Annotated in this window: 56 protein-coding genes (2 of these 56 only partly in view); 23 read left to right on the top strand and 33 right to left on the bottom strand. The window is 69.7% G+C overall.

Annotated features, from left to right (window positions below; all coding sequences use genetic code 11):
• From ACI2JZ_RS06235 to ACI2JZ_RS06220, 4 genes are all read left to right on the top strand, one after another.
• Positions 1–240 carry the end of a Na+/H+ antiporter subunit E gene (locus ACI2JZ_RS06235; RefSeq protein ID WP_404596900.1) on the top strand. It extends 363 nt beyond the left edge of the window, so only the last 240 of its 603 coding nucleotides appear in the window; the start codon falls outside the window, past its left edge; its stop codon occupies positions 238–240.
• Positions 237–506 carry a monovalent cation/H+ antiporter complex subunit F gene (locus ACI2JZ_RS06230; protein ID WP_247623942.1) on the top strand — a complete coding sequence of 90 codons (270 nt, stop codon included), beginning with the start codon at positions 237–239 and terminating at the stop codon, positions 504–506. Before ACI2JZ_RS06235 ends, ACI2JZ_RS06230 begins: the two co-directional genes overlap by 4 nt.
• Positions 503–892: a monovalent cation/H(+) antiporter subunit G gene (gene mnhG, locus ACI2JZ_RS06225; protein WP_247623941.1), complete on the top strand. Its 390-nt coding sequence runs from the start codon at positions 503–505 to the stop codon at positions 890–892. Before ACI2JZ_RS06230 ends, mnhG begins: the two co-directional genes overlap by 4 nt.
• A 213-nt stretch (positions 893–1,105) precedes the next feature.
• Positions 1,106–1,996, top strand: a complete 891-nt coding sequence (locus ACI2JZ_RS06220; RefSeq protein WP_404596899.1) for an endonuclease domain-containing protein — start codon at positions 1,106–1,108, stop codon at positions 1,994–1,996.
• Positions 1,997–2,070: 74 nt separating this feature from the next.
• Here the strand turns inward: ACI2JZ_RS06220 and ACI2JZ_RS06215 are convergent, their stop codons facing one another.
• From ACI2JZ_RS06215 to argG, 5 genes are all read right to left on the bottom strand, one after another.
• On the bottom strand, positions 2,071–2,832 hold the full coding sequence (locus ACI2JZ_RS06215; RefSeq protein WP_247633333.1) for an alpha/beta fold hydrolase: 762 nt from the start codon (positions 2,830–2,832) through the stop codon (positions 2,071–2,073).
• 68 nt (positions 2,833–2,900) lie between these two features.
• On the bottom strand, positions 2,901–4,772 hold the full coding sequence (locus tag ACI2JZ_RS06210) for a YhgE/Pip family protein (protein WP_404596898.1): 1,872 nt from the start codon (positions 4,770–4,772) through the stop codon (positions 2,901–2,903).
• Positions 4,769–5,626: a hypothetical protein gene (locus tag ACI2JZ_RS06205; protein ID WP_404596897.1), complete on the bottom strand. Its 858-nt coding sequence runs from the start codon at positions 5,624–5,626 to the stop codon at positions 4,769–4,771. Before ACI2JZ_RS06205 ends, ACI2JZ_RS06210 begins: the two co-directional genes overlap by 4 nt.
• Positions 5,623–6,249, bottom strand: coding sequence for a TetR/AcrR family transcriptional regulator (locus tag ACI2JZ_RS06200; RefSeq protein ID WP_404596896.1), 627 nt, complete (start codon positions 6,247–6,249; stop codon positions 5,623–5,625). Before ACI2JZ_RS06200 ends, ACI2JZ_RS06205 begins: the two co-directional genes overlap by 4 nt.
• A gap of 147 nt (positions 6,250–6,396) precedes the next feature.
• Positions 6,397–7,830, bottom strand: a complete 1,434-nt coding sequence (argG, locus tag ACI2JZ_RS06195) for an argininosuccinate synthase (RefSeq protein WP_404596895.1) — start codon at positions 7,828–7,830, stop codon at positions 6,397–6,399.
• Between the two features lie 235 nt (positions 7,831–8,065).
• Here argG and ACI2JZ_RS06190 point away from each other — a divergent pair, with 235 nt between their 5' ends.
• Positions 8,066–8,800 (top strand): ZIP family metal transporter, encoded by a 735-nt coding sequence (locus ACI2JZ_RS06190; RefSeq protein ID WP_404596894.1) that lies wholly within the window; start codon positions 8,066–8,068, stop codon positions 8,798–8,800.
• Between the two features lie 136 nt (positions 8,801–8,936).
• Here the strand turns inward: ACI2JZ_RS06190 and ACI2JZ_RS06185 are convergent, their stop codons facing one another.
• The 10 genes from ACI2JZ_RS06185 to ACI2JZ_RS06140 all read right to left on the bottom strand — a co-directional run bounded on the left by ACI2JZ_RS06185 (position 8,937) and on the right by ACI2JZ_RS06140 (position 18,217).
• On the bottom strand, positions 8,937–10,040 hold the full coding sequence (locus tag ACI2JZ_RS06185) for a DUF4064 domain-containing protein (protein ID WP_404596893.1): 1,104 nt from the start codon (positions 10,038–10,040) through the stop codon (positions 8,937–8,939).
• Positions 10,040–10,813, bottom strand: a complete 774-nt coding sequence (locus ACI2JZ_RS06180; protein ID WP_404596892.1) for a hypothetical protein — start codon at positions 10,811–10,813, stop codon at positions 10,040–10,042. Before ACI2JZ_RS06180 ends, ACI2JZ_RS06185 begins: the two co-directional genes overlap by 1 nt.
• The gene (locus tag ACI2JZ_RS06175) at positions 10,810–11,835 is read right to left on the bottom strand and encodes a VWA domain-containing protein (RefSeq protein WP_404596891.1); all 1,026 of its coding nucleotides are present in this window, start codon (positions 11,833–11,835) and stop codon (positions 10,810–10,812) included. The genes ACI2JZ_RS06180 and ACI2JZ_RS06175 overlap by 4 nt, the downstream gene beginning before the upstream one ends.
• On the bottom strand, positions 11,832–12,818 hold the full coding sequence (locus tag ACI2JZ_RS06170; RefSeq protein ID WP_404596890.1) for a VWA domain-containing protein: 987 nt from the start codon (positions 12,816–12,818) through the stop codon (positions 11,832–11,834). The genes ACI2JZ_RS06175 and ACI2JZ_RS06170 overlap by 4 nt, the downstream gene beginning before the upstream one ends.
• The gene (locus ACI2JZ_RS06165) at positions 12,809–13,297 is read right to left on the bottom strand and encodes a hypothetical protein (protein ID WP_247633323.1); all 489 of its coding nucleotides are present in this window, start codon (positions 13,295–13,297) and stop codon (positions 12,809–12,811) included. The genes ACI2JZ_RS06170 and ACI2JZ_RS06165 overlap by 10 nt, the downstream gene beginning before the upstream one ends.
• Positions 13,284–14,192 (bottom strand): DUF58 domain-containing protein, encoded by a 909-nt coding sequence (locus tag ACI2JZ_RS06160; RefSeq protein ID WP_247623928.1) that lies wholly within the window; start codon positions 14,190–14,192, stop codon positions 13,284–13,286. The genes ACI2JZ_RS06165 and ACI2JZ_RS06160 overlap by 14 nt, the downstream gene beginning before the upstream one ends.
• Before the next feature lie 48 nt (positions 14,193–14,240).
• Positions 14,241–15,443: an AAA family ATPase gene (locus tag ACI2JZ_RS06155; protein ID WP_404596889.1), complete on the bottom strand. Its 1,203-nt coding sequence runs from the start codon at positions 15,441–15,443 to the stop codon at positions 14,241–14,243.
• Positions 15,444–15,569: 126 nt separating this feature from the next.
• The gene (locus ACI2JZ_RS06150; RefSeq protein ID WP_404596888.1) at positions 15,570–16,259 is read right to left on the bottom strand and encodes a Pr6Pr family membrane protein; all 690 of its coding nucleotides are present in this window, start codon (positions 16,257–16,259) and stop codon (positions 15,570–15,572) included.
• A 130-nt stretch (positions 16,260–16,389) separates the two neighbouring features.
• On the bottom strand, positions 16,390–17,067 hold the full coding sequence (locus ACI2JZ_RS06145) for a Pr6Pr family membrane protein (RefSeq protein ID WP_404596887.1): 678 nt from the start codon (positions 17,065–17,067) through the stop codon (positions 16,390–16,392).
• A gap of 220 nt (positions 17,068–17,287) precedes the next feature.
• Complete coding sequence (locus ACI2JZ_RS06140; protein WP_404596886.1) at positions 17,288–18,217, bottom strand: DMT family transporter; 930 nt, start codon at positions 18,215–18,217, stop codon at positions 17,288–17,290.
• Between the two features lie 175 nt (positions 18,218–18,392).
• On the opposite strand from ACI2JZ_RS06140, the gene ACI2JZ_RS06135 reads away from it, so the two are divergent.
• From ACI2JZ_RS06135 to ACI2JZ_RS06100, 8 genes are all read left to right on the top strand, one after another.
• Positions 18,393–19,679 (top strand): adenylosuccinate synthase, encoded by a 1,287-nt coding sequence (locus ACI2JZ_RS06135; protein ID WP_247623921.1) that lies wholly within the window; start codon positions 18,393–18,395, stop codon positions 19,677–19,679.
• A 4-nt stretch (positions 19,680–19,683) separates the two neighbouring features.
• Entirely contained in the window at positions 19,684–20,787 is a 1,104-nt protein-coding gene (locus ACI2JZ_RS06130; RefSeq protein ID WP_404596885.1) for a lactonase family protein, read from the top strand.
• 324 nt (positions 20,788–21,111) lie between these two features.
• Entirely contained in the window at positions 21,112–22,545 is a 1,434-nt protein-coding gene (locus tag ACI2JZ_RS06125; RefSeq protein WP_404596884.1) for a dihydrolipoyl dehydrogenase family protein, read from the top strand.
• A 190-nt stretch (positions 22,546–22,735) separates the two neighbouring features.
• Positions 22,736–23,038, top strand: coding sequence for a DUF427 domain-containing protein (locus ACI2JZ_RS06120; RefSeq protein WP_336641318.1), 303 nt, complete (start codon positions 22,736–22,738; stop codon positions 23,036–23,038).
• A 93-nt stretch (positions 23,039–23,131) separates the two neighbouring features.
• Positions 23,132–24,019 carry an ABC transporter ATP-binding protein gene (locus ACI2JZ_RS06115; protein ID WP_404596883.1) on the top strand — a complete coding sequence of 296 codons (888 nt, stop codon included), beginning with the start codon at positions 23,132–23,134 and terminating at the stop codon, positions 24,017–24,019.
• On the top strand, positions 24,016–24,696 hold the full coding sequence (locus ACI2JZ_RS06110) for an ABC transporter permease (protein WP_404596882.1): 681 nt from the start codon (positions 24,016–24,018) through the stop codon (positions 24,694–24,696). The genes ACI2JZ_RS06115 and ACI2JZ_RS06110 overlap by 4 nt, the downstream gene beginning before the upstream one ends.
• On the top strand, positions 24,693–25,466 hold the full coding sequence (locus tag ACI2JZ_RS06105) for an ABC transporter permease (protein ID WP_404596881.1): 774 nt from the start codon (positions 24,693–24,695) through the stop codon (positions 25,464–25,466). The genes ACI2JZ_RS06110 and ACI2JZ_RS06105 overlap by 4 nt, the downstream gene beginning before the upstream one ends.
• 72 nt (positions 25,467–25,538) lie before the next feature.
• The gene (locus ACI2JZ_RS06100; protein ID WP_247623914.1) at positions 25,539–26,459 is read left to right on the top strand and encodes an ABC transporter substrate-binding protein; all 921 of its coding nucleotides are present in this window, start codon (positions 25,539–25,541) and stop codon (positions 26,457–26,459) included.
• A gap of 154 nt (positions 26,460–26,613) precedes the next feature.
• Here the strand turns inward: ACI2JZ_RS06100 and ACI2JZ_RS06095 are convergent, their stop codons facing one another.
• Positions 26,614–27,861 (bottom strand): AI-2E family transporter, encoded by a 1,248-nt coding sequence (locus ACI2JZ_RS06095; RefSeq protein ID WP_404596880.1) that lies wholly within the window; start codon positions 27,859–27,861, stop codon positions 26,614–26,616.
• 64 nt (positions 27,862–27,925) lie between these two features.
• Here ACI2JZ_RS06095 and ACI2JZ_RS06090 point away from each other — a divergent pair, with 64 nt between their 5' ends.
• Complete coding sequence (locus ACI2JZ_RS06090; RefSeq protein WP_247623912.1) at positions 27,926–28,225, top strand: chorismate mutase; 300 nt, start codon at positions 27,926–27,928, stop codon at positions 28,223–28,225.
• Between the two features lie 37 nt (positions 28,226–28,262).
• Here ACI2JZ_RS06090 and ACI2JZ_RS06085 read toward each other — a convergent pair whose 3' ends face one another.
• The 5 genes from ACI2JZ_RS06085 to ACI2JZ_RS06065 form a co-directional block, all read right to left on the bottom strand.
• Positions 28,263–28,856 carry a short chain dehydrogenase gene (locus ACI2JZ_RS06085; protein WP_247957350.1) on the bottom strand — a complete coding sequence of 198 codons (594 nt, stop codon included), beginning with the start codon at positions 28,854–28,856 and terminating at the stop codon, positions 28,263–28,265.
• A gap of 271 nt (positions 28,857–29,127) precedes the next feature.
• Complete coding sequence (locus ACI2JZ_RS06080; protein ID WP_404596879.1) at positions 29,128–31,596, bottom strand: CHAT domain-containing protein; 2,469 nt, start codon at positions 31,594–31,596, stop codon at positions 29,128–29,130.
• A 104-nt stretch (positions 31,597–31,700) separates the two neighbouring features.
• Positions 31,701–33,257 (bottom strand): S8 family peptidase, encoded by a 1,557-nt coding sequence (locus ACI2JZ_RS06075; RefSeq protein ID WP_404596878.1) that lies wholly within the window; start codon positions 33,255–33,257, stop codon positions 31,701–31,703.
• 198 nt (positions 33,258–33,455) lie between these two features.
• The gene (locus ACI2JZ_RS06070) at positions 33,456–33,926 is read right to left on the bottom strand and encodes a hypothetical protein (RefSeq protein ID WP_404596877.1); all 471 of its coding nucleotides are present in this window, start codon (positions 33,924–33,926) and stop codon (positions 33,456–33,458) included.
• On the bottom strand, positions 33,923–34,543 hold the full coding sequence (locus ACI2JZ_RS06065) for an RNA polymerase sigma factor (protein ID WP_247623907.1): 621 nt from the start codon (positions 34,541–34,543) through the stop codon (positions 33,923–33,925). Before ACI2JZ_RS06065 ends, ACI2JZ_RS06070 begins: the two co-directional genes overlap by 4 nt.
• Positions 34,544–34,666: 123 nt before the next feature.
• On the opposite strand from ACI2JZ_RS06065, the gene ACI2JZ_RS06060 reads away from it, so the two are divergent.
• Positions 34,667–34,885, top strand: a complete 219-nt coding sequence (locus tag ACI2JZ_RS06060; protein WP_247623906.1) for an SCO4848 family membrane protein — start codon at positions 34,667–34,669, stop codon at positions 34,883–34,885.
• A gap of 134 nt (positions 34,886–35,019) precedes the next feature.
• On the opposite strand, the gene ACI2JZ_RS06055 is transcribed toward ACI2JZ_RS06060, so the two are convergent.
• Positions 35,020–36,342, bottom strand: coding sequence for an MFS transporter (locus ACI2JZ_RS06055; RefSeq protein WP_404596876.1), 1,323 nt, complete (start codon positions 36,340–36,342; stop codon positions 35,020–35,022).
• A 74-nt stretch (positions 36,343–36,416) separates the two neighbouring features.
• Here ACI2JZ_RS06055 and ACI2JZ_RS06050 point away from each other — a divergent pair, with 74 nt between their 5' ends.
• A complete protein-coding gene (locus ACI2JZ_RS06050) occupies positions 36,417–36,998 on the top strand; it encodes a transcriptional regulator (RefSeq protein ID WP_247623904.1) in 582 nt (193 codons plus the stop codon).
• 81 nt (positions 36,999–37,079) lie between these two features.
• Here the strand turns inward: ACI2JZ_RS06050 and ACI2JZ_RS06045 are convergent, their stop codons facing one another.
• From ACI2JZ_RS06045 to ACI2JZ_RS06035, 3 genes are read right to left on the bottom strand one after another with little or no spacing between them, the layout of a single operon-like run.
• On the bottom strand, positions 37,080–37,766 hold the full coding sequence (locus ACI2JZ_RS06045) for a hypothetical protein (RefSeq protein WP_247957357.1): 687 nt from the start codon (positions 37,764–37,766) through the stop codon (positions 37,080–37,082).
• Positions 37,766–38,668 (bottom strand): ABC transporter ATP-binding protein, encoded by a 903-nt coding sequence (locus ACI2JZ_RS06040; protein ID WP_404596875.1) that lies wholly within the window; start codon positions 38,666–38,668, stop codon positions 37,766–37,768. Before ACI2JZ_RS06040 ends, ACI2JZ_RS06045 begins: the two co-directional genes overlap by 1 nt.
• Positions 38,665–39,057 carry a GntR family transcriptional regulator gene (locus ACI2JZ_RS06035; RefSeq protein ID WP_404596874.1) on the bottom strand — a complete coding sequence of 131 codons (393 nt, stop codon included), beginning with the start codon at positions 39,055–39,057 and terminating at the stop codon, positions 38,665–38,667. Before ACI2JZ_RS06035 ends, ACI2JZ_RS06040 begins: the two co-directional genes overlap by 4 nt.
• A gap of 124 nt (positions 39,058–39,181) precedes the next feature.
• Here ACI2JZ_RS06035 and ACI2JZ_RS06030 point away from each other — a divergent pair, with 124 nt between their 5' ends.
• The 5 genes from ACI2JZ_RS06030 (at position 39,182) to ACI2JZ_RS06010 (ending at position 45,526) form a co-directional block, all read left to right on the top strand.
• Positions 39,182–40,456, top strand: a complete 1,275-nt coding sequence (locus ACI2JZ_RS06030; protein WP_404596873.1) for a hypothetical protein — start codon at positions 39,182–39,184, stop codon at positions 40,454–40,456.
• Between the two features lie 146 nt (positions 40,457–40,602).
• On the top strand, positions 40,603–41,829 hold the full coding sequence (locus ACI2JZ_RS06025; protein ID WP_404596872.1) for a class I SAM-dependent methyltransferase: 1,227 nt from the start codon (positions 40,603–40,605) through the stop codon (positions 41,827–41,829).
• 409 nt (positions 41,830–42,238) lie between these two features.
• On the top strand, positions 42,239–43,549 hold the full coding sequence (locus ACI2JZ_RS06020) for a glycine betaine/L-proline ABC transporter ATP-binding protein (RefSeq protein WP_404596871.1): 1,311 nt from the start codon (positions 42,239–42,241) through the stop codon (positions 43,547–43,549).
• Positions 43,546–44,535, top strand: coding sequence for a proline/glycine betaine ABC transporter permease (locus tag ACI2JZ_RS06015; RefSeq protein ID WP_247624741.1), 990 nt, complete (start codon positions 43,546–43,548; stop codon positions 44,533–44,535). Before ACI2JZ_RS06020 ends, ACI2JZ_RS06015 begins: the two co-directional genes overlap by 4 nt.
• A 73-nt stretch (positions 44,536–44,608) precedes the next feature.
• Positions 44,609–45,526, top strand: a complete 918-nt coding sequence (locus ACI2JZ_RS06010; RefSeq protein WP_404596870.1) for a glycine betaine ABC transporter substrate-binding protein — start codon at positions 44,609–44,611, stop codon at positions 45,524–45,526.
• A gap of 249 nt (positions 45,527–45,775) precedes the next feature.
• Here the strand turns inward: ACI2JZ_RS06010 and ACI2JZ_RS06005 are convergent, their stop codons facing one another.
• The 5 genes from ACI2JZ_RS06005 to ACI2JZ_RS05985 form a co-directional block, all read right to left on the bottom strand.
• Entirely contained in the window at positions 45,776–46,207 is a 432-nt protein-coding gene (locus ACI2JZ_RS06005) for a hypothetical protein (RefSeq protein ID WP_404596869.1), read from the bottom strand.
• Between the two features lie 246 nt (positions 46,208–46,453).
• Positions 46,454–47,221 carry an ABC transporter permease gene (locus ACI2JZ_RS06000; protein WP_404596868.1) on the bottom strand — a complete coding sequence of 256 codons (768 nt, stop codon included), beginning with the start codon at positions 47,219–47,221 and terminating at the stop codon, positions 46,454–46,456.
• Complete coding sequence (locus tag ACI2JZ_RS05995; RefSeq protein WP_404596867.1) at positions 47,218–47,988, bottom strand: ABC transporter ATP-binding protein; 771 nt, start codon at positions 47,986–47,988, stop codon at positions 47,218–47,220. The genes ACI2JZ_RS06000 and ACI2JZ_RS05995 overlap by 4 nt, the downstream gene beginning before the upstream one ends.
• A complete protein-coding gene (locus ACI2JZ_RS05990) occupies positions 47,985–48,356 on the bottom strand; it encodes a DUF1048 domain-containing protein (RefSeq protein ID WP_404596866.1) in 372 nt (123 codons plus the stop codon). The genes ACI2JZ_RS05995 and ACI2JZ_RS05990 overlap by 4 nt, the downstream gene beginning before the upstream one ends.
• A 1-nt stretch (position 48,357) precedes the next feature.
• The gene (locus ACI2JZ_RS05985; protein ID WP_404596865.1) at positions 48,358–48,735 is read right to left on the bottom strand and encodes a PadR family transcriptional regulator; all 378 of its coding nucleotides are present in this window, start codon (positions 48,733–48,735) and stop codon (positions 48,358–48,360) included.
• Between the two features lie 188 nt (positions 48,736–48,923).
• On the opposite strand from ACI2JZ_RS05985, the gene ACI2JZ_RS05980 reads away from it, so the two are divergent.
• Positions 48,924–50,897, top strand: coding sequence for a hypothetical protein (locus ACI2JZ_RS05980; RefSeq protein ID WP_404596864.1), 1,974 nt, complete (start codon positions 48,924–48,926; stop codon positions 50,895–50,897).
• Between the two features lie 274 nt (positions 50,898–51,171).
• Here the strand turns inward: ACI2JZ_RS05980 and ACI2JZ_RS05975 are convergent, their stop codons facing one another.
• The gene (locus ACI2JZ_RS05975) at positions 51,172–51,771 is read right to left on the bottom strand and encodes a TetR/AcrR family transcriptional regulator (protein WP_404596863.1); all 600 of its coding nucleotides are present in this window, start codon (positions 51,769–51,771) and stop codon (positions 51,172–51,174) included.
• A 109-nt stretch (positions 51,772–51,880) separates the two neighbouring features.
• Here ACI2JZ_RS05975 and ACI2JZ_RS05970 point away from each other — a divergent pair, with 109 nt between their 5' ends.
• Complete coding sequence (locus ACI2JZ_RS05970; RefSeq protein ID WP_247623886.1) at positions 51,881–52,591, top strand: SDR family oxidoreductase; 711 nt, start codon at positions 51,881–51,883, stop codon at positions 52,589–52,591.
• A 143-nt stretch (positions 52,592–52,734) separates the two neighbouring features.
• On the opposite strand, the gene ACI2JZ_RS05965 is transcribed toward ACI2JZ_RS05970, so the two are convergent.
• Complete coding sequence (locus ACI2JZ_RS05965) at positions 52,735–53,742, bottom strand: NADP-dependent oxidoreductase (RefSeq protein WP_404596862.1); 1,008 nt, start codon at positions 53,740–53,742, stop codon at positions 52,735–52,737.
• Between the two features lie 92 nt (positions 53,743–53,834).
• Positions 53,835–54,745, bottom strand: the 3' portion of a protein-coding gene (locus tag ACI2JZ_RS05960; RefSeq protein WP_404596861.1) for an alpha-galactosidase. The gene runs 1,243 nt beyond the window's last position; only the last 911 of its 2,154 coding nucleotides appear in the window; its start codon lies beyond the right edge, outside the window — the gene reads right to left on this strand; the stop codon is at positions 53,835–53,837.

Below are 54,745 nucleotides of genomic sequence, written 5' to 3'. Positions count from 1 at the left end.
TCGTCGCTCGTGCCGGGCTCGCTCGTGGTCGAGGCCGATCGTGATCGCCGCGTTCTCTACATGCACGTGATCGGCGTGGATGGGATGGACGACGTCGAGAAGCAGCGCCGCATCGTGCTGCGCTGGGAGCAGCGGGTGGTGCGTGCGCTCGGCGATCCCGCGCAGTATCGTGCGCTCAAGGCCGATGAGCGGGCACGCGCGACCGCCGCCGGGTCTTCGACGAAGGGCGGTGCCCGGTGAACATCCTGCTGCTCGTGATCATGGTGGTGTTCGGCATCGCCGCGATCCTCACCGTCATCCGCATCTTCCGCGGGCCCACGATCCTCGACCGCGCGGTCGCCTCCGACGTGCTGCTCACCGAGGTCATGTGCGTGCTCGGTGCCGAGATGGCGATCAACGGCCATACGCGCAGCATCCCGGTGCTGCTCATCATCGCCGCGATCGGCGTCTTCGGATCGATCTCGGTCGCCCGCTTCGTCGCACGAAGGGACAACACGACGCCATGAACATCTTCGGTCTCGTCATCCCCGACGCCGTCATCGACGTGACGGTGCTCGTGCTCATCCTGCTCGGCGCGCTGCTCTGCCTCTCTGCTGCGGTCGGACTGCTGCACTTCCGCGATGTGCCGTCACGTCTGCACGCCGCCACCAAGCCGCAGGTGCTCGGACTCGTGTTCATCTGCCTCGCGGTCGCCCTCGCGCAGCGCAGCGTCGGCGGCATCCTGCTGGGGCTGCTGCTGGTCGCCCCGATCGTGCTCATGCAGTTCGCGACCGCCCCGCTCTCGGCGCACATGGTCGGACGCCAGGCCTACCGCAACGGCTCCGCCGATCAGCGCCACCTCGTCGTCGACGAGCTCGCTGACGCCAAGCAGACCCCGCCCGCCGCGGGGTAGTGCGCGGGGGCGCCGGCGTACCCAACTCAGGAACATCGGCCGATTGCTCGCCGATTCCGCTCGTTCGCACGTGTGTGGTGCGGTTCTTCCTGAGTTAGGTACATAGCGGGGCGGGTATCGACTCCTCCTGCACGGAGCGGGAGAAGGTCGGAGTTCCGGGAGATCGGTGTCTGGTCGCTCCTCTGGCTAGCCGCGGACGCGCAGGATGTCGTGGTGACTCCCACTCCCCGCGACCTCGCTCATGCGCTCTTCGTGCCGATGGTCTTCACGCGCGCCGATCTCTTCGGTAGGGGACACACCCGACGGTCGATCTCTCGCGCAGTCGACGAGGGGCGTTTGCGCCGCTTGCGTCGGGACCGCTACGCCGAAGGGGACATCCCGGAAGCGGTTGCGCATGCGTCAGCTATCGGCGCACGTCTCACATGCATCTCGCTGCTGCAGATGCTGGGCGTCTTCGTCCTGTCGTCGTCGGAGACGCACGTGCGGCTTCGGCGTAATCGCTCGCGCTTCGATGCGGCGCACGCGAGGCGATGCCGGCTGCATTGGTACGACGGCGAGCGGGACGCACTTCTCCACGTGACGGGGCTCAAGGAAGCGATTCTGCACTCGCTTCGCTGCCAGACGCCGCGTGCGGCGATCGCCACGTTGGACAGCGTCGTCCACCACGGACTGATGACAATGACAGGACTGCGTCGGCTCTTCGACTCACTCCCACCTGGGTTCAGTGCGATTCTGAACCTGGTGGATCCGACGGCCGAGTCCGGCCCGGAGACCTTCGTGCGCTTGATGCTTCGGACTCTGGGCGTCGACTACGAATGTCAGGTCGTGATCGTCGGTGTCGGGAGAGTGGATTTCGTGGTCGACGGGTGGCTGATCATCGAGTGCGACAGCAGGGCCTTCCACGAGGGCTGGGAGAAGCAGAGGCGGGACCGTCAGCGAGACCTTGCGGCGATGAGGCTCGGCTACGTGACGGTGCGACCTCTCGCATCCGATGTCCTCGGCGATCCGGCGTCGGTGCAATGTGCATTGCGAGACGTGATCGAGCGGCTGGGCCCGCGACTCTCCGGTCGCCGCGGTACCCAACTCAGGAAGAATGCGCGATAAGTGCCTGAAAAGCGATCGGAACGACTGTTTGGACGAGTTCTTCCTGAGTTGGGTACAGGACGAACCGACACCCCTCACAACTCGGCGGCGAAGCCCTCGATCAGGCGGGCGGCGGGCTCGGAGTCGCTGATCAGCGTGCCGTGGCCGTGGTCGGGGATCACCTCGAGCCGAGCACCGGGAATTGCATCGAGGATCGCACGGCACCAGCTCATCGGCGCGAGCGGGTCGTCTTCACCGCGCAGCACGAGCACCGGCGCCGTGATGCGCACGAACGCCTTCTCGGGCTGGTGAGCGATCGTGGCCCTGATCTTGCGGATCAGGTGCGGCCCGCCGCGCAGGTATTCGCGGGCGCCGCGCCAGATCACCAGCGGTCGCTCGCCCATCAGGTCGCGCATCAGGTAAGAGCCCTGCGCAGCGAGGTTGCGCTTGGTCTTGTCGACGGTGGGCCCGGCGAGTACGACGCCCGAGACGAGGAGCGGATGCCGTGCGGCGAGCTCCGCCGCGATCTGGCTGCCCATCGAGTGACCGATCACCACGACGGGTCCCTCGCCCGTGTGCCGGAGGTATGCCGCGACGAGGTCGGCGTGGCGCTCCATCGTGAGGGTGCGGGTGGGTTCGGGGGCCTCGCCGAACCCCGGCAGGTCGAGCGCGATGAGCCGACCCGGGAGCCGCTGCGCGATGTCGAGGTAGACGCTGCGCCCCATGCCGATGCCGTGCAGCAGAAGGAACGTCGGCTCGCCCTCGCCGAAGGTCTCGGCGATCAGTGTCGACCCGGCGTGCTCGAACTCGAGGAGCGTGACGGGGGTCCCGGCGGGGGCGAGATAGCTGGTGGGCACCGTTCCACGTTAGTAGAGACGGCCTCCCGCCCCGTGCCGGGGACTCAGCCCCCGCCCCGCGCCGGACCTCAGCCGATGAGGCTGGGCTGCAGGTCGCGCAGCGTGCGCCGATGCGTCATGCGTGTCACGCCGATCATCGCGAACAGCAGCGCACCGACCAACCAGATGCCGAGCACGATCAGGTCGCCGCCCGCTCGGGCGAGATCACCCCCGTACATCAGTTGCCGCATCGCATCGACGACGTAGCCGAGCGGCAGCACGTGGTGCAGTGCCGCGAGCGGGGCGGGCAGCGTCTGCCAGGGGAACGTACCGCCGGCGGTGACGAGTTGCAGCACCATGAGCACGAGCCCGAGGAACTGCCCCACCGAGCCCAACCACACGTTGAGCGCGAGGATGATCGCCGCGAACGTCGCCGAGGCGAACACCAGCACCCCGAGGGTTCCGAGCGGATGGTTGAACGTGAACCCGAGGGTGAGCGCGAGGATGCCCATGAGCCCCACCATCTGCACCGCACCGAGCGCCGCGGGCGTCAGCCACCCGGCGAGCGTGATGCGGATCGGGGAGTGCAGCGCGGTGATCGCGCGCCGCGAGATCGGCTTCACGATGAGGAACAGCGCGTAGATGCCGATCCAGGCCGACAGCGCCGCGAAGAACGGGGCGAGCCCAGCGCCGTAGTCCTCGGCCGAGGCGACCTTGTCGCTCGACACCTTCACCGGGTCGGCGATCGTGTCGGCCTGCAGGCTGCGCAGCTCGGGGGTGGATGCCGGGATCTGGTCGACACCGGATGCCAAGCCGTCGCGCAGTTCGGCCGCTCCGCTGGCGAGGGTGCTCAGTCCGTCGCGCAGCTGCGCCGCGCCGTCGTTCGCGGATGCCGCGCCCTCCGCGACCGTGCCCGCACCGGTGGCGAGGCTCGAGGCGCCGGTCGAGAGGGTCGCCGCGCCGGAAGCGACCTGTGCCGCGCCATCCGCGAGCTGATCGATCTTGCCGACATCTGCCTGCACGGTCGCGTTGCCGTCCTGCAGCCGGGTCGCGAGCGGGTCGAGCTTCGCGAGAACCTGGTCGATCTCCTCGGGCGTGAGGCCCTGATCGGTGAGGATCGTCGTGATGTCGGTGCGCACCTGCGGCAGGGCATCCGTCGCCTGCTGCACGACCGAGCCCGCCCGGTCGGCGATGTCGGCGAGCTGGCGGTTGCCGTCGCTCACCTGCGCGGCACCGTCGGCGAGGGACTGCGCCCCGGTCGCCAGGGTCTGGGCGCCGGAGGCGAGCTGCGCGGTGCCGTCGGCCAGCTGGGCCGTGCCGTCGGCGAGGGTCGCGCTGCCCGTGGCGGCGGTGTTCGCGCCGTCGGTCAGCTGCGTGGCGCCGTCGGTCGCGGTCACGAGGCTGTCGCGGATGTCGCTGAGCCCGGTGAGCAGCCGCTCGGCCGCCTCGCTGCCGACCATCTCGGCCACCGAGCTGCGGATCTTCTCGACCGCCTGCGTGCCCATCGACGATGCGAGGTAGTTGTTCGCGTCGTTGGTCTCGAGGTCGATGCGGGCCTGGTGCGGGTCGTCGCCCGCGGCCGAGGTCAGCGCCGTCGAGAAGTCGGAGGGGATGGTCACGGTGAAGTCGACGGTGCCGTGGCGCAGGGCATCGGCCGCTTCGTCGGCCGTCATCCGCTGCCAGTCGAAGGCGTTGCCGTCGATGAGGTTGTCGGCGACGTCCTCGCCGTAGTTGACGGTGTCGCCGACGGCGGCGTCGGATGCCGTGGACGGTGCGCCCGCATCGTCGACGACGAGTGCAACCGGCACCTCGGGGAACTTGGCGTACGGGTCCTGGTTCGCCCAGAGGTAGAGGCCGCCGTAGAGGATCGGCACGCACACGAGCGCGATGAGCGCGATGATGCCCATCTTGCTCGCCGTCAGCCGCCGCAGCTCGGCCGCGATCATCGCGGGAACCTTCATGAGGCGGCTCCGTTCGTGTCGTCTTCGTCTTCGTCGTCGGGGTCGGGGTCGGAGTCGGGGTCTGTGGTGCGGCCCTTCGTCTCGTCGCTGCGCTCCTCGCTCAGGGACCGGGCTTCTTCGGGTTCGGGTTCCTGAGCGCCCGTCGTCTCGTCGCTGCGCTCCTCGCTCAGGGGCCGGGCTTCTTCGGCTTCCGCCGCGGCATCCGCTTCCGGCTCGAGCACGAGTGGCTCGACCGGGCCGGAGGCGTTGACCGCGCCGAGCTCCTGCATCCGCTCCAACGCCACGGCGGCCGAACCGCCGAGGATCACGAGCATCGCGAACCCGCGCTCGGCGAACTCGGCGGCGATCCGCCACCAGCCGTCGGGCGAGCCGCCGTGCCGGTCGGGCGACACGAGCACGACGGCATCCGTCCCGTCGCGCAGCACCGCGAGCTCGCACAGGATGCGCACGCGCGCCGAGGGGTCGATGTTGCCGATCGGCACCGAGGCGAGCTCGGCGTACCCGAGCTGCGACAGCCAGCGCTTGGCGTGGAGCGGCGTCGCGCCGAGCCCGGCGAACATCAGTTCCTCGCCGACGACGCCCGCGAGCGAGATGTCGGGGTGCGGGTCGCTGACGTCGGGGGCGTCGACGAGGGCGACCCGGCGGCGCAGCTCCCTGGCGCTCTCGGAGTCATCGATCGTGACGCGACCGGTCTCGGGGCGCATGCGTCCGCTCGCGATCAGGCCGAGGACGGTCGGGCGCTGCTCGGTCTCGGCGAGGGCGTACCGCACCTCGCCGGTGTGGAACTCGAGAGTCGTGGGTGGGAGGGCTTGACCGTTCTTGCCCTTGCTCACATCGTGCAGGGTGATCCTCATGCGGGGGCCTCCGTCGGGCCGGTGACGATGTCGGGGTGGGCGGCGAGCAGCTCATCGGCTTCGCGCCACGAGAGCCCGGCGATGCTGAGTACCGCGCGCACGGCGAGGTTCGCGGCACCCGTGCTCGCGGCATCCGTGCGGGAGATGACCGTGCGCGCGATCTCCTCGATGAGTCGGGCGAGGGTCGGGGCGGCGAGGTCGCTGCGGAAGCTGCCGTCGTCCTGACCGCGGCGCACCAGGGCGGCGACCGTGCGGCGCAGCGGGGCGAGCGCGTCGGCCGTGTGCTGCACGTGCGCCTCGTCGAGCGCGAGGGCGGCCGCGACCTGCACGTGCGCGGCCTCGTGCCAGAGGCGTGCCGTGAGGCGGGCGAGGGCGAGGCGGGCGTCGGCGTCGGTCACGGATTCGGCGATGGCGTTGAAGCGCTGGGCGCCGGTCGAGATGAGTTCGCGGATGAGGGCTTCGCGGTCGTCGAAGTGGCCGTAGAGGGTGCGGCGCGAGAGGCCGGCGCTGCGGGCGATCACGTCGACCGAGGCATAGGGGTCGACGGAGAGCGCGGAACGGGCGGCGTCGAGGATGCCGGCGCGGTTCTCGACGGCGTCGCGACGGGGTGCGCGGGTGGTCATGGATTCGAGTGTACTTAATGTGCACAGTTGTGTGCAAGATAACTCGACGGACTCACAGCATCCGCTCGTGCCACGCACTCCGCGAGACCGCACGGAAAAGGGGGCGGATGCCGCAGCACCCGCCCCCTGATCGAAACCCGCGAGGGGTCAGTCCGTGCCGGAGTCGAAGGCCGCGCCCTCGGAAGCCGTGTCGACCGCGTCGGCGAGGTTCTCGTCGACCTCTTCGACCGCACCCGTGATCTCGCCCGACTCGCCCGCGGTCACGCGACCGACGAGCTCGCCCGTGGCACCGCCGACGAGGCCGAGGCCCGCGTACTGCTCGAGGCGGGCACGCGAGTCGGCGATGTCGAGGTTGCGCATGGTGAGCTGGCCGATGCGGTCGACCGGGCCGAAGGCCGCATCGCCGACGCGCTCCATCGACAGCTTCTCGGGGCCGTACGACAGGTTCGGCGAGACGGTGTCGAGGATGGTCCAGTCGTCACCGCGGCGCAGACGGATCGTCACCGATCCGGAGATCGTGAGGCCGACCCAGCGCTGGATCGACTCGCGCAGCATGAGCGACTGCGGCTCGAGCCAGCGCCCCTCGTACATCAGGCGACCGAGGCGTCGGCCCTGCTCGTGGTACGTCGCGAGGGTGTCTTCGTTCAGGATGCCGTTGACCAGGCGCTCGTAGGCGATGAACAGCAGGGCCATGCCGGGGGCCTCGTAGATGCCGCGCGACTTCGCCTCGATGATGCGGTTCTCGATCTGGTCGCTCATGCCGAGGCCGTGGCGTCCGCCGATCGTGTTCGCCTCGCGCACGAGCGCGACCGGGTCGGAGAACTCGACGCCGTTGAGGGCGACCGGGCGGCCGGCCTCGAACGTCACGGTGACGTCTTCGCTGTCGATCGCGACCGACGGGTCCCAGAAATTCACGCCCATGATCGGGTCGACGGTCTCGAGCGAGACGTTCAGGTGCTCGAGGGTCTTGGCCTCGTGCGTCGCGCCCCAGATGTTGGCGTCGGTCGAGTAGGCCTTCTCGGCCGAGTCGCGGTAGGGGAAGTCGCGGGCGACGAGCCAGTCGCTCATCTCCTTGCGCCCGCCGAGCTCGGTCACGAAGTCGGCGTCGAGCCACGGCTTGTAGACGCGCAGACGCGGGTTGGCGAGCAGGCCGTAGCGGTAGAACCGCTCGATGTCGTTGCCCTTGTAGGTGGAGCCGTCGCCCCAGATGTCGACGCCGTCCTCCTTCATGGCGCGCACCAGCATCGTGCCGGTCACCGCGCGCCCGAGGGGAGTGGTGTTGAAGTAGGTCTTGCCGCCCGAGCGGATGTGGAACGCACCGCACGAGAGCGCCACGAAGCCCTCTTCGACCAGCGCGGTCTTGGCGTCGACCAGGCGCGAGGCCTCGGCGCCGTACTCGAGGGCACGGCCCGGGATCGAGTCGATGTCGTCTTCGTCGTACTGGCCGAGGTCGCCGGTGTACGTGTAGGGCACGGCGCCCTTCTCGCGCATCCACGCGACGGCGACGGAGGTGTCGAGTCCTCCGGAGAAGGCGATGCCGACGCGCTCGCCGACGGGCAGGGACTGGAGGACCTTGGACATACCCTCCAGTCTACGGCGGGCGGCGTGTCGCTCCCGAATGCGTGACGGCATCCGGATGCGGTCCATTCCGGCCTGCTGCCGGCGTGCGGCTGCCGGCTCCGGCGCACGCAGCGGAGGAGATCGCACGCAACGGAGGAGCGAATCCTCGAATCCGTCCTGCGGAGCGAGAGATCTCCTCCGTATGGGAGAGAGATCTCCTCCGCACGGGAGAGGCGGATGCCGTCGGCGCTCTGTCGTGCCAGAGTGGGCCACGGAGGTGCTCATGGGCGCAGCAGTGCTGTGGGGCGTGGTCGCGGCGGCGCCGCTGTTCATCGGTGCCGTGCTCGCGATGCTGCGGAAATGGCCGCCGCGCTGGCTGGGCATCGTGCTCGGCTTCGGTGCGGGCGCGCTCATGGCCTCGATCGCCTTCGAGCTCTGGGAGGAGGGCCTCGATCGCGGGGGCCCGTTCCCTCTGGTCATCGGCGTCGCCCTCGGCGCGATCAGTTACTACGTCGCCGCACGCATCCTCGACGCGCGCGCCGCGAAGAAGAAGGGCGACGCGGGCGGCGGACAACTCGCCGTCGGTGCACTGCTCGACGGCATCCCGGAGCAGCTCGTGCTCGGCATCGGCCTCGCGTCCGGCGAACCGGTGAGCATCGCGCTCGTCGTCGCCATCCTCGTCTCCAACCTGCCCGAATCGATCGGCTCGGCCGCCGACCTGCTCGACGGCGGCATGAAGCGCTCGCGCGTACTGCTGCTGTGGGCCGGCGTCGCCGTGATCTGCGCCGCCGCGACCGTCGCGGGCTTCGGCCTCGCGAGCATTACCGGCGATGCGTTCCGCACCGCGGCCAGCGGTTTCGCGGCCGGGGCGCTGCTCGTGATGCTCGTCGATTCGATGGTGCCCGAGGCCCAGTCCAAGGCCAAGGAGTCGACCGGTCTCGCGACCGTTCTGGGCTTCGCGCTCGCCGCAGGTCTCGCGCTCGCGAGCTGAGCGCCTCACCGGGGGTGGGACGCTTCGACAGGCTCAGCGACCCAGTGAGGCGAGGCTCAGCGACCCAGTGAGGCGAGGCTCAGCGACCCAGCGAGGCGAGGCTCAGCGACCCAGCGAGGGGCAGCGGCCCCGGGCCTCAGAACCCGGGGTACTCCTGGATCTTCTTCTCGAACTCGTCGCGGTCGTCGTCACTGAGCACGGCGCTCGCGATCACGAACAGCTGCAGTCCCTCGACCGGCTCGCCGGTGCGCGCGTTCTGCGCCTCGCGCTCGGTTCTGAATCCGCCGTCCGTGTCGTTCGACAGGTCGTAGATCGTCGCATAGAAGCGCAGCGGATCGGGGTAGTTCTCGGTGTACGACTCCCACGTGTGCTGGGTGCGCGGGTCGTCGCTGCCGTAGAGCTTCTCGATCATCGTCGGGTCGATGCCCGATCCGGTCGGGTCGTTGAAGGCGTACAGACCGTACATGCCGTGCTCCTGCACGACCTGATCGATCACGGCCATGACCTCCTGTTTGCGCGCGTAGTCCTGGATCGGTTCGTTGGTCGCCCAGCCCGCCGAGCCGTACTCGTAGAGCATCGACTCCCCGCCGTAGCCGTTGCGCTCGGGCCGCAGGTCTTCGTCGGTGAACTGCGTCCAGGTGTAGCCGAACTCGTCGCTGAGGCGCTGGCGCACGTCGGCGAAGAGGCTGTCGGCCTCGGCGCGCACCTCCTCGAGCGACTGCTGGTTCAGCACGTCCTGGTTGTCGGTGCCCTTGATGCCGGGGTAGGCCTCGGCGTGCTTCTGCTCGTCGGACTTCGATCCGTCGTAGTTGCCGCTGGCCGACGATTGCAGGGCGCTGAGCCCGCCGACGGTGGCGACGTTGAACAGCACCGCGATGACGAGGGCGATCGCGCCGAGCATCCGCCCCCGCTTCGTGGCGATCGCCGCGATGATGACCGCGACGAGCACGAGCTGCAGGGCGAGCATCGTGACGCCGTAGAGCAGGTCGGTGCCGCCGGCGAGCATCGTGCCCAGCAGCACGATGGCAAACAGGATGCTGGCGAGCAGGGCGATCCATCCGACCGCGTTCGCCGACCGGCGCTCGTCGTCGCCGTCGGCCACCGACACGAACGTCGGGAACGCCGGTGCCTCCTGCGGTCCGGTGCCGCGGCGCGCACCGCGGTAGCCGCCGGGCGGCGGAACGGGTGGCGCACCTTCGGCGCCCGCGAGGTAGCGGGCGCGCTGGCTCTCGTGATCCATCACCATGGCCTGTCCGTTCCCGAGCCGGGCTCGTCGCCGCCCTGCTGCTGGTCGCGCTCCTGCGTGCCCTGGTCGAGCTTGTCCTTGAGGTCGTCGAGCTTCTGCTCGTCGGGCTGCTGCGGCTGCTCCTGCTGCTCCTCGCCCCCCTGCGGGTCGGGCTGCTGCTCCTGCTGCTGCTTCTCCTTCAGGCGCTCCTCGGAGTCGTCGAGGCTCTCGCCCATGTCGCGATCCGGATCGGACGACTGGTTCTCGGCCTCTTCGCTGTTGCACTCCTCGGGCGTCTCGACGACGATCGTCAGCGCCTCGGCGTACAGCTGGGCCGCACCGGCGCCGTCGCCGCCCTCGCGGGCCGCATCGCCCATCCGCTCGATCACGAGCGAGAGGTTGACGCGCACGGCGCAGACCTCCAGGCCCGTCGCCAGGTCGAGAGCCTCTTCGAGCTTCGTGCGTGCCTCGGGCAGTTCCTCGGCGCCCGCGAGCGCGGTGCCAACGTTGAAGGGGGCCTTGTACGGCTCGAACCAGTTGAGGAACTCCTGGCCCTCGGCCGCCGCCTCGGAGCCCGCGTAGTCGTCGACGACGTAGGCGCTGATCGCCTGGTGCGCGAACGCGTACATGCTGAGGATCTTGCCCACGAAGAACAGCGACACCAGCACGAGGGGCAGCGAACCGATCGCGATCCATCGACGGATGCTGCGGCGCCGACGGTTCGAGGCGAGCAGTTGCGCGGCCGCAGCCTGCGGGTCGGTCGCGGTGGCGGACGGAGCGTCGGTCATGCCGTGCCTCCCTTCGGGGTGCGGAGGCCGCGCAGGCGGGCGATCAGCATGGTCGCGCGCGCCAATTCGATCCCGAGCAGCACGATGAGCACGAGCGCCGCGATCCAGTACAACTCGGTCACGTTGCCGACCTCGCCCGATTCGGCGTAGTTCGTGGTGGTCGTCGGTGCCTCGGGCAGCTGCGGCTCGGTGTCGGCCGTGCGGTGCTCGTACTCGACGCCGAGTTCGGCGGCCAGCGCCTGCAGGTTCTGCTCGTCGACGACCGACAGTGCATCGGAGCCCTGGTACTGGATGTACCCGGCATCCGTTCCGTCGACGCCGCCGCTGGTGATGCGCATGGGCCCGCCCTTGGCGGTGCCGTAACCGAACACCGCGCCGGCGTCGGTGTAGGGCGCGCTCGCGGCGAACGACTCGGGGTCCGACGACACGGTCTGCTCGCCGTCGCCGAAGTAGAACACCATGCGCGAGCGGTCGGGCGACGACTCGGCCGCCGACGCGAGCGTCTGCTCGAGCAGGGTCGCGGCGATGCCGATCGAGCTTCCGCGCGACTGGCTCGTGACCTCGGGGCGCAGCACGTCGAGAGACCCGACCAGCGCCGTGGTGTCGGTGGTCAACGGCATCCGCAGTTCGGCGGCGGCGTCGAAGGTGAGCAGCGCGAAGCGCGCGCCCGGGTACTCGGCGATGATCGTGCGCACGTCGGCGCGCACGCCGTCGAGGCGCGGCTCTCCGTCGGCCCAGTCCTCGGCGACGATGCTCGCGGTCGTGTCGACCACCAGCACGATGTCGGTGTCGGTCGCCAGGGTCTGCGTGGCGCCGCCGGGGATGCCGGGGCGCAGCAGCATCACGAAGCAGGCGAGCACCGCGGCCAACCGCAGCGCCCAGAGCAGACGGTGGTTGCGCGTCTGGGCTGTCGAGCGCCCCGCGTCCTTCGGCGCGCGCACGAGCACCCACACCACGAGCGCGGCGATCGGGGCGAACAGCAGCAGGAGCAGGAAGACGTTGATGGCGGGTTGGAAGATCACAGTCGCACCCTCCACAGCAGCACCACGAACGACAGCAGCGCGATCGAGACGACCACGATCCATAGATCGGGGGCGTCGGTCCACACCACCTGCGCCTCGCCGCGGAGCTCGGTCGCGTCCTGCTCGCGCACCTGCTCGACGATGTCGCCGACGGTCGTGGTGTCGCGCAGTCCGTAGGCCTGGCCGCCGGTCGCTTCGGCCGCCGCGGCGAGTTCGGCGCTCACATCCGCGTCCTTTCCCTCGACGGGGTTCAGTGCGAACACGCGCACGCCGTTCGACGCGGCGTAGTTCGCGGCCTCTTCGAGCGTCACGATCGACGCGCCGTTGATCTCGTTGTCGGTTGCGAAGATCACCGAGCGCGAGCGCTCGTCGTCGGGGTGGTCGAAGCCCATCGCGCAGGCGGCGAGCCCGTCACCGATCAGCGAGGCGCCGTTGCCGTTGAGCGTGCCGACCCAGTGCTCGGGGATCTGATCGACGTAGTCGAAGCTCTCGCGCATGCTCTCGAGGTGCGTGCGGATGAAGTCGTAGTCGTCGGTGAGCGGGAAGATCTGCACCGGCGAGCTGTTGAAGATCGTCAGCCCGATGCGTTCGCCCTCGAAGCCGTCGAGCAGCTCTTCGAACACCGTCAGCACCTCGACGTCGACCTCCGACATCGATCCCGAGACGTCGAGGCAGAGCATGATGTCGCGGCTCGTGTTGACGGGCTGGATCGTCTGGGAGGACATCGGCCGGGCGGCCACGACGCCGGCCGTGATGACCGTGAGCGCGCCCAGGAGCAGGATGCCGCTCAGGGCGATGATCCGTCGGGAGAGCGCTTCACGGAACGCGGGCAGCGCGCGCAGACGCTCCGCGCGGGCGATGCGTGCGCGGTCGGTTCCCGTGGACTGCCCGCGGCTGCGCAGTCCGAGCGCGAGACCGATGCCGAGGGCGGTGATCACGACCGCGGCCGCGACGATGATGAGCCAGCCGTTCGCTAGTGCCATGAGCGCACCACCGTCCGGGCCGCCTCGGCGCCGGCGAGAGGATCGATCGGCGGGCCCTGGCGGAAGATGCTCGGATAGTAGTGCCGGCGCATCGCGTCGATCAGGGCGGGGTGCACTCCACGGGAGACGAGGTCGTCGAGGGCGAGCACCGGGGCCTCGAGGCCGCTGTACTCGTTGACGAAGGTGCGCACCACGCGGCTCAGCTCGAGGTTGGCGTTGCGGGGCGAGAGCCGCTTCTCGCGGTAGTCGGTCTCGATCTGCTGCACGCGGTCGAGGTACTCCACGCGCAACTGGCTGAGCACGTCGCCCGTGAGCAACTGCGGCTGCTCGATGCCGAGACGGTCGGCGGGGCGGCGCTGCTTCGTGAGGGCGATCACGAGCCATGCGCCCACGATCAGCAGGGCGAGGATGCCGAACGCGAGCAGCACCCAGCCCCAGCCGTACTGCGCCGGCGGGTAGAGCTCATCAGACCCGGGCATTCGACCTCCCGCCGGATCGGCTGAGCGCCCCGTGGAGCAGGCGCAGCAGCTGCGGAACGGCCGACTCCTGACCCTCGAGCACGGCGTGTCCGATCTCGAGGCGCTTCAGGGTTTCGGCGAGGTGCGCCTCCTCGGCCTGCGCCTGCGCGGTGAGCTGGCGCACGATCGCCGCATCGCCCTGCACGAAGTCCGGCACGTCCCAGCTGCTGTCGACGTCGCTGCGGATGCGCCCCGTCGCGTGATCGAGCACCGGATCCGCGTCGCGGAGGGTGAGCCACAGCACGTCGTGCTGCACGCGCAGCCGGCGCAGCATCCGCTCGGTCTCGCTCGTGATGGGCGCCTCGTCGGTGATGACGGCGACGATCATGCGCCGCGACACCGTGCGGGTGACGTACGAGAGCAGGCCGTCGCGGTCGTTGGGAACCGTGCTCTCGTCGGTCGCCCGGCTGATCGTGCGCAGTGCGTGCTCGAGTGCGCCCTCGCTGCGACCGGGGGGCAGGCGACGCGCGCGCGAGGCATCGCCGTACACCGTGGTGAAGTCGTCGCCGTGACGCAGGGTCAGGATGCCGAGAGCACCGGCCGCCATGATCGCGAGGTCCTTCTTCGGGCGCTCGTCGGCCGCGAGGGCCGTCATCGAGCGCCCGGTGTCGACGACGAACAGCACCGTCTGCATGCGCATCGCCCGCGATCGCTTGACCAGCGGCGTGCCCAGGCGGGCCGTCGCGCGCCAGTCGATGTCGCGCACCTGGTCGCCGTATTCGTACTTGCGCAGGTCTTCGAAGTCCAGGCTGCGCCCACGCAGCAGCGACGCGTGCGCACCGTCGAGCGCGTGCATCGACTTGCGCGACGAGTGCAGGAAGAGCTTGCTCTTCACCTGCGTGATCAGACTGGGCATGGGCTTCTGTTCCGGTGCGGGGCGACGGTTCCGGGCTCGGCGACCGGGTCAGGGAGTGGGGACGGCGGCGAAGATCTGGTCGATGATCTCCTCGCTGCGGATGCCTTCGGCGTCGGCCTCGAACGTCAGCAGCACGCGGTGGCGCAGCACGAGGTGGCGCAGCTCGCGGATGTCTTCGGGCAGCACGTGCGAGCGACCCTTGAGCAGGGCGAGGGCGCGCGACGCCTGCAGGAACGCGATGCTCGCGCGGGGGCTCGCGCCGTACTTGATGAACCGGGCGCGGTCGTCGCCGATGTACGGTGCGGGGTTACGCGTGACGTACGCGATCGACACGATGTAGTTGCGGATCGCGGGGTCGACGTAGATGCGGCTGGCCACGTCCTGCAGCATGTGGACGTCGTCGAGCGAGATCGCGCTCGAGACGTGCCGGTCGGGGTCGAGCACACCGGAGTCGATGCGGCCGAGGATCTCGAACTCCTCGGCGGGGCTCGGGTACTCGACGATCTCCTTGAGCAGGAAGCGGTCCATCTGCGCCTCGGGCAGCTCGTAGGTGCCCTCCTGCTCGATCGGGTTCTGCGTCGCGATCACGAGGAAGGGCTTCGGCAGGTGGTGCACCTCACCGCCGATCGTGGTCTGGTGCTCCTGCATCGCCTCGAGCATGGCGCTCTGGGTCTTGGCGCTCGATCGGTTGATCTCGTCGAGCAGCACGAAGTTGGCGTGCACGGGGCCGAGCACGGTGCGGAACGAGCCGGTCGCCGCGTCGTAGATCTGGTTCCCCGTGATGTCGCTCGGCAGTAGGTCGGGCGTGCACTGGATGCGCTTGAACTGCGCCTTGACCGTGTCGGCGAGGGTGCTCGCGGCGGTCGTCTTGGCGAGGCCGGGCACGCTCTCGAGCAGGATGTGGCCGCCGGCGATGAGTGAGATGAGCAGGCTCATGCGCAGGCGCTCCTGGCCCACCATCTTCGCGGAGTAGGCGTCGGAGACGACCTTCAGCACGTCGCTCGCCCGCGAGATCTCCGCGTCGGACGGGGCCGTCCTGGGCGCGGCATCCGCTTTCGGAGCCGGGGCGGATGCCGGGGCCTGTGCAGGTGCGGCGGGAGCGGATGTCGGGAACGTCGGGGGCGCCGCCGCGGCGGGAGGAGGCGGCGTCGTCGCGTCGCGCTGTTCGCTGCGAAGCGCGGGTGCCGGCGCGGGAGGCGCGGGCGGAGGGGCCGTATTCGTCGACGGGTCCGGCGCGTAGGGCTCGTTCATCTGCAGTCTCCTCGATCACGCGGGGAAACATCGCGTCCTTCCCCCGCACCAGGGTAACCGCATCCACCGACGCGCCGGCTCGGAGCCGATGGGGAGGAGTCCCCATCGGCCGAGCGCCCCGTCGGATCAGGGAACGCGGATGCCTCGGCGACGACCCACCCAGACCACACCGGCGGCGACGGCGACGATGCCGATCGCGATCCCGATGATGTAGACGACGACCGAGCCCCATCCGCCGGGGCCGTGCGGGTCGAGGAACGGATAGGGGTACCACCACGGGTTCCCGGTGATCGGGCCCGTGATGAAGTTCGCGCGCACCATCGTGTAGACGGTCCATACCAGCGGGAAGATCACGGCGACCAGGGCCGCGCTCCACGGCAGTGCGCGCCGACGGGGCGCGAAGAGCACATCGAGGAGCATGACGAGCGGCACGATCACGTGCAGCGTCTCGTTGGTCCACACCTCCGAGACGCCGTCGAGGTTGATGTACCGGAGGAGCAGGTTGTAGACGATGCCCGTGACGATCATGTAGGTGCTGGTGCAGACGAGCAGCGTGGCCAACCAGCGGGGTTCGGGGGTGTCGTCGCGGCGCGTGCGGATCATCCAGATCGCGGCGATCGTCAGGGAGACCACCGCGCCGATGTTCGACAGCACGGTGAAGAAGCTGAAGAAGTTCGCCACGACGGTCGGCACGTGCGAACCCCACTCGGTGGTCGACGAGTGCGCGTTCGTGATCGACACCGTAATCTGCCGCACGAGCGCCGCAGCGCCGAGAAGGGCTGCGGCGATCCGCAGGTAGGGCCACCAAGTCGTCATCATGCCTCCGCCGCCAATGTATCGGGAGAAGACCGATGACATCAGTGTGGACTCGGCGCCCGCACGGGCGCCACGGTCGGCTCGGGCCCGTACCGTCGCGGAGCGGCCTGATTCAGTCGAACGGCGCGACCTAGTGACGCTTTCGCGCGCCGCGGAGGCGCCCGATCCCGACGACGATGAGCGAGATGACGACGATCGCGGCCGCGATGGCGGCGACGTACAGGCCCACCGAGGTCCAGCTCGAGGTGTTCGGGTTGAGGAACGGGTACGGGTACCAGTAGGGCGTGGCGGTGAACGGGTCGGTGATGAACGGCCCGCGAACCAGTGTGTAGCCGCCCCACGCGAGCGGGAAGACCACGGCGGGGAGCGCGGTGCCCCAACCGAGTGCGCGGCGGCGGGGTGCGAAGAGAACGTCGAGCAGCATCACGGTCGGGAGCACGACGTGCAGCGTCTCGCTCGTCCACGCCTCGGTCGCGCTGTGCGAGGGGATGTTGCGCAGCAGCAGGTTGTAGACGATGCCCGTCGTGATCATGTAAGTGCTCGCGTAGGCGAGCAGCACGGCGAGCCAGCGGGGTTCCGTGTCGTCGCTGCGGCGGGTGCGCAGCATCCACCCGGCGGCGATCAGCAGGACGATGGCCGCGATGAGACCGGAGAGCGTGGTGAAGAAACTGAAGAAGTTCGAGACCGCGGTGGGGATGTCGCGTCCCCATTCGGTCGTCGCCGCCTGGGCGGTCGCGATCTCGCGTGTGAGCTGCCGCGCGAGTGCCGCGAGCGCGAGTAGGGCGGCGACGATCCGCACGAAGGGCACACAGTTTTCATCGTTCCTCCGACGTTCCGTGCTCGACACTCTGGCGGTCGAACCGTCGGACACCGTAGCCGTGAAATGGACGAACTCCGGCATCTCCGGGCGGTTTCCCACTCTGGACGCGGGCTTGTCGGAATATCACTAAGTGGGCCGCCGAATTCGGGCGGATTCGGCCGGATTCGGCCGGATTCGCTATGGCGATCGGTATATCGATACGCCTGAGTCAGCCCCGCCGCCCCCACCGCAACCGCGTCACGAGCACACCCAGCAGGCAGAGCGCGCCGCCGAGGAACATCAGCGGGGTCGGCACTTCGCCGAGGATCGCCCACGACATCAGGATCGCGACCGCGGGCACGACGTAGGTCGTGGCGGAGGTCTGCCCCGCGGTGCTGCGCTGCAGCACGTAGGCCCAGGTCGTGAAGGCGATCGCCGTGGGGAAGATGCCGAGGTAGACGACCCAGAGGGTCGAGCCGAGGGGAGCGCTCTGCATCGCACCGATCAGGCTGCCCGTCCACGGCAGCAGTGCGACGGTGCCGGCCATCGCGCCGAGCCAGGTGAGCGTGGTCGCATCGGACCCGGCGCTCAGCAGATGCTTCTGCAGCAGCGTGCACCCCGCGTACATGACCGCGGCGAGCAGGGCCAGCAGCAGCCCTGTGAGATCGGGGCCCTCACCCTCGGCCGCCTGCGAGTTCATGCCGATCAGCACGACGCCGAGGAACGCGATCGGCGCCCCGATGATCAGCGGCTTCGGGAACCCCTCGCGCAGGAAGAGTCCGCTGAACACCACGACCATCAGCGGTGCGAGGTTCACCACCATCGCCGCCGTGCCCGCGTCGAGCGTGCGCTCGGCGGCGTTGAGCGCCAGGTTGTAGACGCAGAACCACCCGACGCCCCACACCGCGACCAGCCACCAGTGCCGGCGAGCGGGCAGACGGATGCCGTGGCGCACCGCGATGATCGCGAGAACGAGACTGCCGACCGCCATGCGCAGCAGTGCGAGCGCACCCGGGTCGAAGTGCGGACCCGCCCCGCGGATGCCGATGAACGCCGACGCCCAGAGCACGACCGTCACGAGGGCGGCGATCAGCACGAGCGGTCCCTGCCGGGGCTTCGTGCCCGGCAGGTCGCCGGTGAGGGGAGCGGTCTTCGACATCCTCCGATGGTGACAGGGGCCTCCGACATCCGCGATGCGCGGGAGCGACAGCATCCGTCCATATCCCGCCAGGACCTCGCCGAAGGCGATGTCGGCCCCTTCGATAGGATGGGGGAGCCCGACAAGGGCCAGCTCATCAGCCGGTGCAAACCCGGCGAAAGCAAGGGGGACACCCATGCCAGGAATCGTTATCGTCGGCGTGCAGTGGGGCGACGAAGGAAAGGGCAAGGCCACCGATCTGCTCGGTGACCGCACCGACTGGGTCGTGAAGTTCAACGGCGGCAACAACGCCGGGCACACCGTCGTGGTGGGCAACGAGAAGTACGCCCTGCACCTGCTGCCCTCCGGCATCCTCTCCCCCGGCGTGACGCCGGTCATCGGCAACGGCGTCGTCGTCGACCTCGAGGTGCTCTTCCACGAGCTCGAGGCGCTCGGCGCCCGCGGCATCGACGTGTCGCGCCTGAAGGTGAGCGCCAACGCGCACATCATCACCCAGTACCACCGCACGCTCGACAAGGTCACCGAGCGCTTCCTCGGCAAGCGCATGATCGGTACCACCGGACGCGGCATCGGACCGGCCTACGCCGACAAGATCAACCGCGTCGGCATCCGCGTGCAAGATCTGTTCGACGAGAACATCCTGCGCCAGAAGGTCGAGGGTGCGCTCGACCAGAAGAACCACCTGTTGGTGAAGATCTTCAACCGCCGCGCCATCACGGTCGACGAGATCGTCGAAGACCTGCTCTCGTATGCCGAGCGGCTGCGCCCGCTGGTCGCCGACACCGGCTACCTGCTGGCCGAGGCGCTCGACCGCGGCGAGGTCGTCGTGTTCGAGGGCGGCCAGGCCACCATGCTCGACGTCGACCACGGCACCTACCCGTTCGTGACGTCGTCGTCGGCGACCGCGGGTGGCGCGGCCACCGGTTCGGGCGTCGGTCCCGGTGCGCTCGACCGCATCGTCGGCATCGTCAAGGCGTACACGACCCGCGTCGGATCGGGTCCGTTCCCGACCGAGCTCTTCGACGAGCAGGGCGAATGGCTGCGCTCGCGCGGCTTCGAGTTCGGCACCACCACCGGCCGTCCGCGCCGCGTCGGCTGGTACGACGCCCCCATCACCCGCTACGCCACGCGCGTCAACGGCATCACCGACCTCGTGCTCACCAAGCTCGACATCCTCACCGGACTCGAGCAGATCCCCGTGTGCGTCGCCTACGACGTCGACGGGGAGCGCTTCGACGAGGTGCCGGTCAACCAGACCGACTTCCACCACGCGACGCCGATCCTCGAGTACTTCCCCGGCTGGAGCGAAGACATCTCGGTCGCCCGCACCTTCGACGACCTGCCCAAGAACGCGCAGGACTACGTGCTCGCGCTCGAGAAGATGAGCAACACGCGCATCTCGGTCATCGGCGTGGGCCCGGAGCGCGACCAGGTGGTCGTGCGCCACGACCTCGTCGACTGACCCCGTGACCCGTTTCTGGCTCGGGGGCTACGGCCCCGAGATGGACGGCTCCGCCGAGGGGATCGGATTCCTTGCCGGAGACGACGGCCGCGAAGCCACGACGCTCGGCTACCGCGACCTCGCGGCGACGGCATCCTCGCCGTCGTGGTTGGCGCAGCATCCGTCGCTCGACGTCGTCTATGCGGCGCTCGAGCACGAGGGCGCGGTGCAGGCCTTCGTGCGCTCGGGCGAGGGATCGCTCGCCCCGCTCGGCGGCCCGGTGCAGGCGGGTGACGCCGTGTGCCACTTGGCCGTCTCGCGCGACGGGGCGACGCTGATCGCCAGCTGCTACGGCGACGGTCGGGTCGTGCGATTCGGCCTCGCGACCGACGGGCGCATCGTGCCGGCGAAGGCGGATGCTGCGGCGGCGCTGCGCGCGGCACTGTTCGGCGAGGACGAAGACCCCAACGCGGTGCGCGAGGAGCCGGGCGTGGGTGCGGCGGCATCCGATCCCTACGGTCTGCCCGCTCGCGCTTCGCACGCCCACTCGGCGGCGTTCCTGCCGGACGGGCGTATCGTCACGACCGACCTCGGCTTCGACCTCGTGCGCTTCTGGCGGCTGTCGGGCACCGGGCTGCGCCTCGACCACGAGGTGATCCTGCCGCTCGGCGTCGGTCCGCGTCACATGGTGGTGCACCCGAGCGGGCATCTGCACATCGTCACGGAGTACTCGTGCGAGGTGTTCACCCTCGCCGAGACCCCGAGCGGGTCGTGGGCCGTCGTGTCGTCGACCCTGTCGAGTCCCATCGCCGAGGTCGGCGTCGACTTCCCCGCCGAGCTCGCCCGCACCCGCGACGGCGCCTTCCTGTACACGGCTCTGCGCGGCAGCAACACGATCGCGGCGCTGCGCGTGCTCGGCGGAGGTGAGCGCCTCGAATCCATCGCGCTCGCCGACTCCGGCGTCGACTGGCCGCGCCATCACCTGGTGTTCGAGGGCAAGCTCGTGGTCGCCGGGCAGCGGTCCGACTCGATCAGCCTGATCGACCTCGACGAACGCACGGGCGCGCCCCTCGGCATCCGCCACCAGGCCCCCGCCGCGACGCCGACGCACATCCTGCCGGTGCGCTGACCCCGGCGCCGGGGCTTCGATCCTGCTCGGCGTGTGTACCCAACTCAGGAAGAAGGCTCGGATTTCGCCGGATTCGGCTTGTTTCGGGCGGTTCTGGCCGGTTCTTCCTGAGTTGGGTACGCCCTCGGCCGGAGAAGCGGTGCACAACTCCGGAGAATCGGTCCCGATCTGGCGGGTTTCGCACCCCCAGCGTCGGCGCGGCCCGGTTTCCCCGGAGTTGTGAACCCCACGCGGCGCATACCGTACCCGGCGCGTCGGGGAACAACCACCCCGTGACACGACGTTGCTGTTCAGCGAGACTGTTGCGCGGAGAGGTGCGAAGCGATGACTGCAGACAAGACGAACGAGTACGACCTGATCGTGCTGGGCGGAGGACCGGTCGGCGAGAACGTCGCGGACCGCGCGGTGCAGGGAGGTCTCACGGCGATCATCGTCGAGAGCGAGCTGGTCGGTGGGGAGTGCTCGTACTGGGCGTGCATGCCGTCGAAGGCGCTGTTGCGCTCGGCCCAGGCGCTGCGCGCGGCCCAGCACGTCGCCGGCGCGAAAGAGGCGGTGACCGGTGCTCTCGACGTGCGTGCGGTCTTCGCGCGCCGCGACTCCTTCACGAGCAACTGGTCGGATGACGGCCAGGTGAAGTGGCTGGAGTCGGCGCACATCGATCTGGCCCGCGGGCACGGGCGCCTGACGGGCGAGCGCGAGGTCACGGTGACCGATGCCGACGGCGGCACGCGGGTGCTGCATGCCCGCCACGCGGTCGCGATCAGCACGGGTTCGGATGCCGTCGTGCCGCCGATCCCCGGCCTGCGCGAGGCTTCTCCGTGGACGAGCCGCGAGGCCACGAGCGCCGAAGAGCTTCCGGACTCGCTGGCCGTGATCGGCGGCGGTGTGGTCGCGGTCGAGATGGCGACGGCCTACGCCGCGCTCGGATCGACGGTCACCCTCATCGCACGCAGCGACCTGCTGGGCGGCATGGAGCCGTTCGCGGGCGAGCGCGTCGCGGCGGGGCTGCGCGAGCTCGGCGTCGACGTGCGGCTGAACACGGGCACGTCGGCCGTGCGGCGCGATGACGCCGGCGTCACGATCACCCTCGACGACGACAGCGAGATCACCGCGAGCGAGGTGCTCGTGGCGACGGGGCGTTCGCCGCGCAGCGGCGACATCGGCCTCGAGACGGCGGGCCTCGAGTCCGGCACGTGGATCGAGGTCGACGACACCCTGCGGGTGCCCGGTTCGGACTGGCTGTACGCGGTGGGCGACGTCAACGGCCGGGTGCTGCTCACGCACCAGGGCAAGTACCAGGCGCGCGCGGCGGGCGATGTGATCGCCGCCCGGGCGAAGGACGAGCCGGTGGATGCCGACGAGTGGGGTCGCCACGCCGCCACCGCAGACCACGCCGCGGTTCCGCAGGTGACCTTCTCGATCCCTGAGGTGGGATCGGTCGGGCTCACCGAGAAGGCCGCACGCGATGCGGGCCACGAGGTGAAGGTCGTCGACTACGACCTGGGCTGGGTGGCCGGGGCGAGCCTCTACGAGGACGGGTTCGAGGGGCAGGCCCGGCTCGTCGTCGACACCGCGCGCGACGTCGTGCTCGGTGCGACGTTCGTCGGCCCGGAGGTCGCCGAACTGGTGCAGGCCGCGACGATCGCGGTCGTCGGTGAGGTGCCGATCAAGCGCCTGTGGCACGCCGTGCCCTCGTATCCGACGGTGAGCGAGGTCTGGCTGCGCCTGCTCGAGGGCTACGGGCGGGCTTCGGCGTGAGCCGCCGGGCCGGGGCGTCGACGGAGGCGCTGCGGCATCCGATCCGAATCGGCCGACGCTCCGAACAGGGAGTGACGGCGGATGCTTCGCTGCGCGCTTTATTTCTCACATTGACGGCCGCGCGCACAACCCCCGCCGCAATGTCGGCGACCTCTTATACGCTCTAACCCACATCCCAGGAGGCAGAACCATGAAGGCTGTACTCGCAGGAACCGTGATCGCCGAGGCCGACGAAGCCGACCTCTTCCGCATCGAGGGCAACTGGTACTTTCCGCCGGCGTCGATCACGCCGGGCGCGCTCGTCGAGAGCCCGACTCCGTACACGTGCCCCTGGAAGGGTGCGGCGCAGTACTTCTCCGTCGAGGTCGACGGAGAGCTGCACAAAGACCTCGCGTGGTCGTACCCGACGCCGTACCCGACCGCTTTCGAGCGCGTCGGCGGCGACTTCTCGGGCTACGTCGCGTTCGACCCGAGCGTCGAGGTCTCGGCCTGATCGGCGACGGCATCCGCTCGTCGTCGTAGAACCCGCCGCACACATGCCCGCCATCGTCGCGCCCTGCATCGATCCCCCGACGGGAGACCACCCATGATCGAATTCCGCAACGTCACCAAGCAGTTCCCCGACGGCACCGTAGCCGTGAACGACTTCAGCCTGGTGCTGCCGTCGCGCAAGACGACGGTGTTCGTGGGTTCGTCGGGCTGCGGCAAGACGACGCTGCTGCGCATGATCAACCGCATGGTCGAGCCGACCTCGGGCGACGTCGAGATCGACGGCGAGAGCGTTCTCGGCGGCGACCCGGTGCAGCTGCGCCGTCGCATCGGCTACGTCATGCAGAACTCGGGACTGATGCCGCACTTCACGGTGATCGACAACGTCTCGACCGTGCTGCGTCTGAACGGTGTGAAGAAGTCCGAGGCGTACGCGCGCTCGCGCGAACTGCTCGACACGGTCGGTCTCGACCAGAAGCTCGCCGAGCGCTACCCCAGCCAGCTTTCGGGCGGTCAGCAGCAGCGCGTGGGTGTGGCCCGCGGTCTCGCCGCCGACCCGAACATCCTGCTGATGGACGAACCGTTCGGCGCCGTCGACCCGATCGTGCGCGCCGACCTGCAGCAGGAGACCCTGCGGCTGCAGCACGAGCTCGACAAGACGGTCGTGTTCGTCACGCACGACATCGACGAGGCGTTCCTGCTCGGCGACCAGGTCGTCATCCTCGACAAGGGCGCGCGGGTCGTTCAGGTGGGCTCGCCGAGCGAGATCATCGAGAACCCGGCCGACGACTTCGTCGCCTCGTTCATCGGTGCGGACCGCGGGCGCCGCGCGCTGCACCTCAAGCAGACGCCGCAGGGCACCGTGGTCGTCGACTCCGAGGGACGCACCCAGGGGGCGCTCGTCGCCGAGACCGAGCACGTCGACGGTCCGCTGGCGGGGCCGGATGCCGCGGCCCTCGGCGCCGTGCAGGGTGGTCAGCCGTGAACTGGGTCGTAGGCAACTTCGGGCTGATCCTCGAGCTCACCGCGGTGCACCTGCGGCAGAGCATCGTGCCGATCGTGCTCGGGTTCGTCCTCTCGCTGCCCCTCGGCTGGGTGGCCTGGCGGTACCGACTCGTACGCGGCCCGATCATCGTTCTGACGGGTCTGCTGTACACGATCCCCTCGCTCGCGCTGCTGATCCTGCTGCCCGCCACGCTCGGCTACTCGGCGATCAGCGAGACGAACCTCGTGATCGCCCTGACGATCTATGCGATCGCGATCCTCGTGCGCGCCGTGTCCGACGGCCTCGACTCGGTCGACGACGACGTGCGCCAGGCGGCGACGGCCACCGGGTTCGCGCCCTTCCGCCGTTTCTGGGCGGTCGAGTTCCCGCTCGCCGGCCCCGTGATCCTCGCCGGACTCCGGGTGACCGCGGTCAGCACGATCTCGCTCGCCACCGTCGGCATCCTGATCGGCGTCACGAACCTCGGCTACCTCTTCACGAACGGCCTCGAACGGCGCATCATCGCCGAGGTCTTCGCCGGGGTGATCGCGGTCGTCGTCATCGCACTCGTGATCGACCTGATCCTGCTGCTGGTCGGCCGCGCGCTCATGCCGTGGACCCGGGCGGCCTCGAAGGCCACCGCGAGCCGCGCGATCGCCGTGGGGGCTCCCGCATGAACCTCTTCGTCGAAGCCTTCGCCTGGATCTTCGCCCCCGCCCAGTGGACCGGCACCTACGCGCTGCCCAAACTCCTGGGCGAGCACCTCGCCCTCACCGCGATCTCGGTACTGATCGCCGCGGCGATCGCGATCCCGATCGGGTGGCTGATCGGGCACACGGGCCGCGGCCGCGAGGTGGCGGTCGCCGTCTCGGGTGCCGCCCGCGCCATCCCCTCGTTCGGACTCATGGTGCTGCTGGTGCTCCTGCTCGGAGTGCTCCGCATCCCCGAGGCCGCGATCATCACCTTCGTGCTCCTCGCGATCCCCTCGCTGCTCGCCGGCGCCTACACCGGCCTCGAAGCGATCGATCGGCGCACGCTCGACGCCGCCAAGGCGATGGGTATGACCGGCTGGCAGGTGTTCTGGAAGGTCGAGGTGCCTCTCGGTCTGCCGCTGCTGGTCGGCGGCATCCGCTCGGCGCTCCTGCAGGTCATCGCGACCGTCACGATCGCCGCCTATGTGAACCTCGGCGGTCTCGGTTGGCCGATCATCCAGGGCATCCCGCTGCGCCGGTTCGACCAGGTGCTCGCGGGCGCGATCATCGTCGCGGTGCTCGCCCTGATCGTCGATCTGCTTCTCGCCACCGCCCAGCGCGCCGCCGTTCCCGCCGGGCTCCGTGGCGGTGGGCCGCGCGCCGACGGTAAGCGATCGAGCCGGACCGCGGCTTCCCGCACCGGCTCGGCCACGGCATCCGCCACCAGCTCCGAACCCGCACCCGCCACCGCCTGAGCACCGCCCGGCGTCATCCACCTGAATCCACAGCACTCGAAGTCCCAGCAGTTTCCAGAGAAGAGGAAATCCATGTTCACAGCACGAGGCAAGCGCTCCGTCCTCGCCGTCGGCCTTGTCGCCGCGGCCGCGCTCACCCTGTCGGCCTGCGGCGGAAGCAACCCGCTCGACGAGCCGTCCGACAGCGCCGGTTCCGGCAGCGGCGACACGATCGTCGTCGGCTCGCAGGCGTACTACTCGAACGAGATCATCGCCGAGATCTACGCCCAGGCCCTCTCGAACGCCGGTTTCGACGTCGAGACGCAGCTCAACATCGGTCAGCGCGACGCGTACATGCCCGAGGTCGAGTCCGGCGCGATCAACGTCTTCCCCGAGTACACGGGCAGCCTGCTCGAGTACCTGTCGAAGGACGGGGTCGACGTCACCAGCCCCGACGACGTCTACGCCGCCCTGCAGGACGCCCTGCCCGACAGCCTGACGGCTCTCGACTTCGCCGAGGCATCCGACCAGGACACCTACACGGTGCTCAAGAGCTTCGCCGACGAGTACGGCATCACCTCGATCGCCGACCTGTCGAAGGCTCCGTCGCCCGTCACCATCGGTGCGGCTCCCGAGTTCGAGCAGCGCCCCTACAGCCCGTCCGCGGCCAAGGACGTCTACGGCGTGGACCTGCAGTTCTCGGCCACCGGCCCGAGCACGCTCGAGTCGCTGCTCGCCGGCGAGATCCAGGTCGCCGACATCTACACCGCCGACCCGGCCTTCGAGACCGAAGACATCGTGGCCCTCGAAGACCCCGAGAACCTGATCATCTCGTCGAACGTCGTGCCGATCGTGTCGAGCGACATCGCCGACGAGGTCTCCGACGTGCTCAACGAGGTCAGCGCCAAGCTCACCGCCGAGGAGCTCGTGTCGCTGAACGTGCTCAGCACGGTCGACCAGCAGTCGTCGAAGGACATCGCCAAGAAGTGGCTCGAGGACCAGGGTCTGATCTGACCTCCTGACCGCATCACGAGAAGTGCCCGGGCCCGATGGGTCCGGGCACTTCTGCGTGTGCCCGGCATCCGTCCCGCATCCGTCGACGCGACTCCGAGAGGGGGATGCGCGAGGGGCGTGCGAGAGGCGGGCTCCGACGGAGGATCCGCCCCCGCTACACCCGGGCGTCCTGCCTCGGGACCCAGACCTGTTTGATGATGATGAGGATGGATGCCGCCACCGGCACCGCCACGAGAGCCCCGAGCAGACCGAGCAGCGTGCCACCGGCGAGGGCTCCGATCACCACGAGCGAGCCGGGGATCGCGATCGCCTTGTTCATGACGCGCGGAGTGATGACGTACGCCTCGATCTGCATGTAGACGAGGTAGATCGCCGCGAAGATCAGCGCACCGAGCGGGTCGGTGAAGAGCGCGAGGCCCGTACCGATGATCCAGAACATCACCGATCCGACCAGCGGGATCAGCGTGATGCAGAACGCGACCGTCGCCATGAGCGGCGGGAACGGCAGCCCCAGGAACGTGTAGAGCAGCAGCGCGAGGATCGCATTGAAGAACGCGAGCACGACCATGCCCATCACGTATCCACCGACCGAATCGGTGATCTGGTCGGTGATGTCGCCGGCGCGGTCGCGGTCGCGGGCGGGGATCAGGCGCAGCATGCTCTGCTTCATTCCGGGCAGAGTCGCGACGAAGTACAGGGTGAGCACGAGCACCACGATCACACCCGAGATCCCCGAGGCGATGGATGCTCCGACCTGCAATGCGCCGCCGCCGATGCTGGCGATGTTGCCGGGGTCGGTGAGGAACTTCTGCACGTCGGCCACGAGGCCCTGGAACTGGTCGCCGAACTGGTCGTCGAGCGTGGCGTAGAGATCGCTGCGCTGGAAGTCGGCGATCATCCCGGGGACCGATCGCACGAAGCTCGCGATCTGCTCGATCACGATCGGCAGCACCATCCAGAGGATCAGCGCCACGACGACGATCAGCGACAGGATCACGATCACGACCGAGATCGCGCGGGAGAGCCCTCGGCGCTCGAGGAAGCGCACCGACGGGTCGAGCCCGAGGGCGGCGAAGAGGGCGAGGGCGATGTAGATGAGCACGGTCGACAGGCTCGTGACCGCGAGCCCGAGAACGAGGGCGCCGAGACCGCCGAGCGTCACCAGGAAGCCGAAGACGAAGGGGCGGTCGATGCGGGTCCAGAACGAGCGGCTCGGCGTCATCGGCTCGATCACGACGGCCCGCTGCGGGTGCGACGTCGTCGAGTCCGGCGCCGATGCCGCAGACGGAGCCGACGCCGACGCCGCAGACGGAGCGGCCGCAGACTCCGCGGCCGGCGAGTGCTCGTCCGCCGCCGCGGCGTCGTCGGAGGGCCCGGATGCCGGCGGCTTCTCGTTGCTCATGTGCTCACGATAGCGGTGCCCGGCATCCGATCACCGGCGTTCGCTCGCGCTCTAGAGTGGAGGCATGACCGCGCCACAGGATCCGAAGGCCGAACTGCTGCGCCTGCGTGCCAGCATCGACAACATCGACGCCGCGCTGATCTTCATGCTCGCCGAGCGCTTCCGGGCGACTCAGCAGGTCGGTCACCTCAAGGCCGAGTACGACATGCCCGCCTCCGACCCCGGCCGCGAGGAGCAGCAGGTCGCCCGCCTGCGCGCGCTCGCCGAGGAGGCGCACCTCGACCCCGAGTTCGCCGAGAAGTGGTTCAACTTCGTGGTGGCCGAGGTCATCCGTCACCACACCGCGGCAGCCGAGTCACGCTGACCGAGCCAGCCGGCCCGACCGCCCGCCAACCCGTCGGTCAGACCGTGATCGTCCGACCCGTCTCGAGGCCCTCCACCGCGAGGGTGTAGGCGCGACCGATCTCGTCGTCGCCGACCGGGCGGTGACCGGCGAACAGCCGGTGATAGCCGGGGGAGTTCTCGAGCACGTCGGGCGAGACCGCGTTGATGCGGATGCCGCGGGGCGCCTCGGCGGCCGCCGTGATCACGAACGACTCGAGCGCACCGTTGGCCATCGCGGCCGCCGCGCCGGTGGCGATCGGGTCGCGCGACAGCACGCCGCTGGTGAGTGTGACCGATCCGCCGTCGCGCAGGTGCGTGATCGCCTGACGCACGACCTCGATCTGCGGAAGCGTCTTGCCGAGGAACGCCGCCGTGTAGTCGTCGCGGTCGAGTTCGGTGAGGTGCTTGAACGGCACGGAGCCCGCCGCCACGACCACGGCGTCGATGTCGTTCACCTCGACGAACAGGGCGGCGATCGACGCGGCATCCGCCAGATCGACGCGCACCTCGCCGGTGCGCGACGCGCGGATCACCTCGTGCCCGCGGGATTCGAGCGTGTCCGAGACGACGCGGCCGATGCTTCCGGATGCTCCGATGACGACGATCTTCATGACCCCAGTCTTTCACCGCAGACGGACGAAGGGCCCGGCGTTCCCCGTCCGCCGGACCCTTCCGAGGCCATCACGGAGCCGAGCCGCGGTGATCTCTGAGCAGTCGGTGCCGGTCGTCGCCCTCCCGCACTCCCCAGTGCACGGATGAACCCCCCTCGACCGCGTCCTCCCGACTCCGGTGCTCGGAGCCTCCCGCGTTCGACACCTTCCGAAGAACAGGAGCGCCTCGCGCCCCGCGTGATACATCGCGTCGAGAAAAACTCGAAAAACCTCAGAACCCGGCGCCGTGGCACTGGAACGGCGCCCGATGCCCGGTCTCCTGCGCGGCGACAGCGAGGGCGGGCGCGGGGTCCATGCCGTCGGCGAGGTGCCCGTGCACCGCGGCGAGCAACTCGCACGCGACATCGTCGGGCACGGTGACGGGAGCGGCGATCACGCAGCGGGTGCCGGCATGCAGCCACACCCGTGTCATGCCGAGCGCCTCCTCGCCCCAGCGCACCGCCGATCGGCCCAGCTCGCACGCCGAGAGGATGACCGTCTCGGGCGCTGTCGGGATCAGGTCGACGTCGTAACCGAACAGCGTGCCGTCGGCGAGCTCGAAGCCCGAGAACAGGGGGTTGTCGGCGGAGTGCCGCCCGTGCGCGGCGATGTGCAGGAGATCGGATGCCCCGGCCAGCTCGGTCACGGCCGACACCGTCGCCTCGTCTCCGAGGAGCGTGGTGGTCGCGGCATCCGTCGTCGCCCAAGCCGCGCGTGCCCGTTGCACCTCTTCCCCAGCGCGGGGAACGCGAGGGCCGGTGGCGAAGCCGATGCGTTCCGGGCGACGACCCGTCGCGCGGCGGGTGCGCACCTCGGCCCAGCGCGACGCCGAGGTCGCGACCGTGAAGGGCACGCCGTGCATGCCGGGCAGCATCGCCCACGGCACACCGGCCAGTACGCCGGGCAGGGTGATGACGACGCGCTGCGCATCCGCCGGGTTCACCGCGGCGCGCACGGGGGTGAGGAGCTCGTCGTCGAGGGTCTGCAGGCGCACGGCGAGCGACCGCTCGATCAGCGCGGACAGGGTGCCGCCCCGGGTGAGGGCGGCGACGTCGAGGTCGGCACGGAGCCCGTCCATCGCGGCGCGCACGCGCGACCACGACAGTTCGACGACCGATGCTCCGGATGCCGTCGTCGCCACGCACAGCAGCTCATCGCCCGTGTAGAGGTACGCGAGCAGCGCCGTGCCGGGGTCGAGGTGCGCGCGGGCGCCGGCGAGATCGAGGCGCCCGCGGGTCTCCCCGGCGCCGGTCGCCGCCCACTGCCGCTCGCGCACCCGGTCGCGCAGCACGCGCACGCGGGCGTCGGTCGTCCAGTCGGCACCGGCGAGGTCGGCGCGCAGCATCCGCAGCTCGGCGAGATCGGATGCCTGTGCGTCGTCGACCGGCGGACGCACCGGCGCGACCTGGTGGCTGAGGTGGCGGGCGCGCTCCGCCCACTCGAACAGCACGGCGGGGTCGCGCGTCCTCGCCGCCGCCCGGAGCCCCGCGAACATCAGATCCGTGCCGTGCATCGCGACGGACGCCTGCAGGTCGAGCGCGCCGAACGACTGCTGCCACGAGGTGAGCAGATCGAGTCCCTCGGTCGCCGCGCGCAGAGCCGCCGTGTGGCGACCGCCCGCCGCCGCCCGGGCGGCGCGCACCTCGTGCGCCCTCAGCCGCAGCGGTGTGGGGGCGCTCGCATCGACGCGCGGCATCCGTCCGCTGCCGTCGCGGCGTGCGTCGAGGCGCAGGGCGGTCGCCTCGGTGCGGAAGCCGCCGTGCGCGAGAGCGGATGCCGTGCGCTCGATGTCGTCGTCGATGCGCGCACTGCGGCCCGAGGGGCGGGTGCGCAGCCGCGACTCAAGGCGCACGGCGTCGGCGCGCGCCGCCCAGCCCGCGCTGCCGAGGGCGGCGAAGCGGCGGGCCGCAGTGCGTGCCATGCGCTCGGCCGCCACCGGGTCGTGCCGCATCAGGGAACGCGACAGGTGGAACTCCGCCTCGCCCCGGGCCTGCGGCATCCGCTGCGCACCGAACTGCCCGGCCACCCGGGCGAGCAGGGTCTCGGCCTCGGTCGTCAGCCCGGCATCGCGCAGCACCTCGGCGCGGTCGAGGTCGCTGATCGCCGTCGCGAGGTCGCTGGTCGCAGCGAACACCGGACGCGAGGCGGTCATGAGCGACAGCGCGGTCACGAGGTCGCCACCGAGCAGCGCCGCGTAGCCGAGGTTGTGGCGGGCCTCGGCGAGGGGTTCCTCGTCGCCGCTCGCCTCGTAGACCGCGACGGCCCGGTGCAGGTCATCGGTCGATGCCGCGAGATCGTGCCGCTGCATCCGCACCATCGAACGGTTCATGAGGCAGTTCGCGAGCTCGGTGCTCTCGTCGCCGGTCGCCCCGAGCGCGTCGATCGCGCGGCTGAGCATGACCTCGGCCTCGGCGAGGGTGCCGCCGTGCATGAGCAGCGTGCCGAGCTGCCCGCTCAGCAGTGCGACGGTCGCGTCGCTGAGCCCCGCGCGATCGAGCGCCTCGCGGCACAGCTGCTCGGCCTCGGACGGATGCCCGGTCTGCGCCTGCACGTACGCCCGGGTGCCGTCGATCCGTGCCCGCAGGTCGGCGTCGTCGGTGCGGGCCGCGGCGTCGTCGAGGGCGCGACGGGCCGCCGCGAACCGTCGGGCGTTGGCCGCTTCGACCCCGCGCCGGTGCAGTTCGCTCGCGGACAGGGGCATCCCCCCAGAATGCCGGGTCGCCGCACCCGGGGGGAAGTCCTGTCGCCGGCTGGCTGGGACCCGTCGACAGGCTCAGGGCCCCAGCCGATGCTCCAGGGGGCGGCCTAGTCGACCGGCGAGGGGAGGTCGGCGACCACCGAGGTCACGGCGGCGTCGACGGCATCCGCGTCGACATCCGCCACCGAGACCTCGCCCAGGAGCGCGGCGATCCGGCCCGCGACGTACGGTGCCGCGAACGACGTGCCGCTCCACACCGCGAAGCCGCCGCGGTAGTCGTCGGGATCGATCGTCTCGCGCCGCAGCCCGTCGATGTCGGCCCGCGTCATCGCCTGCTGACCGCCCACGAACGCCGGCGACGTGCTGACGACCGCGGCCCCCGGGGCGTACAGCCGCACCCACGGTCCGACGTTCGAGAACAGCGCCACCGACCGGGCCGAGGGGTTGAGCGCCCCGACCGAGACGAGCGGCGCCCAGCGATCGCGGTCGATGCCGTTGTCGGCCCCCGGCCACGCCCACAGCGACGCGGGGAACGATGGGCGGTCGATCGCATCGTTGCCGGCCGAGCACACCACCACGCAGCCGAGCTCCCGCGCCTTGGCGAGCAGCGCGTAGAGGGTGCGGCTGTAGAGACCGTCCTCCGGGGTCTCGTGGTAGTACCCGAGCGACAGGTTGAGCACGTCGATCGGATGCCCGGTCTTCGGGTCCTCGCGATACCTCCGCAGCAGCTCGATCACCTGCGCGAGCGTCGTCAGCAGGTCGCTCTCGTCGATCACCCCGAGCGCCCCGGCGACGCGCACCGAGAGGATGTCGGCATCCGGAGCGGTCTGGCGCACGATGCCCGCGATGAACGTGCCGTGCCCCGCGACCGCGTCGATCTCACCGTCGAGCTGCCCGTAGAGGTCGGGGTAGCGCTCGGGATCCGCGTCGTCGGTCAGGCCGATCGGCACCCCGTCGAGCTCGACGTGCCGCGTGACGATGTCATCGGGCAGCCAGTCGTGCACCCCGCAGCCGGTGTCGAGCACCGCCACCACGGGGCGCCGGCCCGTCGTCGGGTCGGGTCCGCGCCGGGGCGCAGGGCCCAGCCAGCTCACCGGCTGCCGCGCGCCGCGACCCGGCTCGAGGTAGTCGTCGCTGCCTCCCGCGCCGGCCCCGCGCACGGGATTCGTGCGGCTGAACGGGTTGGTACGGCTGAAGGGATTTGTGCGGCTGAACGGATTGAGGCCGACCGGATCGATCGACAGCACGTGCTCGAGGCTCGTGCGCGGCATGGTCGAGCGCGACATGCGGCGGGCGCGCTGCAGCACGCGCCAGGCATCCGGAGCGACCGGGGATTCGCCGCCGGTCGGCTCTTCTGGGGTGGTCAGGCGCGCGCGGAGGAAGCCGGGAACGCCGGGCAGCAGCTCGCCGGCGTTCTCACGATCGGATGCCTCGATCTCGAGCGTCCATCCGAAGGAGTCGGCCGCATCGCGCAACGTGCGCAGCTCGCGGTCGTACTCCTCCCCGTTCTCGAGGTCCTGCGTGATCAGCAGGCGCGTGGGCAGGTACGCGGTGGGGAACGCGCGGATGCCGTCGACCGGCTCCACGCTCGGATCCAGCGCCGTGCCGCGCCTGATCGATCCCTCTGCCCGGTCCTGCCAACTCCACCCTCTCGGCTGCTCCATGCGTCATCCCTTCCTGCGCGGGTCCTTCCCCGCGTTCCATCCCCGGTGCCCGTCGGGTCGGCGGGCACCGCCACAGCTCACAGCGGTTACAGCGATCTACAGCGGTACAGCGATTACGGCGATACAGCGATTACGGCGATACAGCGATTACGGCGATACAGCGATTACGGCGATACAGCGGCCGCGGCGTCACGGCGGTCAGAGTTCGAAGCGCGGCGTCGCGAGAGTGCGCGCCTCGCCGCCGACCGTGGTGGTCAGGCGCACCGTGGTCATGCCCGCGGGGACCTCGTCGAACACGAACCGTCCGGTCTCGGCGGGTGCGGTCGTGCGGATCGTCTCGCTCGCCGAGCCCTCCTCGCCCTGTGCGAGCACGATCTCGACGGCCGCCGTGTCGACCCACCCGTCGACGCGGCGCAGGCCGCCCGCGCTCGCCGTGACGTGCAGCAGGATGCTCGTCGTGCCGTCGCTGAACTGCAACGTCAGGGCATCCGTGTCTCCGCGCACCGCGCCCAGCTGGTCCTCGATGAGCGTCAGCAGCGCGTACTCCTGGCTCAGCCCGTCGGCGGCGACGGCCGCGATCATCCGATCGACGAGCGTGTCGGGCACCGGGTCGGCATCGCGCCACATCGCCCGCAGCTCGGCGAACAGGGCGTCATCGTGGGTGCTCATGCGATCCCCTCCGCCCGCGGGGCGGTGTCGAGCAGCGAGCGCAGTTTCGCCAGGCACCGCTGCCGCGTCGGGCCGATGCTCCCCACTGGCATCGCGAGATCCTGGGCGAGGCGGGCGTAGTCCGGGCGGTCCTCGAACGCGACCACCCGCAGCAGGCGCTGGCACCGTTCGGCCAGTCGACGCACGGCGTTCCAGAGTTGCCGCCGCTCATCCGCGATCGCCGCCCGCTCCTCGGCCGAGTCCTGCACCGGCAGAAGGGCGTCGAGGTCGTCGGCATCCGCCGTGTCGACGCGTCCGTGGGCCTTGCCCACGCGCCAGGCCTCGCGACGGGCGGTCGTCGTGAGCCAGGCCGAGACAGCCTGCGCATCGGAGATCGCCGCGTGACCGCGCACCAAACGCATCCATGTGGTCTGCACCACGTCCTCGGCGAGTGAGCGCTCGAGTCCATACGCCCGGACGACATGCCACAGCACGGGCGTCATCAAGCGGACGAGCCCGTCCATCGCGCGACCGTCGCCCTCGCGCCATGCGTCGAACAGGTTCGCCGCATGCTGCCAGCGAGGGGGACCGTCGTCCGACGCAGGATCGAGCGCGGTGCCGGGAGCACCGTCGATCATGAAAGACATTGTGAGCACACCTACCAGGAGCACGGCAAGAGGTTTCTGATACATGACGTGATTGGTCGGAGTCCAGGAATCCGGGGAGCGGATGCCGTCATGCCGGGCCGATACGGTGGACGGGTGACCCTTCTCGCCGTGATCCTGTTCCTCAACGCCGCCTTCAACGCGATCGCGTGGCCGCAGTTCCTCCGCCGGGTCGCGAAGGACCCGCGTGCCAAGGACGCGAACGGCAAGGCCACGAAGTTCCTGATCGTGCACATCGTGTTGATCTCGATCGCGCTGACCCTCGCCCTGCTCTCACTGCTCGCCGGCATCGCCGCACTCACGGGCGCGCTGTAAGTCGGGCGCCGAGGAATTCGGGCATCCGTTCGTCGAGACCCATCGATCGCGCCGAGACCCATTGTCCGCGACGTCGATAGGGGTGGGTCTCGACGGTTCCGGTGGGTTTCGAGGCGCCGGCGGATGCCGAGGGCTCAGGCCTCGTAGCGGCGGGCGTGCTCGGCCCACCGCGCCTCGACCGGCAGGGCGCGCAGTGCGCGGTTGCCGATCGCCAGCGCGACCGCGACCGTGCAGAGCGCCGCGCAGACCAGGATCGTGTTCTGACGGCCGATCCAGGCGAGCCCTAATCCGGCGATCAGCGGTCCGAGCGGCATCGCCCCCATGCCCAGCACCCCGGCGGCGCTGTTCGCGCGCCCGAGCAGGCGGCTCGGGGTCGCGACCATGAAGTAGCCCATCATCCCGGCGTTGAGGGCGGGCACGAGCAGCACCGCCGCGCCGAGCACGGCGATGATCGCCCACGGTTCGACCATCCACGACAGCGCGACGGTGGCGACCGCGACCACCGAGAGGGCGGTGATGGTCAGGATGCCGGCGCCGATGCGCGGAACCAGCAGCGGGGCGATCACGGCTCCGACCAGCATCACGGCCCCGACGCCGGCGCTCAGGGCGCCGATCAGCAGTTCGGAGTGCCCGGCCTGCTGCAGCGCGTAGATGGTCGTGGTGATCGCGGCGTTGAACCCGAGGTTCACGATCGTGGTGATGGCGAGAACTCCGCCGAGATCCGGGCGGGAGAACAACCAGCGGAACGCCTCGCCCATTTCACGGACTCCGCTGCGAAAACCCGGATCGCCCGCGGCATCCGCGGCGTGTCCGAGCGCGACGTGCCGAGCATCCGTCTGTTCGTCTCCGTTTTCGCGCGTCGTGCGCGAGCCGCCCCGCGCGAGCACCCACGCGGTGCCCGCGGCGATCAGATGGCAGAGCGTCATGACGAGGCCGACCAGCCACCCTCCGACGCCGAGCAGCACACCGCCGAGCGGTCCGCCCGCGAGCTGCAGCGCGGCATCCCGCCCCTGGTTGGCGGCCTGCGCGCGGCCCATGGCGTCGTCGGGAACGATCTCTTTCAGCGCGCTCTCGCCGGCCACGTCGAAGAGTCCGCTGCGTGCCGCGAGCAGCAGATTGATCGCGAACAGTGCGCTGAAGGTGAGCGCCTCGCTCGCCGCGAGCAGGGTGAACGCCGTGGCGAGCGCGATACCGAGCAGTGAGCCGACGAGCATCAGCACGACGCGGCGGTGGCGATCGGCGAGCACCCCGCCGACCAGGGTCGTGAGCAGGCGGGCGACGAGTCCGGCCCCCGCGATGATGCCGGCCTGCGCGGGGTCGTCGGTGACGATGAGGGCGAGGAGCGGGATCGCGAAGCCCGACAGGGCGGCGGCGAGGCCCTTGCTCGTGTCGCTCACGAGCCAGGTGAGATAGCGGGTGTTCCGCCACAGGCGGTGCGGGGCGGTCGCGGTGGTCATGGCTCGATGGTAGATCCGCAAGAACAGTTGCGCAACTACTATTGCGCAAATTCGGGTGCGGATAGACTCGGCGCATGGCTGACGACGAGACCGCGGCGGATGCCGAGTGGATGACCTCGGCGATGCTCAAGGCGTTCGCGAACCCGCTGCGCCGCCGCATCCTGCGCCTGTTCTCGCGTCATGAGCACCTGCGCGCCGCCGACATCGCCGCCGAGCTCGAGGTGCCGGCCAACAGCGTCAGCTTCCACCTGCGGGCACTGGCGGATGCCGGACTCATCGTCGAGGCGCCCGAGCACGCGCGCGACCGCCGCGACCGCGTGTGGACGAGCCGCAAGGGGGCGCTCAACGTCGGTGGCCCCGAGAACCCCGTCGTCGACGAGGCTCTCGGAACCGCCGTGATCTCGGCCATCGCCGAAGAGCACCAGGACCTGTTCCGCCGCGTGATCGCGTGGACGCCCGAGTACGTCGCCGGGCGCACGGCCGAGGTGCACGCGACCTTCTCGCAGCGCACGATCCGGCTCACCGAGGCCGAGTTCGAGAAGGCCATGATCCGTGTGAACGACGTGCTCGACGAGGCGCAGAAGGCGCACGACGACGCCGACCCCGCCGGTCGCCACTGGCAGATCGACGTGATCGGCGCCGACGACACGATCTGATCGACCCTTCGTCTCGCTGCGCTCGCTCAGGAACCGACACCCGGTCCCTGAGCGAGGAGCGCAGCGACGAGACGAAGGGCGCTACGGCTTCGCGCGGCGGAAGGCCAGGAACGAGATCGCGGCGAGGATCGCGGCCGCGAGCAGTCCCCACAGTGCGATGCCGAGCGCGCCGGCGTCGAGGAACGCGGCGCCGACCTCCCCCCAGAGCTCGAGCCGAGTGGCCAGGAAGGCCAGGCCGATGAGCACGAGCGCGAGGCCCACGCCCACCACGGTGAGCACCGTCGGGCCCCAGCTCTTGTAGATCGTCGCTCCGGTGAAGCCGATCACGAAGAGGAGCAGGGCCAACGCGAAGTAGACCGTGAATGCTCCGAGCGGGCCGGCCTCCCAGAGCCACGGAAGGTAGAACACGTAGCCGTTGATGCCGTAGCCGTCGGTGAGGGTCTCGATCGCACCACCGATCAGGAAGATGATGCCGAGGAAGGTGCTGCCGAGAACCGCGGTTAGGAGAGTTCCGACGAAGAACTCCCGGCGCGTGACGCTCATCGCCTGGGAGAACGGGAACGTGAGCGTCATGGACGACAGGCCGAGCGCGAAGAAGTACCAGAGCGGGGCCTGACCGCCTCCGCCGTACTTGGGGCCCGAGGTCGGGATCATCGCGTAGATGAGCACCGAGATCACGACGGCGGATCCGAGGATGATCAGCGGCACCCAGACGAAGGTCTGCCGGTTGATGAGCTGCAGGCGGACGACGTTGAGCGTGCGTCGCATCAGAGTGCCCCTTCCTTCACGGCCGAGGGATTCTCGGCCTTCTGGGTGAGTCGGACGATCAACTGCTGGAGAGAGACGGGCGCGAGGTCGAGTCCGAGTCCGGAGACCTCGGCGCGCTCGGCGGGAGAGAGGGCGCCGAGCACGGTGACGGATGCCACGCGCCCGAGCGACTCGCGGTGGAGGACTTCGCGGTCGCCGACCCAGGAGTCGACGGCGGCGGCGTCGCCGACGACGGTCACGGCACGGTCGCGCACGGCATCCGTGTCGTCGTTGAGGAGGATGCGCCCCTGGTCGATCACGATGACCTTCTCGATGAGGTTCGACACCTCGTCGATCAGGTGCGACGACAGGATGATGGTGCGCGGGTGTTCGGCGTAGTCCTCGATGAGGCGGTCGTAGAAGATCTGCCGGGCGACGGCGTCGAGCCCCAGGTAGGGCTCGTCGAAGAACGTCAGCTCGGCGCGCGAGGCGAGCCCGATGATGACTCCGACCGCCGAGAGCTGGCCGCGCGAGAGCTTCTTGATCGTCTGCTTCATGGGCAGCTGGAACTCGGCGATGAGCTCGTCGGCGAGGGCCTGGTCCCAGTTCGGGAAGAACAGGCGGGCGGCCGTGAACGCGTGCCGCGGGTAGGCGTCGTCGGGGTACTTCTGGCTCTCGCGCACGAAGCAGATGCGGCTGAGCACGCGGGAGTTCTCGTACGGGTGCTCGCCGAACACCCGCACCGAGCCCGAGGTCTCGAAGTTCTGGGCGGTGAGGATCGACATGAGCGTCGTCTTGCCGGCGCCGTTGCGACCGAGGAGGCCGTAGATGTGGCCGCCCTCGAGCGAGAGCGACACGTCGTCGAGCGCCCGGGTGTCCTTGTAGCGCTTGGTGAGGTTCTGCACCTCGATGACGGTGGTCATGCGGGGGTCTTCCCTTCTCGTGCGGTGGGGGTTCGTGCCGCGCGCTCGGCGAGCAGCGCGGCGAGGTCGTCGGCGTCGAGACCCAGGGTGCGGGCCTCGGAGATCAGCGGATCGATGTACCGGTCGGCGAAGGCGGCGCGGCGCTCGCCGAGGAGGCGCTCGCGGGCGCCGTCGGCGACGAACATGCCGATCCCGCGGCGCTTGTAGATGACGCCCTTGTCGGTGAGCATCGCGACTCCTTTCGCTGCGGTGGCGGGGTTGATGCGGTAGAACGCGGCGAGCTCGTTGGTCGAGGGCGCCTGGGCCTCCTCGGCCAGCGAACCGTCGACGATCGAGTCCTCGATCTGCTCGGCGATCTGGAGGAAGAGGGGCTTGCCTTCTTCGATCACGCGTCCTCCACAGGTTAGGGGGTTACTTACATGACTAATTAACCCCCTAACCGGGGGTGTTGTCAACCCCTCGGTCGCGTAGATTCGTAAGGACCCCCGACGAACCCCACGCGAAGGACACCCCATGGCACGGCTTCAGGACGGGTGGGGCGACGAGCGCCTCACCGCACGCGACAAGGGAATCCCCGAGCGAGCGATCGGGCTGGCCGTCGACGAGTTCCTCGCGACCGGGCCCCGGCTGTCGGAGTTCTGGACGCCGATCATCGCGCTCGACGACGCCGCGATGCGCCACAACCTCTCGGTGATGGCCGACTGGACCTCCGCCCGAGGCCTGCAGCTCATGCCCCACGGCAAGACGACCATGGCCCCCGCGCTCTGGCAGCGTCAGCTCGACATCGGATGCCCCGGCATCACCCTCGCGACCATGGGCCAGGTGCGCACCGCCCGCACTTTCGGCCTCGACAGCGTCATGCTCGCGAACGCCGTCGTCGACGCGCGCTCGCTGCGGTGGCTCGCGGGCGAGCTCGCCGACCCCGACTTCCGCTTCGTGAGCTGGGCCGACTCCCTCGAGACCGTCGACGCGATGGAGCGCACCCTGCGCGAGACGGGTGTGCCGCGTCGGGTCGACGTCTGCGTCGAACTGGGAGCCGAGGGCGGGCGCACCGGCGCCCGGAGCGTCGAGGCGGCGATCGAGATCGGGCGTCGGATCGCGGCATCCGATGTGCTCCGCCTCGCCGGCGTCGGCGGCTACGAGGGTGCGCTCGGGCACGACCGATCGGATGCCGCGCTCGCCGCCGTCCGCGCCTACCTGGCCGACCAGCTCGTCGTGCACGAGGCCCTCGGCGACCTCTACGACGAGGGCGATGTCTTCGTCACAGCGGGCGGCAGCGCCTATTTCGACCTGGTCGCCGAGGTCTACGCGCCCGCGATCGCCCGCGACTCCCGCACGCGGTTCACGCTGCGTTCGGGCGCGTACATCGTGCACGACGACGGCTTCTACCGCGGCATCTCGCCTCTCGACGAGACGTTCCCCGGCACGGAGGCGGGCGGGGTGTTCCGCTCGGCGATGCGCGGCTACGCGCGGGTCGTCTCGCACCCCGAGCCCGCGCTCGCCCTGCTCGACGGCGGCAAGCGCGACTTCCCCTTCGACGAGGGGCTGCCCGTCGTGCACGGGGTCGCCGGAGATCTCGGTGAGGCGCTCGCGCCGGTCGCCGGGGCATCCATCACCGCGATGAACGACCAGCACACGTTCGTACGCGGCGCGGACGTCGCGATCGGCGATGTCGTCGCCCTCGGCCTCTCGCACCCGTGCACCGCGTTCGACAAGTGGCACTTCCTGCCCGTCGTCGAGTCGGCCGAGTCGGATCGCGTCGTGGAGCTCGTGCGCACGTTCTTCTGAGGGCTCTCTCGTGGCGGGCCCTTCGACCGGCTCAGGGGCCCAGTTCCTGAACCCTGGGTCGCTGAGCCTGTTGAAGCGTTTCGGACCCTGGTTCCTGAGCGAGGAGCGCAGCGACGAGACGAAGGGGCCCCGCGTACAGTGAACAGGTGCCGGAGTTCCCCTACAGCCGCCTGCGTCGCTGGCCCGATGTCGAGGCCGAGAACCTGCAGGCGCACGACGCGACCGACCTGCTCCTCACCGAGCGTGCGCTCGCGCTCGCCGTGGAGCGCGGTGTCGCCGGCCCGGAGATCGCGGTCATCGGCGACGAGTACGGGGCGATCACGCTCGCGCTGACGGATGCCGGGCTGCGCGGCATCCGCGTGCACCAGGATCTGGCGACCGGTCGCCGTGCGCTCGACCGCAACGCCGCCGACCTCGGGATCGACGGCTTCGTCGCGCACGAACTCGACAGGTCGCTGCTCGACGGCGCGCGACTCGTGCTGCTGCAGCTGCCGAAGGCGCTCGCCGAGCTCGAGGAGATCGCGGATGCCGTGGCCCGCTGGGCCGCCCCCGATGCGGTGCTCGTCGCCGGCGGGCGCGTGAAGCATATGACCATCGCGCAGAACGAGGTGCTCGGGCGCAGCTTCGGCATCGTGCAGGCGCAGCGCGCCGAGCGGAAGTCGCGACTCGTCATCGCGTCGGATCCGAAGGAAGTCCCGGTCGCGCGGCCTTTCCCGGTGACGGCCGCGCATGACGGGTTGACGCTCGTCGCGCACGGCGGGGCGTTCGCCGGGGCGAAGCTCGACATCGGGACGCGGGTGCTGCTCGATGTGCTGCGGCTGTCGCGGGGTGGGGCCCTTCGTCTCGCTTCGCTCGCTCAGGAACCGGAGGTTTCGCGGTCCCTGAGCGAGGAGCGCAGCGACGAGACGAAGGGCGCTCAGGACCCGACGAAGGGCGCTCGCATCCTCGACCTGGGCTGCGGCACCGGAGCCCTCGCCGTCTCCTACGCCCGGGCGCACCCGGATGCCCGCGTGATCGCGACCGATCGCTCGGCCGCAGCCGTCGCCTCCGCCCGCGCGACCGTCGTCGCGAACGGCGTCGCCGACCGGGTCACGGTGACCCACGACGATGCGGGCTCCGAGGTGCCGACGGCATCCGCCGACGTCGTGCTGCTCAACCCGCCGTTCCACCTCGGCGCGAGCGTGCACACGGGTGCGGCGACGCGTCTGTTCGAGGCATCCGCTCGTGTGCTCCGACCCGGCGGAGAGCTCTTCACGGTGTTCAATTCGTCACTCGGATACCGGGCCGAGCTGACCCGTCTGGTCGGCCCGACCGAGCAGCTGAACCGCACGCCGAAGTTCACGGTGATGCGCAGCATCCGTCGCCCGAGCTGAGGGGTCAGAACACGCCGCGATCGGATGCCGCCGCGCGGCGTGTCTCGACCCCTCAGCGGGCACGGGAAACGCTCGCGGCACGCCCGCTCGAGATTCGCTAGATGCCCGAGCAATTCCCCGGTCAGCACGCGATTCTATGAGTATGCCGATAGACCGGATTTGCCCCTGACCGGCCATTTCGTTACGTTGGTCTGTGGGCCTGACGGCCCGAAGACCAGTCCGCGACCACGTCCTTCTTTCGATGAGCTGTGCTGCGAAGAGGCGTGGACGTACGGTCGTTGCTCTATCGCGGTGGATCCGAAATCCACCGTCCGTGCCGCCACAGCAGACATGTCGAACGGCCTCGAGAGCATCACCCGGGCGTAACCGAAGCAGGCTCAGCCACCCGAAGGCGAGCCGCAGGGGAAACGTGTCCGAAACCGTTCTAGAAGCGCGCAATCTTTTCAAGGTGTTCGGGAAGAATCCGAACCAGGCCGTCCGCCGGCTGAAGGCGGGCGAGAGCCGAACGCAGGTCGCCGAGGCAGGAACCGCCGCCGTCATCGACGCCAGCTTCACCGTCAACCGCGGTGAGATCTTCGTCATCATGGGGCTCTCCGGCTCCGGCAAGTCCACCATCATCCGCATGCTCAACGGCCTGCACCCCGCCACCGACGGATCCGTCACGGTGAACGGCGACCCGATCACCGGCATCCCGGCGTCGCGTCTGCGCGAGATCCGCCGCGACCGCGTGTCGATGGTCTTCCAGCACTTCGCCCTGCTGCCGCACCGCACGGTCGCCGCGAACGTCGCCTACCCGCTCGAGCTCAAGGGCGTCGCCAAGGCCGAGCGCCTCGCGAAGGCCGAGGAGATCCTGTCGCTCGTGGGCCTCGAGGGCCAGGGCGAGAAGCTGCCCTCCGAGCTCTCGGGCGGCATGCAGCAGCGCGTCGGCATCGCCCGCGCGCTCGCCGCCGACAGCGACATCCTGCTGATGGACGAGGCGTTCAGCGCCCTCGACCCGCTCATCCGCCGCGAGATGCAGGAGCAGCTGCTCGAACTGCAGCAGAAGCTGCACAAGACGATCGTGTTCATCACGCACGACCTCAACGAGGCGATGTTCCTCGGCGACCGGATCGCGGTCATGCGCGACGGCCGCATCGTGCAGATCGGTACGCCGGAAGACATCCTCACCGACCCGGCCAACGACTACGTCGAGCAGTTCGTGCAGGACGTCGACCGCGCCCGCGTGCTCACCGCCGGCAACGTGATGGAGCGTCCGCGCCCCGTCGTCGCCGAGGGAGCCGGCCCGCGCACCGCGCTGCGCCAGATGCGCGACGCCTACATGTCGGCGACCTACGTCGTCGGCCGCGACCGCCAGCTCATCGGCATCGTGACCGACCGGGATGCCGTCAAGCTCGTGCGCAAGGGCACCTCGACCCTGCGCGACATCATCAAGCCCGTGCCGCAGAGCGTGAGCGAGGACGAGGTCCTCATGAATCTGTTCGTGCCCGCGGTCGAGTCGCCGCTGCCCCTCGCGGTGACGGATGCCGCCGGCCGACTCGCCGGTGTCATCCCGCGCGTGACCCTGCTCGCGGCCCTCGGCCCCGGCCCCGGTGCGACGGGTGAGCTCACGCTGCCCCTGCTTCCGATGCCGCAGGCCGAGATCGACGCCGTGCTCGACGACGGCTGGACGGCGGAGCCCGCGACGCCGGGGTCGACCGACGAGACCGAGGAGGTGCGCTGATGGACTTCCGCATTCCCCTCGGTACGTGGGTCGCTGCCGGTGTCGACTGGATCAAGGACAATCTCGACGGTTTCCTCGGTGCGATCTCGTTCGTCGTCTCGTTCCTCGTCGACGGTCTGACGCGCGCGCTGCTCAGCCCGCACTTCATCGTCATCATCGTGATCGCCGCGCTCATCGCGTGGCTGGTGCGTTCGTGGCAGCTCGCGATCGGCACGGTCGTGTCGTTCGGCCTGATCGTCGCGATGAACCTCTGGGTGCCCGCGATGCAGACGCTCGCGCTGGTGCTCGTCGCCGCCGTGATCGCCGTCGTCATCGCGATCCCGCTCGGCATCTGGTCGGCCCGCAACGCCACCGTGCGTGCGATCCTCAAGCCGGTGCTCGACTTCATGCAGACGATGCCCGCCTTCGTCTACCTGATCCCCGCGATCGTGTTCTTCAGCATCGGCGTCGTGCCGGGCCTCGTCGCGACCGTGATCTTCGCACTGCCTCCGGGTGTGCGACTGACCGAGCTCGGCATCCGCGGTGTCGACTCCGAGACGGTCGAGGCCGGGCAGGCGTTCGGCGCCAAGCCGGGGCAGATCCTGCGCGGCATCCAGCTGCCGCTCGCGATGCCGACCATCCTCGCCGGCGTCAACCAGGTCATCATGCTCGCCCTGTCGATGGCGGTCATCGCCGGCATGGCGGGCGCCGACGGCCTCGGAAAGCTCGTCGTCGAAGCGATCTCGACCATCAACATCGCCAAGGGCGTCGAGGCGGGTCTGGGTGTCGTGCTCATCGCCGTCTTCCTCGACCGCGTGACCGCGGCGCTGGGCACGCTGGGGGAGAACCCGTCGTCGCTGCTCGGCATGCTCGCGCGTCGCAAGGCGAAGCAGCGCGGTGCCACGGCATCCGCTTCGTCGTCCGGTTCGACGGATGCGACGGATGCCGCCGACGAGGCCGAGCGCCACGTCGCGTCGCCGCACCGCGCCCCGGTCACCACCGCCTGACGTCTTCCCTTCCGAAGCACCACTGCAGTACCCGCAACACAGCACACATCCATACGTGACGAGAGAGATACACATGAAGAAGAAGCTCCTGACCATCGCGGCGATCGGCGCCGCAGCATCCCTGACCCTCGCCGGTTGCAGCGGCGACGGCATGGGCGGCACCGGAGGCGGCTCCGACAGCGGCGACGCCGGCTCGGGCGACAAGGGCACGATCACGCTCGGATTCCTGCCGTCGTGGACCGACGGTCTCAGCACCGCGTACCTGCTGCAGGACCAGCTCGAGAAGATCGGCTACACGGTCGAGATGAAGACGCTCACCGAGGCCGGCCCGCTGTACACCGGCCTCGCGCAGGGCGACGTCGACATCTACCCGTCGGCCTGGCCCGAGCTCACCCACAAGTCCTACATGGACACCTACGGCGACGACATCGAAGACCTCGGCGCGTACTACGACAACGCCAAGCTCACGATCGCGGTTCCGGAGTACTCCGAGCTGAACTCGATCGAGGACCTCGTCGGCAAGGGCGCAGAGCTCGACGGCAAGATCTACGGCATCGAGCCGGGTGCCGGTCTCACCGCGCAGACCCAGATGATGCTGCCCGAGTACGGCCTCGACAGCGAGTACGAGCTCGTCACCTCGTCGACGGCCGCGATGCTCACCGAGCTGAAGTCGGCGACCGACAAGCAGGAGGACATCGTCGTGACGCTGTGGCGTCCGTTCTGGGCCAACGACGCCTTCCCCGTGAAGGACCTCGAAGACCCGAAGGGTGCCATGGGCGACCCCGAGGCCCTGCACTTCCTGGGAACGAAGGGCTTCGCCGCGGAGTTCCCCGAGGCCGCGGAGCTGATCGAGCAGATCAAGCTCGACGACGCCCAGTACGGTTCGCTCGAGGACCTCGTCGTGAACGAGTACGGCGAGGGCAAGGAAGCCGAAGCGGTCGACGCGTGGCTCGAGGAGCACGGCGCGGACTTCGACTGGGTCGTCAGCTGATCTGACGCTCTCGCGCGCCCCGCGCTGCAACGCGATGGGCGGATTTCTCGCCGATGGGCGGAGGATTCTTCTCGAATCCTCCGTCCATCGGTGTTTTCTCCGCCGGGGGTCCGGCCGCACGTTCGTGAGATCTCCTCAGTACTGCGCGCGGCGCGCCGCTCAGATCGGGGGACGGCGAGACGGATGTCGGATGCTTTGGGCGAAAGCATCCGACATCCGTCCTCCAGCCCGACGAGCGGATGCCGTCGGTCACCGCTTCCGAAACGGCGACCACGCGAGTCGGCGCCGCGGCTTCTGCTCGCTGAGCGTGCCCGGTGAGGTCGGGAGGACACCGAAGTCCGGGTCGAGCAGCACGTGCCAATCGCCGAAGGCGGGGCGGCCGAGCCAGTTGCTCAAGACGTCGATCTGATCGATCGAAAGCAGATCGACAGTGGGCCGTGACTTGTCGTTGATCGTGCGGAAGCCGGTTCCGTCGGGCTTCATGATCCCGTGGAAGAGCTTGGCGCAGTCGTACTGTGCGTACCACCGAGTGTCGTCGGGGTAGATGTACTCGATCACGCTCCCCCCTGCTTCGAGCCCCGCCCGCGCCTGGTCTTCGGTGATCCAGGATTCATCGGGCACCGGCTCTTGGAGGCTGTAATTCCAGCGCCCGAGGTAGGCGTAGGTCGCAGAATCAGTCATGGTGCCGCGGAGTCTATCCCCGGCATCCGCTCTCCGCCGAACGCGTGTGCATAACTCCGGAGAATCCCACCGTAACCGGGCTGATGCGGCCGAATCGGGCCGGATGCGGTGGGATTCTGAGGAGTTATGCCCCGGTCTCGGCGGTGACGCGTACCCAATTCAGGAAGACCGCACACGAAACCGCCCCGGACGGCCGTTCCGGGGCGGTTTCGATCGATTATTCCTGAATTGGGTACGACGGCCGACTCAGCGCACCTTCTTGCGGTAGGCGAGCATCGCGAAGGCGTAGGCGACGATCAGGATGCCGACGCACCAGGCGAGGGCGACCCAGATCTCGGACCCCACGGGCTCCCCGGCGAACAGCGCCTGGATCGTGTTCACGATCGACGTGACCGGCTGGTTCTCGGCGAACCAGCGCACGGGCCCGGGCATCGTGTCGGTCGGCACGAAGGCCGAGCTGATGAACGGCAGGAAGATCAGCGGGTACGAGAACGCGCTCGCCCCGTCGACCGTCTTGGCGCTGAGCCCGGCGATGATCGCCAGCCAGGTGAGCGCCAGGGTGAACAGCAGCAGGATGCCGATGACCGCGAACCATGCCCCGACGCCGGCCCTGGTGCGGAAGCCCATCAGGAACCCGACGCCGAAGATGATCGCCAGGGTGATGCCGTTCGCGACGAGCGAGGTCAGCACGTGCGCCCACAGTACGCTGGATCGGGCGATCGGCATGGAGTGGAAGCGCTCGAAGATGCCGCTCTGCAGGTCGGTGAAGAGCCGGAACGCCGTGTAGGCGATGCCCGACGCGATCGCGATGAGCAGGATGCCGGGGAGCAGATAGTTCACGTAGTTCTCCTGGCCGGTGCTCTGACGCAGAGCCCCGCCGAAGACGTACACGAACAGGAGCATCAGGGCGATCGGGGTGACCGCCGTCGTGATGATGGTGTCGGCGCTGCGGAAGATGTGCCGCATCGACCGGCCGGTGAGGGTCGCCGTGTCGGCGACGAAGTGCGTGCTCATGAGCGGTCCTCCTTCGGGGCGCTCGGGCCGACCAGCGAGAGGAAGATCTCCTCGAGCGTGGGCTGCTTCTCGACGTACTCGACCTTCGCGGGAGGCAGCAGCGCCTTCAGCTCGGCGAGCGTGCCGTTCGCGATGATGCGGCCCTCGTGCAGGATCGCGATGCGATCGGCGAGCTGCTCGGCCTCGTCGAGGTACTGGGTGGTGAGCAGCACGGAGGTGCCGGTGTGCGCGAGGTCCTTCACGACCTGCCACACCTCGAGGCGGGCCTCGGGGTCGAGACCCGTGGTGGGCTCGTCGAGGTAGATGACCTCGGGGTCACCGATGAGGCTCATCGCGATGTCGAGGCGGCGGCGCATGCCGCCGGAGTAGGTGCCGACCTTCCGGCCACCGGCATCCGTCAACCGGAAGCGGGCGAGCAGATCGTCGGCGATCCGTCCCGCGCCGGGCAGATGCCGCAGCTTCGCGACGAGCACGAGGTTCTCGCGCCCCGTGAGGATCTCGTCGACGGCGGCGAACTGGCCGGTCAGGCTGATCGTCTCGCGCACCTTCAGCGGGTCGCTCGCGACGTCGTGTCCACGCACGGTCGCCGTGCCGGCATCCGCCGTCAGCAGCGTCGAGAGGATGCGCACCATGGTCGTCTTGCCGGCGCCGTTCGAGCCGAGCAGGGCGAAGATCGACCCCGCCTCGACCTCGAAGTCGACGCCCTTCAGCACGTGGAGGTCCTTGTACGACTTCTCGATGCCGGTGACGGTGATCGCTGCGGTCATGACTCCTTCTCCTCGTCTTTCGCTTCGTCGACGGCCTTCACCAGGCGCGCCCGCTCCTTGTCGATCCACTGCTCTCCGCCGTACGACTCGGCGTAGGTCTCGGCGAACTCGACGGGGTCGTCGCCCACGATCGCCGAGATCGGAGTGCCGTCGATCGCGGCCCGCTCCCACAGGTCGGCGAGGCCGAGGAAGATCTGCACCAGGGTGTCGCCGTCGGTGATGCCGCCGTAGTACATCGAGTAGCGGTGCTGGGCGTTCGCCACCGAGCGGTAGGGCTCGGGGAGGGCGTCGATCCGCTTCTTCGCGTCGCGGTACTGCTTCTTCTGCTCGAGCGATCCGGTCAGCGCTTCGATCCACTTCGCAGCCATGTCAGTTCTCCTCTTTCGTGGTGTGGGTGTCGTTCGTGTCGTTCGGGGTGTTCGTGATCGCGGGGTTCAGGCCGTCGATCCGTCGGGCGAGCAGGCTCCAGGTCTTCCAGAACTCCGCCAGCTCGTGGGTGCCCTGCGCGTTGAGCGTGTACACCTTGCGGGGCGGCCCCTTCTCGCTGGGCACCTTCTCGACGTCGACAAGCCCGCGCTTCTCGATCCGCACCAGCAGCGCGTACACGGTGCCCTCGGCGGTGTCGGTGAAGCCGTGCTCGCGCAGGCGTGCGGTGATGTCGTATCCGTAAGCCGGCTGCTCGGCGAGGAGCGCCAGCACGATGCCCTCCAGGGTGCCCTTGAGCATCTCGGTCATCTGCTTGCCCATCGGGTTCGCCTCCCTCTCATCCGTCGGTACTCAGTGATGCTGGGTACCGGTACAAAGTAACACTAGGTACCGGTACTTAGCAACACTGAATACCGGTTACATCGTCAGACACCGGTCCCTGCCTCGTTGTTGATCAACGGGAAGGCGTCGATGGGGCGCCGCTGCCCGTCACAACTCCAGGGGGAGAAATGAAGTTCACGAAGATATCGGCGCTGGCCGGTGCGGCGACGCTGGTGTCGCTGCTGCTCACGGGGGTGGCGGCCGCACCGGCGACCGCGGCGCCCATCGATGCGACATGCGGTTACGCGGAAGAGGGCACCGGCGGCAAGTTCACCGACTCGATCTGCTGGTTCGATTTCGCCGGATACGACCAGTCCATCGGCCTGACCGCTGAGGGGCAGCGGTTCGAGACCACGCTCGGCGAGTACGACATCGCCTACACGGTCACCCAGCGGCCCACGGGCATGGGGTGGCAGCCGCGCGGCGTCGAGGCGCGACCGTCGACCGACCCGTTCTTCCCGATGGGCAACTGGGACTACTACGACGGCATCCCGGGCCTGCCCTACCTCTACGCCAACCGCGGCGCCTCGTTCGGCTCGGTGCAGATCAACATCGTCGACTTCGAGGTCACGCTGAAGGGCGTGCCGGTGACCGGCTACGACCTGGTCACGGCCGCCCCCGAGACCCCCGACGCCATCGTCGGCTCGCTGGGCGAGCGGATCTTCTGGGACTCGGATCAGCCGCTCACGATGATCGACAGCACGACGCCGATCACCTCGGGCGGGGGATGCACGATCCCGCTCGCCGGCGACGGAACGCACGCCGCGGTGTGCAACCCGGCGAACGCCGGAACCACGAGCGCCTTCGGCACCATCCTGGCCGCTCCGTCGGCCACCTCGATCTCCGGCACGCTCTTCCTGAACTCGGCCGGTGAGCGCGAAGCGCTCGCCTTCGGCATCCGCACCTCCACGCTCACGCTCGAGAAGAGTGTCGACGGCCGCGTCGACCCGCTCGACTCGTTCGACGTGCAGGTCACCTCGCCGGAGGGCGTCGCCCTCGCGACCGCCACGACCGGCGCCGATGACACCGCCGCCACCTCCGCGACCACCGTGATCCCGAGCGGGGCGTTCACGCTCTCCGAGGCGGCCACGGCCGGAGCGCCGAGCCCGCTGGACTACTACGACGCGGCGTGGACGTGCACCAACAACACCGAGGGCAGCACCACCGTCCTCCCGAACGGCACCGATCCGGCGCAGCAGCTCACGCTCGCCGCGGGTGACTCGGTCGACTGCGTCGTGACGAACACCGCCAAGCAGGCGTCGCTCGGCCTCGTCAAGTCGGTCTCGCCCGCCACGGCATCCGTCGGCGACACGGTCGTCTACGACTTCGCCGTCACCAACGACGGCGCACTGCCCGTCGAGAACCTCGTGATCGAGGAGACGACGTTCACGGGCACGGGCGAGCTGGGCGACATCGTCTGCCCGGTCACCACGCTCGCGGTCGGCGAGTCGACCACGTGCCAGGCCCCGTACGTCGTGACCCAGGCCGACATCGATGAGGGCCTGGTCTCGAACGAGGCGACCGCGTCGGCCGGCGTGGTGGGCACCTCGGTGACCGTCGATGCGAACTCCTCGACCGCGCTGCTCGACACCCCGGGCACCGGACTGCTCGACGTCGTGAAGACGGTCGACAGCCCGACCGCGGCCGTCGGCGACACCGTGCTGTACACGCTGACCGCCACGAACGCGGGCACCCTGACGCTGTCGGACGTGGAACTCTCGGACGTCGACTTCACGGGCGCGACGCCGCTCGACGAGCTGACCTGCGACAAGAGCGCACCGGTCACGCTCGCTCCCGGTGAGACGCTCACCTGCACGGTCGAGTACGAGGTCGCGGTCGCCGATATCGGCACCGTCACCAACGACGCGAGCGGCACGGCGATCGATCCGCACGGCGACCCCATCGCCGGGAGCGACTCGGCCGAGCTCTCGGTCGTCGCTGCGCCGGTGCTGCCCGAGACGCCGGATGCACCCGTCGCGCAGACCGGCGCGACCCTCGCCATCACCGGCGGCGACGCCCCGTGGCTCGTCGGCGGCGTGGGCGCGATCCTGCTCCTCGTCGGAGCATCCGTGCTGGCCTTCCGTCGCGCACTCCGGAGCTGATCCGCGCGCGACACCGGAGCGCCTCGGACCTTCGGGTCCGGGGCGCTCTCGGCGTCGGGTGGGACGGTTCCGACGACGGGCCCTGCTCCCACCGCGCACAACTTCGGGGGATCTGACGAGACACGCCGACCCAACGGCATCCGTGCCCGGCGTGTCAGTTCAGATCTCAGAAGTTATGCGGGTGGCAGCCGGGGTACCGGGCTGAGTCCGACGCGCGGTGTGCGCAACTCCGGAGAACATGAGCCATGAGTGACCCCGCTCGCGTCGCGCGCGGTCAGCGCGGCAGGACCGCCGCGACCTGGGTGCGCACGCTCGTGACGATGTCGGCGATGCTGACCCCGGGGCCGCTGGAGGCCATGGTCACGAAGAGGATCGCAGAGACGACGTGCGCCAGGACGCATGCTTCGGCTTCGTCGATCGAGGCGAGACGCACGAGGGTCTCGGTGAGAGCCTGCTCGGTCTCCCCGACGATGGCGAGTGCCGCGGCGTGATGCGGTTCGGTCGGGTCGCCGAAGACCATCTCGCGCAGGTAGGTGCGCCCGTTCTCGACCTGCACCCGATTGCACTCGATGATGGGCGTCGCCAGCGCCATCATGCCGTCGAGGGGCGTGCGGGCATCGGCGGATGCCGCGCGGCCGCGCTCGAGCGCGTCGGCGTAGTGCGAGTTCTGCACGAGCAGCAGGAGCTCGCCCTTGGTCTTGGCGTACAGGAACAGGGTGCCGGTGCCGATGTCCGCCGCATCGGCGATCTGCTGCGTCGTCACCTCGTCGACGCCGCGCTCGGAGAAGAGCTCGGCAGCCGCGGCCACGATGCGCTCGAGCTTCTGCTGCTTGTTCCGTTCGCGTCTTCCGACGGGTGCGCTCTCTGCGGGCACGAGACTCCCCTCGGAATAGATTCTGACCAGGCTCAGTTATGAGTTTAGTCGCGATCGTGCGGGCCACGAGCGACAGGAATCATTGTTCCACGAGCCGAAAGAAGTCCTCATGACCTCCCTCACCCACGCCGTCGTCCTCGTCACCGGAGCGAACGGAGGCATCGGAACGCATCTCGTCGAGCAGGCACTCGCCCGGGGCGCCGCGAAGGTCTATGCGACCGCCCGCCAGCCCCGCGAGTGGGCGGACCCGCGCGTCGTTCCGCTCACTCTCGACGTCACGGACCCGGCGTCGATCGCTGCCGTCGTCGCCGCGGCATCCGACGTCACGGTGCTCGTGAACAACGCCGGTGCCTCGACGCCCACCCCCGGCATCCTCACCCACACCGACGAGGAGATCCGCCACAACGTCGAGACGAACTTCCTCGGACCGCTGTTCCTCGCTCGGGCCTTCGCCCCGCTGCTCTCGGCGCACGGCGGGGAGACCGCCATCATCGATATCCACTCGGCCCTGTCGTGGTACGCCGTCGCCGGCATCTACTCGGCGACGAAGGCGGCCCTCTGGTCGGCCACCAACTCGCTGCGGCTCGAGCTGCAGCCCGCCGGGGTGCAGGTCGTCGGCGTGCACGTCGGCTACGTCGACACCGCGATGGCGGCGCACGCCACCAGCCCCAAGCTCGACCCGGCCGACCTCGTCACCCAGATCTTCGACACGCTCGAGGCCGGCGGGTACGAGGTTCTCGCCGACCAGACCTCGGTGCAGGCCAAGGCCGGACTCTCGGCTCCGCTCGAGGTGGTCTATCCGCAGCTCGCGCAGGGCTGAGCCTTCTGCGACAAAGAGGGCGCCACCGAGCGGTGGTGCCCTCTTTCGCATGCCGAAGGCCGTCAGGCGGCGAGGAACCTCGCGCCACCGGGGCGGCCATGATCGAGTTCCTCTTCGTCCGTTCTGGATGGTGCGAGGGTGGGTCAGACGACCGCACCCGCACCCGTGACGACGACCTTGCCGCGCAGGCCGCCGCGCGTGAGCGCGGCCAGGGCCTGCGGGGTCTCGTCGAACGGGAACGTCGCGCCCACGACGGGGCGGATGCTGCCGCTGTCGACGAGCGCGGCGATCTCTCGCAGCTGCGAGCCGTCGGCCCTCATCCACAGGAACTCGTAGCCGACGCCGAGCTTCTTCGCCCGCGCGCGGATCTTGCGGCTCAGCGCCGCGATCGCGAGGCGGAGGAGGGGGTTGAGTCCCGCCGCGCGAGCGAAGGCGGGGTCGGGAGGCCCCGCGATCCCGATCGCCTTTCCGCCGGGGCGCAGGACGCGCAGCGACTTCTCGAGGTTCTCACCGCCGAGGCTGTCGAGTACGAGGTCGTAACCCGAGAGTTCTTTCTCGAAGTCCTGGGTACGGTAGTCGATCACCACGTCGGCCCCGAGTTCGCGCACGAAGTCCGCGTTCTTCACGGATGCCGTGGTGGCCACGTGCGCGCCGAGATGCTTCGCGAGCTGGATCGCGATCGAGCCGACTCCGCCGGCGCCGGCGTGGATGAGTACCTTCTGACCGGCCTGCACGTTCGCTCTCTCGACGAGTGCCTGCCATGCCGTCAGCGCCACGAGCGGCAGTGATGCGGCCTCGACGATGCTGATCGACGCGGGCGCGGGGGCGAGGTCGGCCTGATCGATCGCGATGCGCTCCGCGAACGTTCCGATCCGCTGGTCGCGGGGACGGGCGAACACGTGGTCGCCCACGGCGAATCCCGTGACCTCCGACCCGACGCGCAGCACGGAACCGGCGACGTCGTGACCGAGGACGAGGGGCAGCGGGGAGGGCAGGATCGCCTTGAATTCGCCCGCGCGGATCTTCTCGTCCAACTGATTGACGCCGGCCGCCTCGACGCGCACGAGCACGTCGCGCACGCCGAGTTCGGGCTCGGGCATTGCGACTTCGTGCAGCGGCTGTGAGTAGGTTTCGAACGCGAACGCGCGCATGTAGCGTCTCCCAAGGTCTATTTGACTCAATAATGAGTCAACTCAGTTTCCTTGTCAACGCAGAGCGTCCGAGATCGCTCGGATGCCGTGGGTCAGACGGCCGTGAAGTGCAGGAGCAGTGCGTTGCCGGGGTTCAGCACCGGCAGGGGGAGGCCCTGCGCGAGCACCGCGCCCGTGACGGTGAGGTCGGATGCCGCGAGCCACGCCGGGTCCGCGACCTGGTGGCGGTGCGCTCCGCCGATCTCGTCGCGCACCCGCACGCGGTACGTCGCCGCGGGGTCGAGGCCGGGGATCGGTACGCGCGGAGACTGCGCTGTGGCACTGGTCTCGGTGCGCACCCACGCGAACACGGCCTCCTCGCGGTCGGCGCTCACGACGCCGTGCAGCAGGCTGCCGGAGTCGACGTCGTCGCCGCGCATCGTGACGCCCGAGTGCAGCAGTCCCCGCAGCTCGCGGTACAGGGCGGTCCAGGCGGCGATCGCGGCGCGGTCGTCGTCGGATGCCGTCGTGAGATCCCACTCGAGGCCGGCGTGGCCGAACAGGGCGGTCGCGGCGCGGAACGCGAACGACGCGTGCCGACCGGTGGTGTGCGAGACCGTCGGGCCGACGTGCGCGCCGATCAGCTCGGGCGGCAGCAGCGTCTGCGTGCCGCGCTGGATGCTCTGGCGCTCGATCGGGTCGTTGCAGTCCGACGCCCAGACGCGGTCGGTGCGGGCGAGGGTGCCGAGGTCGGTGCGGCCTCCGCCCGAGGCGCACGATTCGATCTCGAGACGCGGATGCCGGCGACGGATCTCGTCGAGCACGCGGTACACCCCGAGCGTGTGCGCGTGCACGCGGCGGCGGCCGCGCGCGTCGAGCGAGGCGTGCAGGTCGCGATTGTGGTCCCACTTGACGAAGTCCACGCGGGCGCGCGTGATCACGTCATCGAGCCGCTCGACGATGTAGTCGACGACGTCGTCGCGCGAGAAGTCGAGCACGAACTGGTGGCGCGAGGCGAGCAGCG

The sequence above is a fragment of the Microbacterium sp. NPDC087868 genome (genome assembly GCF_044900755.1).
GTDB lineage: Bacteria > Actinomycetota > Actinomycetes > Actinomycetales > Microbacteriaceae > Microbacterium > Microbacterium galbinum.
This window is presented reverse-complemented; position numbering and strand designations above follow the sequence as displayed.

Bases quoted from the DNA above. Each gene is read 5' to 3' on its own strand.
- mnhG (WP_247623941.1), top strand. From the start codon at position 503: ATGAACATCTTCGGTCTCGTCATCCCCGACGCCGTCATCGACGTGACG.
- ACI2JZ_RS06210 (WP_404596898.1), bottom strand. From the start codon at position 4,772: ATGAAGGTTCCCGCGATGATCGCGGCCGAGCTGCGGCGGCTGACGGCG.
- ACI2JZ_RS06205 (WP_404596897.1), bottom strand. From the start codon at position 5,626: ATGAGGATCACCCTGCACGATGTGAGCAAGGGCAAGAACGGTCAAGCC.
- ACI2JZ_RS06200 (WP_404596896.1), bottom strand. From the start codon at position 6,249: ATGACCACCCGCGCACCCCGTCGCGACGCCGTCGAGAACCGCGCCGGC.
- argG (WP_404596895.1), bottom strand. From the start codon at position 7,830: ATGTCCAAGGTCCTCCAGTCCCTGCCCGTCGGCGAGCGCGTCGGCATC.
- ACI2JZ_RS06185 (WP_404596893.1), bottom strand. From the start codon at position 10,040: ATGGATCACGAGAGCCAGCGCGCCCGCTACCTCGCGGGCGCCGAAGGT.
- ACI2JZ_RS06180 (WP_404596892.1), bottom strand. From the start codon at position 10,813: ATGACCGACGCTCCGTCCGCCACCGCGACCGACCCGCAGGCTGCGGCC.
- ACI2JZ_RS06170 (WP_404596890.1), bottom strand. From the start codon at position 12,818: ATGGCACTAGCGAACGGCTGGCTCATCATCGTCGCGGCCGCGGTCGTG.
- ACI2JZ_RS06165 (WP_247633323.1), bottom strand. From the start codon at position 13,297: ATGCCCGGGTCTGATGAGCTCTACCCGCCGGCGCAGTACGGCTGGGGC.
- ACI2JZ_RS06160 (WP_247623928.1), bottom strand. From the start codon at position 14,192: ATGCCCAGTCTGATCACGCAGGTGAAGAGCAAGCTCTTCCTGCACTCG.
- ACI2JZ_RS06155 (WP_404596889.1), bottom strand. From the start codon at position 15,443: ATGAACGAGCCCTACGCGCCGGACCCGTCGACGAATACGGCCCCTCCG.
- ACI2JZ_RS06150 (WP_404596888.1), bottom strand. From the start codon at position 16,259: ATGACGACTTGGTGGCCCTACCTGCGGATCGCCGCAGCCCTTCTCGGC.
- ACI2JZ_RS06140 (WP_404596886.1), bottom strand. From the start codon at position 18,217: ATGTCGAAGACCGCTCCCCTCACCGGCGACCTGCCGGGCACGAAGCCC.
- ACI2JZ_RS06135 (WP_247623921.1), top strand. From the start codon at position 18,393: ATGCCAGGAATCGTTATCGTCGGCGTGCAGTGGGGCGACGAAGGAAAG.
- ACI2JZ_RS06125 (WP_404596884.1), top strand. From the start codon at position 21,112: ATGACTGCAGACAAGACGAACGAGTACGACCTGATCGTGCTGGGCGGA.
- ACI2JZ_RS06120 (WP_336641318.1), top strand. From the start codon at position 22,736: ATGAAGGCTGTACTCGCAGGAACCGTGATCGCCGAGGCCGACGAAGCC.
- ACI2JZ_RS06115 (WP_404596883.1), top strand. From the start codon at position 23,132: ATGATCGAATTCCGCAACGTCACCAAGCAGTTCCCCGACGGCACCGTA.
- ACI2JZ_RS06105 (WP_404596881.1), top strand. From the start codon at position 24,693: ATGAACCTCTTCGTCGAAGCCTTCGCCTGGATCTTCGCCCCCGCCCAG.
- ACI2JZ_RS06100 (WP_247623914.1), top strand. From the start codon at position 25,539: ATGTTCACAGCACGAGGCAAGCGCTCCGTCCTCGCCGTCGGCCTTGTC.
- ACI2JZ_RS06095 (WP_404596880.1), bottom strand. From the start codon at position 27,861: ATGAGCAACGAGAAGCCGCCGGCATCCGGGCCCTCCGACGACGCCGCG.
- ACI2JZ_RS06090 (WP_247623912.1), top strand. From the start codon at position 27,926: ATGACCGCGCCACAGGATCCGAAGGCCGAACTGCTGCGCCTGCGTGCC.
- ACI2JZ_RS06085 (WP_247957350.1), bottom strand. From the start codon at position 28,856: ATGAAGATCGTCGTCATCGGAGCATCCGGAAGCATCGGCCGCGTCGTC.
- ACI2JZ_RS06080 (WP_404596879.1), bottom strand. From the start codon at position 31,596: ATGCCCCTGTCCGCGAGCGAACTGCACCGGCGCGGGGTCGAAGCGGCC.
- ACI2JZ_RS06075 (WP_404596878.1), bottom strand. From the start codon at position 33,257: ATGGAGCAGCCGAGAGGGTGGAGTTGGCAGGACCGGGCAGAGGGATCG.
- ACI2JZ_RS06070 (WP_404596877.1), bottom strand. From the start codon at position 33,926: ATGAGCACCCACGATGACGCCCTGTTCGCCGAGCTGCGGGCGATGTGG.
- ACI2JZ_RS06065 (WP_247623907.1), bottom strand. From the start codon at position 34,543: ATGATCGACGGTGCTCCCGGCACCGCGCTCGATCCTGCGTCGGACGAC.
- ACI2JZ_RS06055 (WP_404596876.1), bottom strand. From the start codon at position 36,342: ATGACCACCGCGACCGCCCCGCACCGCCTGTGGCGGAACACCCGCTAT.
- ACI2JZ_RS06050 (WP_247623904.1), top strand. From the start codon at position 36,417: ATGGCTGACGACGAGACCGCGGCGGATGCCGAGTGGATGACCTCGGCG.
- ACI2JZ_RS06045 (WP_247957357.1), bottom strand. From the start codon at position 37,766: ATGCGACGCACGCTCAACGTCGTCCGCCTGCAGCTCATCAACCGGCAG.
- ACI2JZ_RS06040 (WP_404596875.1), bottom strand. From the start codon at position 38,668: ATGACCACCGTCATCGAGGTGCAGAACCTCACCAAGCGCTACAAGGAC.
- ACI2JZ_RS06030 (WP_404596873.1), top strand. From the start codon at position 39,182: ATGGCACGGCTTCAGGACGGGTGGGGCGACGAGCGCCTCACCGCACGC.
- ACI2JZ_RS06010 (WP_404596870.1), top strand. From the start codon at position 44,609: ATGAAGAAGAAGCTCCTGACCATCGCGGCGATCGGCGCCGCAGCATCC.
- ACI2JZ_RS06005 (WP_404596869.1), bottom strand. From the start codon at position 46,207: ATGACTGATTCTGCGACCTACGCCTACCTCGGGCGCTGGAATTACAGC.
- ACI2JZ_RS06000 (WP_404596868.1), bottom strand. From the start codon at position 47,221: ATGAGCACGCACTTCGTCGCCGACACGGCGACCCTCACCGGCCGGTCG.
- ACI2JZ_RS05995 (WP_404596867.1), bottom strand. From the start codon at position 47,988: ATGACCGCAGCGATCACCGTCACCGGCATCGAGAAGTCGTACAAGGAC.
- ACI2JZ_RS05990 (WP_404596866.1), bottom strand. From the start codon at position 48,356: ATGGCTGCGAAGTGGATCGAAGCGCTGACCGGATCGCTCGAGCAGAAG.
- ACI2JZ_RS05985 (WP_404596865.1), bottom strand. From the start codon at position 48,735: ATGGGCAAGCAGATGACCGAGATGCTCAAGGGCACCCTGGAGGGCATC.
- ACI2JZ_RS05980 (WP_404596864.1), top strand. From the start codon at position 48,924: ATGAAGTTCACGAAGATATCGGCGCTGGCCGGTGCGGCGACGCTGGTG.
- ACI2JZ_RS05970 (WP_247623886.1), top strand. From the start codon at position 51,881: ATGACCTCCCTCACCCACGCCGTCGTCCTCGTCACCGGAGCGAACGGA.
- ACI2JZ_RS05965 (WP_404596862.1), bottom strand. From the start codon at position 53,742: ATGCGCGCGTTCGCGTTCGAAACCTACTCACAGCCGCTGCACGAAGTC.